48 protein-coding genes and 1 tRNA gene (1 of these 49 running past the window's edge) are annotated in these 57,671 nt (G+C 48.9%); 30 read left to right on the forward strand and 19 right to left on the reverse strand.

Annotated elements, in window-relative coordinates; all coding sequences use genetic code 11:
- The first annotated feature begins 105 nt into the window (after positions 1-105).
- From JHJ32_RS08470 to JHJ32_RS08480, 3 genes are read left to right on the forward strand one after another with little or no spacing between them, the layout of a single operon-like run.
- Positions 106-420 (forward strand): hypothetical protein, encoded by a 315-nt coding sequence (locus JHJ32_RS08470; protein WP_233632560.1) that lies wholly within the window; start codon positions 106-108, stop codon positions 418-420.
- Positions 407-961, forward strand: coding sequence for a BfmA/BtgA family mobilization protein (locus JHJ32_RS08475; RefSeq protein WP_200120713.1), 555 nt, complete (start codon positions 407-409; stop codon positions 959-961). Before JHJ32_RS08470 ends, JHJ32_RS08475 begins: the two co-directional genes overlap by 14 nt.
- Before the next feature lie 9 nt (positions 962-970).
- On the forward strand, positions 971-1,957 hold the full coding sequence (locus tag JHJ32_RS08480; protein WP_200120714.1) for a DUF5712 family protein: 987 nt from the start codon (positions 971-973) through the stop codon (positions 1,955-1,957).
- Between the two features lie 333 nt (positions 1,958-2,290).
- On the opposite strand, the gene JHJ32_RS08485 is transcribed toward JHJ32_RS08480, so the two are convergent.
- The 9 genes from JHJ32_RS08485 to JHJ32_RS08525 all read right to left on the reverse strand — a co-directional run bounded on the left by JHJ32_RS08485 (position 2,291) and on the right by JHJ32_RS08525 (position 12,899).
- Positions 2,291-3,175, reverse strand: a complete 885-nt coding sequence (locus tag JHJ32_RS08485) for an Rpn family recombination-promoting nuclease/putative transposase (protein ID WP_200120715.1) — start codon at positions 3,173-3,175, stop codon at positions 2,291-2,293.
- An 87-nt stretch (positions 3,176-3,262) separates the two neighbouring features.
- Positions 3,263-4,480 (reverse strand): site-specific integrase, encoded by a 1,218-nt coding sequence (locus JHJ32_RS08490; RefSeq protein WP_200120716.1) that lies wholly within the window; start codon positions 4,478-4,480, stop codon positions 3,263-3,265.
- Between the two features lie 394 nt (positions 4,481-4,874).
- Positions 4,875-4,946: transfer RNA gene (locus JHJ32_RS08495), tRNA-Glu, on the reverse strand.
- Between the two features lie 120 nt (positions 4,947-5,066).
- Positions 5,067-6,506: a TolC family protein gene (locus JHJ32_RS08500; protein WP_079715134.1), complete on the reverse strand. Its 1,440-nt coding sequence runs from the start codon at positions 6,504-6,506 to the stop codon at positions 5,067-5,069.
- A 66-nt stretch (positions 6,507-6,572) separates the two neighbouring features.
- Positions 6,573-9,788: an efflux RND transporter permease subunit gene (locus JHJ32_RS08505; protein ID WP_200120717.1), complete on the reverse strand. Its 3,216-nt coding sequence runs from the start codon at positions 9,786-9,788 to the stop codon at positions 6,573-6,575.
- A 6-nt stretch (positions 9,789-9,794) separates the two neighbouring features.
- Entirely contained in the window at positions 9,795-10,934 is a 1,140-nt protein-coding gene (locus JHJ32_RS08510) for an efflux RND transporter periplasmic adaptor subunit (RefSeq protein ID WP_079715138.1), read from the reverse strand.
- Positions 10,935-11,120: 186 nt separating this feature from the next.
- Positions 11,121-11,735, reverse strand: coding sequence for a TetR/AcrR family transcriptional regulator (locus JHJ32_RS08515; RefSeq protein WP_200120718.1), 615 nt, complete (start codon positions 11,733-11,735; stop codon positions 11,121-11,123).
- A gap of 80 nt (positions 11,736-11,815) precedes the next feature.
- Positions 11,816-12,484 carry a class I SAM-dependent methyltransferase gene (locus tag JHJ32_RS08520; protein WP_079715142.1) on the reverse strand — a complete coding sequence of 223 codons (669 nt, stop codon included), beginning with the start codon at positions 12,482-12,484 and terminating at the stop codon, positions 11,816-11,818.
- Between the two features lie 7 nt (positions 12,485-12,491).
- On the reverse strand, positions 12,492-12,899 hold the full coding sequence (locus JHJ32_RS08525) for a DoxX family protein (protein ID WP_200120719.1): 408 nt from the start codon (positions 12,897-12,899) through the stop codon (positions 12,492-12,494).
- A 123-nt stretch (positions 12,900-13,022) separates the two neighbouring features.
- Here JHJ32_RS08525 and metG point away from each other — a divergent pair, with 123 nt between their 5' ends.
- Entirely contained in the window at positions 13,023-15,098 is a 2,076-nt protein-coding gene (metG, locus tag JHJ32_RS08530) for a methionine--tRNA ligase (RefSeq protein WP_233632561.1), read from the forward strand.
- A gap of 3 nt (positions 15,099-15,101) precedes the next feature.
- On the opposite strand, the gene folP is transcribed toward metG, so the two are convergent.
- The 4 genes from folP to JHJ32_RS08550 form a co-directional block, all read right to left on the reverse strand.
- Entirely contained in the window at positions 15,102-15,908 is an 807-nt protein-coding gene (gene folP, locus JHJ32_RS08535) for a dihydropteroate synthase (protein ID WP_079715145.1), read from the reverse strand.
- A 1-nt stretch (position 15,909) separates the two neighbouring features.
- Positions 15,910-16,392 carry a DUF4920 domain-containing protein gene (locus JHJ32_RS08540; protein ID WP_233632562.1) on the reverse strand — a complete coding sequence of 161 codons (483 nt, stop codon included), beginning with the start codon at positions 16,390-16,392 and terminating at the stop codon, positions 15,910-15,912.
- A 72-nt stretch (positions 16,393-16,464) separates the two neighbouring features.
- The gene (locus JHJ32_RS08545) at positions 16,465-17,046 is read right to left on the reverse strand and encodes an L-threonylcarbamoyladenylate synthase (RefSeq protein ID WP_079715148.1); all 582 of its coding nucleotides are present in this window, start codon (positions 17,044-17,046) and stop codon (positions 16,465-16,467) included.
- A 22-nt stretch (positions 17,047-17,068) separates the two neighbouring features.
- Entirely contained in the window at positions 17,069-17,887 is an 819-nt protein-coding gene (locus JHJ32_RS08550; RefSeq protein WP_079715150.1) for a 2,3,4,5-tetrahydropyridine-2,6-dicarboxylate N-succinyltransferase, read from the reverse strand.
- Between the two features lie 150 nt (positions 17,888-18,037).
- Here JHJ32_RS08550 and JHJ32_RS08555 point away from each other — a divergent pair, with 150 nt between their 5' ends.
- Positions 18,038-18,445: an RNA-binding S4 domain-containing protein gene (locus JHJ32_RS08555; protein ID WP_079715151.1), complete on the forward strand. Its 408-nt coding sequence runs from the start codon at positions 18,038-18,040 to the stop codon at positions 18,443-18,445.
- On the opposite strand, the gene JHJ32_RS08560 is transcribed toward JHJ32_RS08555, so the two are convergent.
- The 4 genes from JHJ32_RS08560 to JHJ32_RS08575 form a co-directional block, all read right to left on the reverse strand.
- Positions 18,442-19,218: a hypothetical protein gene (locus JHJ32_RS08560; protein WP_200120720.1), complete on the reverse strand. Its 777-nt coding sequence runs from the start codon at positions 19,216-19,218 to the stop codon at positions 18,442-18,444. The two genes, JHJ32_RS08555 and JHJ32_RS08560, sit on opposite strands and share 4 nt — an antisense overlap.
- Positions 19,219-19,460: 242 nt before the next feature.
- Positions 19,461-19,952, reverse strand: a complete 492-nt coding sequence (gene ribH, locus JHJ32_RS08565) for a 6,7-dimethyl-8-ribityllumazine synthase (RefSeq protein ID WP_079715154.1) — start codon at positions 19,950-19,952, stop codon at positions 19,461-19,463.
- 76 nt (positions 19,953-20,028) lie between these two features.
- Positions 20,029-20,706, reverse strand: a complete 678-nt coding sequence (locus JHJ32_RS08570; RefSeq protein ID WP_079715156.1) for a tol-pal system YbgF family protein — start codon at positions 20,704-20,706, stop codon at positions 20,029-20,031.
- Between the two features lie 72 nt (positions 20,707-20,778).
- Positions 20,779-22,704 carry a nucleoside-diphosphate sugar epimerase/dehydratase gene (locus JHJ32_RS08575; RefSeq protein WP_079715157.1) on the reverse strand — a complete coding sequence of 642 codons (1,926 nt, stop codon included), beginning with the start codon at positions 22,702-22,704 and terminating at the stop codon, positions 20,779-20,781.
- 224 nt (positions 22,705-22,928) lie between these two features.
- On the opposite strand from JHJ32_RS08575, the gene JHJ32_RS08580 reads away from it, so the two are divergent.
- Complete coding sequence (locus JHJ32_RS08580) at positions 22,929-24,140, forward strand: alanine dehydrogenase (RefSeq protein WP_079715159.1); 1,212 nt, start codon at positions 22,929-22,931, stop codon at positions 24,138-24,140.
- A 33-nt stretch (positions 24,141-24,173) separates the two neighbouring features.
- Complete coding sequence (locus JHJ32_RS08585) at positions 24,174-25,070, forward strand: alpha/beta hydrolase (RefSeq protein ID WP_233632563.1); 897 nt, start codon at positions 24,174-24,176, stop codon at positions 25,068-25,070.
- A 20-nt stretch (positions 25,071-25,090) separates the two neighbouring features.
- Here JHJ32_RS08585 and JHJ32_RS08590 read toward each other — a convergent pair whose 3' ends face one another.
- The gene (locus JHJ32_RS08590; RefSeq protein ID WP_139378484.1) at positions 25,091-26,068 is read right to left on the reverse strand and encodes a DUF4097 family beta strand repeat-containing protein; all 978 of its coding nucleotides are present in this window, start codon (positions 26,066-26,068) and stop codon (positions 25,091-25,093) included.
- A 344-nt stretch (positions 26,069-26,412) separates the two neighbouring features.
- Between JHJ32_RS08590 and JHJ32_RS08595 the strand changes: the two genes are divergently transcribed.
- On the forward strand, positions 26,413-27,264 hold the full coding sequence (locus JHJ32_RS08595) for a glutamate--tRNA ligase family protein (protein WP_079715170.1): 852 nt from the start codon (positions 26,413-26,415) through the stop codon (positions 27,262-27,264).
- 56 nt (positions 27,265-27,320) lie between these two features.
- Here the strand turns inward: JHJ32_RS08595 and JHJ32_RS08600 are convergent, their stop codons facing one another.
- Entirely contained in the window at positions 27,321-28,601 is a 1,281-nt protein-coding gene (locus tag JHJ32_RS08600; RefSeq protein WP_200120722.1) for a replication-associated recombination protein A, read from the reverse strand.
- A gap of 441 nt (positions 28,602-29,042) precedes the next feature.
- Between JHJ32_RS08600 and JHJ32_RS08605 the strand changes: the two genes are divergently transcribed.
- From JHJ32_RS08605 to JHJ32_RS08710, 22 genes are all read left to right on the forward strand, one after another.
- Positions 29,043-30,179 carry a lipopolysaccharide assembly protein LapB gene (locus JHJ32_RS08605; RefSeq protein WP_079715172.1) on the forward strand — a complete coding sequence of 379 codons (1,137 nt, stop codon included), beginning with the start codon at positions 29,043-29,045 and terminating at the stop codon, positions 30,177-30,179.
- A gap of 154 nt (positions 30,180-30,333) precedes the next feature.
- Positions 30,334-32,463 carry a carboxy terminal-processing peptidase gene (locus JHJ32_RS08610; RefSeq protein WP_233632564.1) on the forward strand — a complete coding sequence of 710 codons (2,130 nt, stop codon included), beginning with the start codon at positions 30,334-30,336 and terminating at the stop codon, positions 32,461-32,463.
- A gap of 173 nt (positions 32,464-32,636) precedes the next feature.
- On the forward strand, positions 32,637-33,134 hold the full coding sequence (gene tpx, locus JHJ32_RS08615; protein ID WP_079715173.1) for a thiol peroxidase: 498 nt from the start codon (positions 32,637-32,639) through the stop codon (positions 33,132-33,134).
- 488 nt (positions 33,135-33,622) lie between these two features.
- A complete protein-coding gene (locus tag JHJ32_RS08620; RefSeq protein ID WP_079715174.1) occupies positions 33,623-34,828 on the forward strand; it encodes a pyridoxal phosphate-dependent aminotransferase family protein in 1,206 nt (401 codons plus the stop codon).
- The gene (locus JHJ32_RS08625; RefSeq protein WP_200120723.1) at positions 34,828-35,946 is read left to right on the forward strand and encodes a hypothetical protein; all 1,119 of its coding nucleotides are present in this window, start codon (positions 34,828-34,830) and stop codon (positions 35,944-35,946) included. The genes JHJ32_RS08620 and JHJ32_RS08625 overlap by 1 nt, the downstream gene beginning before the upstream one ends.
- Positions 35,943-36,944, forward strand: coding sequence for an NAD(P)-dependent oxidoreductase (locus JHJ32_RS08630; RefSeq protein WP_079715176.1), 1,002 nt, complete (start codon positions 35,943-35,945; stop codon positions 36,942-36,944). The genes JHJ32_RS08625 and JHJ32_RS08630 overlap by 4 nt, the downstream gene beginning before the upstream one ends.
- 26 nt (positions 36,945-36,970) lie before the next feature.
- Positions 36,971-38,305, forward strand: a complete 1,335-nt coding sequence (locus JHJ32_RS08635; protein ID WP_079715397.1) for an inositol-3-phosphate synthase — start codon at positions 36,971-36,973, stop codon at positions 38,303-38,305.
- Between the two features lie 156 nt (positions 38,306-38,461).
- Positions 38,462-41,044 carry a DUF5686 family protein gene (locus JHJ32_RS08640; RefSeq protein WP_200120724.1) on the forward strand — a complete coding sequence of 861 codons (2,583 nt, stop codon included), beginning with the start codon at positions 38,462-38,464 and terminating at the stop codon, positions 41,042-41,044.
- A gap of 14 nt (positions 41,045-41,058) precedes the next feature.
- Positions 41,059-41,763: an NDP-sugar synthase gene (locus JHJ32_RS08645; RefSeq protein WP_200120725.1), complete on the forward strand. Its 705-nt coding sequence runs from the start codon at positions 41,059-41,061 to the stop codon at positions 41,761-41,763.
- Between the two features lie 26 nt (positions 41,764-41,789).
- Complete coding sequence (locus JHJ32_RS08650) at positions 41,790-42,674, forward strand: hypothetical protein (RefSeq protein ID WP_079715179.1); 885 nt, start codon at positions 41,790-41,792, stop codon at positions 42,672-42,674.
- A complete protein-coding gene (locus JHJ32_RS08655) occupies positions 42,674-43,615 on the forward strand; it encodes a CDP-alcohol phosphatidyltransferase family protein (protein ID WP_200120726.1) in 942 nt (313 codons plus the stop codon). Before JHJ32_RS08650 ends, JHJ32_RS08655 begins: the two co-directional genes overlap by 1 nt.
- Before the next feature lie 14 nt (positions 43,616-43,629).
- Positions 43,630-44,667, forward strand: coding sequence for a lysylphosphatidylglycerol synthase transmembrane domain-containing protein (locus tag JHJ32_RS08660; RefSeq protein WP_200120727.1), 1,038 nt, complete (start codon positions 43,630-43,632; stop codon positions 44,665-44,667).
- Between the two features lies 1 nt (position 44,668).
- On the forward strand, positions 44,669-45,394 hold the full coding sequence (locus tag JHJ32_RS08665) for an HAD family hydrolase (protein ID WP_079715182.1): 726 nt from the start codon (positions 44,669-44,671) through the stop codon (positions 45,392-45,394).
- Positions 45,378-46,274, forward strand: coding sequence for a PfkB family carbohydrate kinase (locus JHJ32_RS08670; RefSeq protein ID WP_200120728.1), 897 nt, complete (start codon positions 45,378-45,380; stop codon positions 46,272-46,274). The genes JHJ32_RS08665 and JHJ32_RS08670 overlap by 17 nt, the downstream gene beginning before the upstream one ends.
- 78 nt (positions 46,275-46,352) lie before the next feature.
- Positions 46,353-46,838 carry a DUF4833 domain-containing protein gene (locus JHJ32_RS08675; protein ID WP_176146063.1) on the forward strand — a complete coding sequence of 162 codons (486 nt, stop codon included), beginning with the start codon at positions 46,353-46,355 and terminating at the stop codon, positions 46,836-46,838.
- Between the two features lie 4 nt (positions 46,839-46,842).
- Positions 46,843-47,481, forward strand: coding sequence for a sterol desaturase family protein (locus tag JHJ32_RS08680; protein ID WP_233632565.1), 639 nt, complete (start codon positions 46,843-46,845; stop codon positions 47,479-47,481).
- On the forward strand, positions 47,471-48,433 hold the full coding sequence (locus JHJ32_RS08685; RefSeq protein ID WP_200120729.1) for a helix-turn-helix domain-containing protein: 963 nt from the start codon (positions 47,471-47,473) through the stop codon (positions 48,431-48,433). Before JHJ32_RS08680 ends, JHJ32_RS08685 begins: the two co-directional genes overlap by 11 nt.
- Positions 48,434-48,610: 177 nt before the next feature.
- Positions 48,611-49,825 carry a Pycsar system effector family protein gene (locus JHJ32_RS08690; protein WP_079715187.1) on the forward strand — a complete coding sequence of 405 codons (1,215 nt, stop codon included), beginning with the start codon at positions 48,611-48,613 and terminating at the stop codon, positions 49,823-49,825.
- The gene (gene ppk1, locus JHJ32_RS08695) at positions 49,822-51,867 is read left to right on the forward strand and encodes a polyphosphate kinase 1 (protein WP_200120730.1); all 2,046 of its coding nucleotides are present in this window, start codon (positions 49,822-49,824) and stop codon (positions 51,865-51,867) included. Before JHJ32_RS08690 ends, ppk1 begins: the two co-directional genes overlap by 4 nt.
- Positions 51,860-52,714, forward strand: a complete 855-nt coding sequence (locus tag JHJ32_RS08700) for an SdiA-regulated family protein (protein WP_200120731.1) — start codon at positions 51,860-51,862, stop codon at positions 52,712-52,714. The genes ppk1 and JHJ32_RS08700 overlap by 8 nt, the downstream gene beginning before the upstream one ends.
- A complete protein-coding gene (locus JHJ32_RS08705; protein ID WP_233632566.1) occupies positions 52,711-56,334 on the forward strand; it encodes a BamA/TamA family outer membrane protein in 3,624 nt (1,207 codons plus the stop codon). Before JHJ32_RS08700 ends, JHJ32_RS08705 begins: the two co-directional genes overlap by 4 nt.
- Before the next feature lie 18 nt (positions 56,335-56,352).
- Positions 56,353-57,671 carry the 5' portion of a hypothetical protein gene (locus JHJ32_RS08710; RefSeq protein ID WP_200120732.1) on the forward strand. The gene runs 1,021 nt beyond the window's last position, so the window shows 1,319 of its 2,340 coding nt (coding positions 1-1,319); its start codon is at positions 56,353-56,355; its stop codon lies off the right edge, out of view.

The following is a 57,671-nucleotide window of genomic DNA, read 5'->3' on the forward strand; positions in this document are numbered from 1 at the left end:
GGGTCAACGGCACGCTGCCTTACCGCAAATTGGGTGGCAGCATGTACTACCGTACGGAGGACATCAGGAAAATGATGGAGGGAGGCAACGGCAATGGGTGAACGGATGGAATTGCCCAAGCACGCGTTCAGCGCGTTTTTTGAGCGGATTGGCGATGATGGGCGTTTGCTGCCCACGCACATCGGGTTGGTGGCGGCGTTGTTCTACCACTACGATTGCGGCAACCCCAATAATCATTTCCACGCCAGCCGCCGGAAACTCATGCGCTTCTCGCGGATACGCTCGATAGCCACGTACCACAAGTGCCTGTCGGAACTGGTGGCCTACGGTTATGTGGAGTACCGCCCCTCGTGGCATCCGGCCAAGGGCAGCAGGTTCAGGTTCATCCGCACGGAGGGAGGGGTAAATGGTCAGGATTGACGAGAACAGGAAATCCGTCCGTTTCCCCGAGGCGGTGGACGAGCGGCTCACGTTGCTTGCGCGGAAACTTGGCCGCACCAAGCGGGAGGTGGTCATGCAGATGGTAGATTATTTCTACAAGAGCAAAAAAGACCCCGCCGACCTGAACGATGAGGTGCTGAAAAAGGAACTGTCAAGCGGCATCAGCCGCATTCTCTCGTTCATCCGCAAACAGGAGGGTGACATGCTGGTGCCGATGTATTCGGCAATGGGGGAACTGATGGCCATCGCCAAAGCACAAAGCCCGCTTTTAAAAAACATCGGTAAAGGGCAGTCGGAGGCAACCATCATGGGCAGGGAAACCATCGGTTACCTGAAACTGGTGGACGGTACGCTCAAAAAGATACTTGGCAACATGCGGGAAAGGGAAACATTGAAGTCCAGGTTCCGGCAGGTACTGGATTACTACATTACCCAAAGAGAGGCCCTCGGGTGGCCTGTATCGGCGGCCAAAAAGGAGGAACTGGCTGGGCGCGCAAGGCAATCACTGGACAACCTGTAACGTAAGGCCATGTACATCAACATCACCAAATCGGAAACGGGCGACAACAAGGGCAGCAGCGGTGCGCTGGTACATTACCTCGAAAAGGAAAACCGGATGACGCCCGAAAAAGGGATAGAAAACAAACCGGAGCGTTGGTTTAATGGAACGGCCAACGACATCAAACCCCACGAGGTACGGACGGGCATCGATCGCAACGTGGCCAAGCTGGGCAGGGACGACAGCAAATTCTTCCTCATCAACGTCAGCCCCAGCCAAAAGGAACTGGCGCACCTCGTGTCGAAATACGGCGAGGACGGGGCACGGGAAAAGCTAAAGGAATTTGCCATGAGGGTGATGGACGAATACGCCCGGAACTTCAAACGCCCCGGCATAGACAGCCACCGGGATTTGCTTTGGTTCGGCAAGCTGGAAAACCACCGCTATTACAGCCACAATGACAGGGAGGTAAAGAGCGGACAAAAGAAAAAAGGCGAACTCAAAGAGGGTCGGCAGATGCACGTCCAGATAATCGTGAGCCGCAAGGATATCACCAATAAAATCAAGCTAAGCCCGCAGAATACGTCACGTGGCAAAAACAAAGCCCATTCGCAGAAGCTGGGGCAGTTCGACCGCACCGCGTTCAAGCAGTCGGGCGAGACGCTGTTCGATGAACTGTTCGACTTCGAGCGTAACCTGAAAGACAGCCTGCAATATGCCAATACGATGAAGAACGGCACCGCACAGCAGAAAGCGCAGATGCACACGCTCACGGAATTGACGGAGCGGCATCCGCAGGGTCATCCGTTGGCAATGGAGCTGGCGCATGATGTTGCCCAAGGCATGTTCGAAAGCGTGGGCGAAATGCTGGCCACCACTGGCAGTATGGCTGCCGACCTATTGGGATTGCTGATGGCTCCGGTGGAGGGAGCGGGTGAGCAGCAAAGCCCCATCGAGGAGGAGGAGAAGCGGCGCAAACGGAAAAAGAAAGCACAGTCACGGGGTATCAGGCGGTGAGTTTACAGGTGGTTCAGGGCATCCGGCCTTTGCACGGCCCGGCCAAAATTACCCCGGCGTGGGAAAGGTCAAGGGTATATAAACGCCCCCGCCCGCAGGCCTTTGCCCTCCGGCGCCCTTGACCCGATTCCCCCGCCTTGCGTTCGGTGGCCTAAGCGGTGAAAATGCCTTGGTGTGTGCAGATTTAAAAACAAGGCTACTGAAATGAACCGATACGAGCCAGTAAGAACCAATAGTGAGCCGATAGCGAAATGTTAGTCGTGTGTATGCGGGGGGTACAAAAAAAGCCATCCGTTTTGGGGATGGCTTACTCTATGAATGGTGAGCGTTCTGTTAAAGCTTTTCGATTTTCTCGATGGACAGCTTGGTAAATTTGGCAATCTGCTCAACGGAAATGCCGTCCTTTTTCATTTCACGGGCAATTTCCATTTTTTCTTCTTGTTTGGCCTCCTTTGCTGCTTCCTTTGCGGCCTCATTTACTGCATAGTCCAACACAGCTTTGTTGTCCCATTTGCGTTTCAGACTTGTATCGTACATGGTCTTTTCCTCCTTTGTCAGATTGCTGTATTCAGCAATATTAAACAGTTTTTCAAAAATCGGTTTGCGCAGATATACCGGAATCTTATCCATGCTACTCATGTTCTTCAAAACATAGAGCCATTTGTCAAGGTCGGTATCCAGTTCCGCTTCCGTTTTTACAAATTTAATCAATTCAATGAATATATACCCCAGCCCCTCGTAAAAAACTTTACCTGTCTCCCTGTTACTTAGGCAAATATCATGCAGAAACTCTTGCTCATTACCCGCATCCAAGGAAAAATCTTCCAAGAGCGCGATGAGATACACTTCTTTCACATTATACGCCCATTCGGAACGCTTTCCCTTTGGAGCCTGTTCGGTAATCAAGCGGCTGGTGTAGAAAATTGCCCGTTGTTTGAAGTTGCCTTGTTTTCCCCTTTGTACTTCGATGATGAATTGCTCCCCATCGTTTCCGGTACAGGTAAGGTCGAATATGGCACCCCCTTCGTTTACCGTTTCGCCGGGATGCTCGTTTTTGTTGTATACCAAATCCACGATGTGTTTCCTCCCACGGAACACGCCATTGAGGAAGTCAATCAGCAAGTCCTTGTTTGGTTCGCTTCCGAAGAGCTTTTTAAATGCGAAATCGGTTAAAGGGTCAATATAAGTGCCTATTGTTGGCTTTGTTGTTTTGGCCATGATTCAAATATAATGTATTTTGGGTTTATGTACTGTTCTTATATCCGTTTGGGAACTTAAAATGTCCCCAAACGGATATGAAACATATCAGATTCCTGCCAATCTTTGCTGCAAGGCCTCCATGTCGCTGCCGATCCGCGTGTCCAGCAGCTTGGCGTAATGTTGGGTGGTCTTGATATTGGTATGCCCCAGCATCTTGGAAACCGTTTCGATAGGCACATTGTTGGCCAATGTCACCGTGGTGGCGAATGTGTGCCGTGCCATGTGGAACGTCAGCGTCTTGGCGATGCCGCACAGGTCGGCAATCTCTTTCAGGTAGCTGTTCATCTTTTGGTTGCTCAGCACCGGAAGTACCAGCCCCTTTGCCACACATGGGGGATAGTCCGCATAGCGGCCAATGATATCCAATGCTTGCGGCAGCAGGGGGATGTTGGAGGAAGTCTCCGTTTTCTCCCGGCTGGTCAATACCCACAGCCTGCCGTCAATGCCCTTTGCAATGCCCGTCTTTTGCAGTTTCCGCACATCGGCGTATGACAGCCCCGTATAGCAGCAGAACACGAAGATGTCGCGCACATGAGAGAGCCTTGTTATGGAAAATTCCTTTTGGGCTATCCTGTCCATTTCATCGGGCGTGAGAAATTCCTTTTCCCTTGGCTTGGCCTTCGTTTTGTAGAACGCAAAGGGGTTTTCCGCAATCCATCGGTGGGCAAGACACTGATTTATGATTTTACGCAGGTGCTTCATGTACTTGGCTGCCGACACCGCACTGCACCCCATGTCAGAGCGCAGGAAAAACTCATAACCCGTGATGAACGCATGGTCGATGCGCTGGATGTCGATGTCCGTTTCACCATGGCATTTTTCCAAATAGGAGGTCAGGTGTGCAACAGAAGTGTTGTAGCCTTTCAGCGTGTTAGGTTTAAAGCCTTTCCCAAGCAACGCTTCCATCTTCCGGTTGTGTTCGATGAACGTTTCCATCAGATACCGCCGTTGCACGTCCTTGCCAAGGTATTTCAGTTTCAGCGTTTCGGCGGTGATTTCCGCGCCGTCCTTTACGAGTTGCAGGTGGGCATCAGCCACCTTCCGCTCCAGCATGTCGAGGTAGGCGTTCAGGCCACGGATGTCCTCTTTGGTGCCCTTGGCACGGTTGGCCTTGGCGTTCCACCGCAAGGGGTCGCATTCGCGGCCGGTAGACACTTCCTTGGGTTCACCGGCCACGGTGATACGCATGTAGATGGGTTTGGCACCACCCGCATAGTTTTTCGGCTTCTTCAAGTAGAAGAGCAAGGAATAATTTGTACTCATGATAATACATCATTTAAGTGAAACAAAACCGAGTCCCGACCTTCGGGACGAGCTCTGCACCGCCAATGAAAAGCAAATTTCAGTGGTGAAAATTAGCCTTGCAGCCTATGGTAGTCAAGATGTTCAATAGTTGAACACGTTGTTTTGCAGTTCGTTACAACGTTTTCAGTGAGTAAAGGTATGCGAGGAATTGACTCACTGAATTACTCACTGTTTTTATGCGAATAATTGAATGAATCAGGATGCTGTAAAACCATTCATGCTGCCTTTAAAGCAAATAAATCAGCATGAATGCTCCATTCGGCCGCTGAAAAGCAAACAATGACCGAATGAAAACAAAAAGCCCGCAAACGTTTAATTTGCAGGCTTTTGTATGTTTTGACTTCAAGATGTGTAGCCCGTAGGGGAATCGAACCCCTGTTTCAAGAATGAAAATCTTGCGTCCTAACCCCTAGACGAACGGGCCTTTTCTATCTTTCCGAACAACCCTGTTGTTTTTCGGTCTGCAAAGATAGGAGTATTTCTATTTCTTCCAAAGAAAATCAAAATTTTTTTAATGTCGCTATGGGTAGCGGCGTGAGTGGTACTATTGCCACCCACCGCCAACGGCCCGATAAAGGTCGGCTAATGCCTCGAGATGTAGTCGTTTGACATCGGTAAGTTCAAGCTCGCTCTGCAGCATATTGTTCTGTGCTGTTATCACCTCCAGGTAGTTTGCCACGCCATTTGTATATAGACTATTGGCGTTGTTTACGGCATTGCGGAGCCGGGTCACTTTTTCTGCAGCAAGGACGCTGCGTGCTTTCAATTTCTCGATTTTGATGAGCGCGTCAGCTACTTCGCCAACAGCTACCAACATGGACTGACGAAATTGGATGACGGATTTCTCCCGTTCGATGCGCGACACCTCATACGCTGTTTTTAGCCTCCGGTTGTGGAAAATGGGCTGTGTTATCCCTCCGGCGACTGCTCCGAAAAGCGATGCCGGTATCGTAAACCAATTGCTGGCAGTAAATGTATTGACACCACCTTGGGCGGTGATGGTCAGTGAAGGATACATGTTCGCCCGAGCCTGCCGCATTTGGGCGTCTGCTATCCGTACACCTAATTCCGCAGCGTGGACATCCGGTCGCCTACTAAGCAGGACGGAGGGAATGCCAGCAGACACGCGATCAGGAACGGCGATATCGGCAAGGTGCGCAGCTGTAAATACTGCTGCAGGCATCTTACCTAGTAAAATACTCAATGCATTTTCCTGTATATTGATCTCCTGCTCATATAAAGGAATGAGCGTTGCTGCGCTCAACCGTTGTGCTTCAGCTTGCTCCAAGGCTAATAGGGTGGCTTCACCAACTTCATACTGGAGTTTGATGAGATTCAGTGTGGTATCATTAAGGGCAAGGCTGCGCTTGGCAATGGTTAGTTGCTCGCGCAATGCCAATAAATTATAATAAGCATAAGCTACATTGGTGACCAACTGCGTCTCGACGGCCTTGCGCGCTTCTTCGGTTTGTAAGTAAGAGGCGAGTGCCGCCGCTTTTTGATTACGGATTTTTCCCCAGATATCCAGCTCCCAGGAAAAAGACACCGAGGCGTTGTAGTCTTCGATGTGTTTGTTTCCGAGAAACTGATTCAGGCTAATGCCATTCAAGCTGTTGTTGGATGGACGGGTAGTACTTCCGGTTAAGGCCAGCCCCACGGATGGTAGATACGCCAGTCTGGCTTGTGACAAAATACGGGAAGCGATCTCGATATTTTTTACGGCCAACTGTAGGTCGTTGTTCTGTGCGACGGCGGTATCCAGTAAAGTCAGCAGAATACTGTCGCTGAAATAGTCTGTCTTCGGGAGGTGGGCGATACCCAGTGTGTCAGTCGTGTCGGCCGATGGTGCCGGCGCGTTGCGGTACGACTCGGGGAGCCCGGCGCTTGCTTGCACGCCTTCTTGAGGTGCTTTGCACGATGTGATAAACAGCAATGCGGTAAGGCAAAGCCAGTGCGGGATTTTGATCAAAAGAAAATTCATCATATAGCGTCTATGTGAAGGCAGCGATAGCACCAATCTGGCCGGTACTATAAACTGCCGCGTATGATATCAGTGTTGTTGTAATGCGGTGTTGACTTCTTCTACGTTGTTTGAGGCCGTTTGAAACGGTGATGATGGAATACGTGCGACGGTAGGCGAGGGGCCTGTGATCCGCTCCTGCAAGTATTGGAACAAAATATATAAAATGGGGATTACCAGCAACCCTAATATGACACCCGAAATCATCCCCCCGGCTGCACCGATACTGATGGAGTGATTGCCTTTTGCTGAAGGGCCTGTAGCAACCATCATGGGGGTAAGTCCCACAATAAATGCAAGGGAAGTCATCAGGATTGGGCGAAGCCGGAGCCTTGCCGCTTCCAGCGCTGCGGATACCAGGGATTTGCCCATTCGCCGTCGCTGCACCGCGAACTCGACAATCAGGATGGCATTTTTGGCAAGTAAACCGATAAGCATCACCAGGGCGACTTGAACGTAAATGTTGTTTTCGATGCCGGCAAGACCTATTGCGACGAAAACACCGAATACGCCGGTCGGGATAGACAGGATTACCGCCAACGGTAGCAGGTAGCTTTCGTACTGCGCAGCCAGCAAAAAATAGACAAATACAAGGCACATCAGGAAAATGACGGTCGATTGGCCGCCGGACGTGATCTCCTCTTTCGTGATACCTGAAAATTCGTGGGAGAATCCCTGAGGTAATGCCGTGGCAGCAACCTCGTCTACCGCCCGTATGGCATCGCCCGAACTGAATCCAGGTGCGGGTATGGCGTTGATGCTCATTGAATTAAATAGGTTGTAGCGCGATGCGGTTTCGGGGCCATAGACACGCTGCAACGCAACCAAGGTATTGATGGGTACCATGTCGCCGAGCTTGTTTTTTACATAGACACCGTCGAGCGAGGCCGGGTCTGCCCGTTGATTTTTCTCGGCCTGTACCATTACCCGGTAGTACTTGCCAAACCGGTTGAAGTCTGACGCCTGCGCACTGCCGAAATAGGCTTGCATCGTCTGCAGGATATCTCGCGTACGGACGCCCAATTGCTCGGCTTTCACATCGTCTACCAGCAACTCATACTGCGGATAGTCGGCTTTGAACGGTGTAAACGCCATGGCGATTTCTGGACGTTGCATGAGATTTTGAATGAAGCCATCGCCGATTTGGTCAAACCTATCCAGCTTGCCGCCGGTACGATCCTGCAAAACCATGTCAAGCCCGTCGATATTGCTAAATCCCGGCACGGTGGGGAAAGTAAATACAAAAAAGGAGGCGCCTTTGATGGCAGCGAGGCGCTGGTTGACGACGGTCATAATCTCCTCGATGCTTTTCACATCGCCCCGCTCTTCATTCGGCTTCAGCAAAATGAAAGCGACGCCCGCTGAAGGACTGGTGGCCTGCGTAAGGATGCTAAAGCCGGAGATGACGTTCAGCGTTTTCGTGAAATCCATGGGCTGGAGGATTTGCTCAGCTTCCTGCAAGATGGCATTGGTGCGGTCAAGCGAAGCACCCGCCGGCAGGTCGACCGAAATGGCGATAAATCCTTGATCTTCCGGTGGAATGAACCCAGTAGGTGTGCGTTGGATTAAAACGATGGTCGCTAAGACTACCGCCGCCAGTGCCCCCAGCGTAAGCCACCGAAAACGGATAAGAAAGCGCAGGCTGCCAATATACCGATTGGTAAGCCGGTTGAATGCGGTATTGAACCCTGTGAAGAATTTTTCTTTAAACGTCAGCCGTTTATTGTCCTGTCCATGGGCGGACTCGTGTTGCTTTAGAAACAGTGCGCATAGCGCTGGGCTGAGTGTCAACGCATTGATGGCAGACAGGACAATGGCAATGGCCAGGGTAAAGGCAAATTGTTGGTAAAATAGTCCGGTGGAGCCTTCCATAAAGCCCACGGGCAGGAATACCGCAGACATGACCAGCGTAATGGATACAATCGCTCCGGTGATTTCGCTCATGGCGGAAAGGGTAGCGGCCTTGGGGGTAAGATGGCGCCGTTCCATTTTGGCGTGGACGGCTTCGACGACCACGATAGCGTCATCCACGACGATCCCGATAGCCAATACCAAAGCGAACAAGGTGAGCAGATTGATCGAAAAGCCAAATAACTGCATAAAGAAGAACGTGCCTAAGATGGCTACCGGTACGGCGATGGCGGGGATGAGTGTGGAGCGGAAATCTTGAAGAAACAGGAAAACGACGAGAAATACGAGGATGAACGCCTCAATAAGCGTATGCTTCACTTGGTCAATCGATTGGTCGAGGGCATCTTTGGTATTATATAAGATGAGGTATTCCACGCCTTCCGGAAACTGCTTCGAGGCCTTTTCCAGTAAATCCTGCAGTGCGATTTGGATTTCGTTGGCATTGGAGCCGGCCAGTTGCATGATACCGATGTTCAATCCTGTTTTGCCGTTGATTCGGGTGGCGCTTGCATAGGTGTACGCACCCAACTCGATGTTGGCTACGTCTTTCAGCCGCAGCATCGACCCGTCGGCGTTGGCGCGGATGATGATGTTTTCATATTCTTCCGGTTGATTGCGTTTCCCTTTGTACTTGATGACAAATTCGAAAGATTCATGGCTGCTTTCGCCGAAACGTCCGGGAGCGGCTTCGATATTCTTATCTTGTATGGCGGCCATGATTTCGTTGGGCGTAATGTTGTAGGCCGACATCTTGCTTGGTTCGAGCCAGACGCGCATCGCATAGTCTTTGTTTCCCCCGAAGACAATGGCCTGTCCAACTCCGGGTATGCGTTTCATCTCGGGTATGATGTTGATTTGTGCATAGTTTGTCAAAAAAGTCTGATCATATCGTGCTTCGTCCTCGGTGTACAGGTCAACCACCATAATGAGGCTATTCTGCTGTTTTTGCGTGGTGATGCCAGCCTGTACTACTTCCGCAGGCAGTTGGCTTGTGGCCTGCGCCACACGGTTCTGTACATTCACCGCTGCCTGGTCGGGGTTGGTGCCGAGTTTGAAATAGACGGTGATGACCAGGGAGCCGTCATTACTTGCTGTGGAACTCATATAGCTCATACCTTCCACACCGTTGATGGACTCTTCAAGGGAAGGGGCGACGGCACGGAGGACGGTTTCGGCGTTTGCTCCCGGGTACAGCGCGGTGACTTGGACTGCGGGAGGAGCGATATCGGGAAATTGCTGCAACGGCAGCCGTGTCAATCCCAGGATACCGAGGACGACCAGTAGAATAGACACTACCGTGGAGAGCACGGGTCTTTCGATGAATTTCTTAAACATATGTAGCTAGTTTAATGCGGTTCGTTTAACACTGTCTGCAGATGCGTTCTGGGGGAGGATTGTTTGGCCTTCTTGAAGGTAATCCATTCCTTTGGATACGATTCGGTCGCCAGCAGCCAATCCAGCGCTTACCAGGTAATTTGGGCCAGTTTTACCGGCGACTGCGATCGGGCGCTTGACCACCTTATTGCTGTCGTCTACGGCATAGACGAAGATTTTGTCTTGCAATTCGACCGTAGCCGACTGCGGGACAATCAGCGCGTTGTCATGGAGCATGCTTAACCTAATTTTGCCTGTATTGCCTGATCGTAGGAGTCCATGTTCATTGGGAAACGTAGCACGCAGTGTGATTGCACCTGTATTCCTGTCAAACTGTCCATCGACCATGTCAATCTTGCCCACATGGGGGTATATACTATTGTCAGAAAGTACCAATGATACCGGCGGGACGTTGCTGAGCTTGTCTTCAAGTGAAAGACCTTCAAAACGGTTTCTAAACGACGCAAAGTCGCGCTCGGCCAGTGAGAAATAGACATGCAATTCATGCACATCGGAAAGCTGTGTGAGAGCTTCAGCGTCAGTAGGTGCCACCAACGATCCGTGCTTTTTGAACAGACGGCCGATGTATCCGCTTATTGGCGCTTTGATGGTCGTGTAGTCGAGATTGATTTGGGCCGTTGCCAGATCCGCTTTTGCCTGCTCCAGATTGGCAAGAGCTACCTTGTGGGCGGCTATGGCCGTCTTCAACTGGAAATCTGCCAGCAGCTTATTTTCTGTTAGCCGGCTCATCTTCTCTACTTCGAGTTGGGTATGCTCTACATTGGCTTCTGCGGCCTGCAAGCTGGCCTTGGCTTGGTTAACCTGTTCGATATAGGGCTTGGCGTCAATCTTAAACAGGAGCTGGCCCTTCTCTACCTTGGCTCCTTCATCGACGTAGACGCGCTCCAGGATGCCAGAAACTTGAGGCCTGATTTCAACGGTAGACAGCCCTGTTATCGATGCCGGATATTCCTGAAAGGTGACCTGCTGCCCTGTCTTGATCTCAACTACCGGCACGGCTTGCAGGGTAGATTCCGGCCCAGACTGGCGGTCGCCGTCGCAACCTAGGGCTACGAGAAGTGAAATGAGTGTTATTGAATGTTTCATAACGTGATTAAACTATTTAACAGTGTTAAGTAAAAGTCAAAAAATGATGATCGATTTGTTGTTTTCTTGATAACGCGTGCTGCCGATGAACGAGGGCTGCCTTCAGGAGAACGTGCAGCCGGAGGTGTTTATGGGTAATTTAACGGCGTTAAAAAATTTATTAATGTAAGGTAATGTGCAAAAAAATTAATCGACTAACGACCGTGTGATGCCGTAAATCGCATCTTTTAATATTTGCTGATTTAATTGCTGCTGCTCATCTTCGTCTTCAAGCCCGATGTTGACCAAATTGATTGATATCAACCCGTGGATTACCGACCAAAAGGTGTAATATTTGCGGCATAATACTTCTTGACTGGGCGCCTTTTCTTTCATGATTTCGTAAATGACGTCGTTGACCAAATCGGCATGGGTCTTCGAATATTCGCAGTCAGCCCCTGCTTCGCAAGCCCGCATCCCCACCCCAAACATAAGTTGATAGCGTTCTTTATGTTCGAACGCGAAATCCCAGTAGGCCAGCCACATGGCCTCCAATTGTTTCTCAGGTTGCTCATGATTCATTTTGGCTTCGCGCATTTTTTTCGCCAGTTGGCGGAATCCCTGTGCTGATAGTTCAGTGAGTATCGCTTCTTTGCCGGGGAAATATTCATAGATCATGGGCGCAGTGTATTCGATGATGTCAGCAATCTTGCGCATGCTAAGGGCCTGCCATCCGTCTTCCTTGACAATTTGAAGAGCGGCATCCAGGATGTTCATCCTGTTTTCATCTTTCATTCGCTGTATCCGTTCTCTGCTTCCCACTATCTTCCCTTGTTTAATTATTTAACAGTGTTAGGCAAAGGTAAAAGATATTTTTTGATTCAAATGCCATAATAATGTAATTAAGTATGGGCAGGTCTTTGGCAGCGGATGAAGATCTCTTCGCGCATGACCTCTTGTTTGCTGGCACTTACAGTTTTATGCGCTCTCACAGTTGTGTCGACGAGGGCAAATCCGTTCGCCAAAAGGAGCTGCTGCGCCGTTTCAGGAGTATACAGCGTAAAGCCGTAAGCCGTGAAGGGAAGTTGTTTCATGAACGCTTTACTCGCAATGGCGAGGCAAAACGTTCCTCCGGGCGTCAGTATCCGTTTGGTTTCCGCCAATTGCACCGCGGGGTTTTCCCAAAAGTAAAGGGTATTGACGGTAAACACATGAGTGAATGTGCTTTCAGGAAATGGCAGGTGCTGGCCGTCCACTTGTATAAAATCCGCTTGGCCTGCGTCAATGAGGTGTCCGTTTATTTGACGTGCTGTTTGTACCATGGTGGCCGAAATGTCTACGCCGGTGTACTGGATGCCGGGTCCTTTCGATAGGACATATTCGGCAAACCGGCCATTACCGGGGCCAATTTCCAATACGATTTCACGGCCTTTTAAGGCCAGTAAGTCAATGGTGTGCTTCGTCATCTCGGCATTGCTGGTGTTCATCTGCTCGGCGGCTTTGATGCCTGCTTCGCCTTCCGGCCTGGCCAGTTGCGCGGCTACTGCGCTGAAGTCGATTGGTTCGTCCATGTGAAAATTATTTTTTATCTACACTGTACCGGCCCGGCCCGATAAAGGCAAGAGCCAAAAATACCATGCCAATCTCAATGGCATGGGATGCGCCCATCAAACCGTCTCCCGCACCCAAATGGCGTAGGGAAGCGATGAACATGGTAAAGGCCAAGGTGAGCGCCGTGGGACGGAAAAAGAAACCGATTATGAAAAATAAACCGCCAACCGTCTCGGCGATCGCTGCGGATAAGCCCCATACTACCGGTAGAAATGTAATCCCTACCTCGCTCATAGACCGGCCTAGGCCTTCCCAGCGCGCGGGCCCACCGAGTAACTTGGGATATCCGTGCATGATAAACATCACGCCGAGCCCGATGCGCATCAGTAATAACCCAGTGTTTTTGTACTTGTTTAACCAAGATAATGCTGCCATTTTGATTAATGAATGAATGATGTATTTCCGCGCAAATTGACTTATCTTTGCGACAGTTGCAAACTATGGCACTCATTTTTGTGTAAAAATGAAGCTAAAACCCACTAACATAACTGGAATACATTGAGTAATATAGCTTTACCTTTCAAACGTTATACCATCACTTCGGCATTGCCTTATGCCAACGGACCCTTGCATATCGGACACCTGGCCGGCGCATATATCCCAGCGGATATTTACGTGCGCTTTCTGCGCCTCAACAATAAGGATGTAGTCTATGTCTGCGGCTCGGATGAACACGGTGCTGCCATTACCATCAAGGCGAAGAAGGAGGGAACAACCCCCCAAGCGATTATTGATAAGTACCATGCCCAAATTAAGCAAAGTTTTGAGCAGTTCGGTATATCGTTTGACATATACCACCGTACATCGGAGAAAATACACCACGAACTTTCGCAGGAATTTTTCTTGAATCTGTATGAAAAGGGCGAATTCATCGAACAGGTGACCGAGCAGTATTATGACGAAGTGTACCATCAGTTTCTGGCCGACCGTTATATAACGGGTACTTGCCCCAACTGTAAAAGCGACGGAGCTTATGGCGACCAATGCGAAAAATGCGGCACATCGCTTAATCCCATCGATTTGATAAATCCGGTTTCGACGCTTAGCGGCAAACCGCCGGTGCTTCGTGAGACTAAGCATTGGTATCTTCCATTGGACAAATATCAACCATGGTTGGAAGAATGGCTGCTGGAAGGCAAGAAGGACGTGTTGAAGCCTAATGTGTATGGTCAGTGCCGATCATGGCTGAAATCCGGTTTGCAACCCCGCTCCATGACGCGCGATCTGGACTGGGGGGTGGATGTACCGTTGGAAGAGGCTAAGGGAAAAAAGTTGTACGTTTGGTTGGATGCTCCGATTGGGTATATCTCTGCGACGAAACAATGGGCATTGGATACAGACAATGATTGGGAGAAATACTGGAAAAAACAAAATGACCCTGCAGATGACGCTTGCTTGATTCATTTTATCGGCAAAGACAATATCGTATTCCACTGTATTACGTTCCCTAGTATTCTCCATGCTCATGGCGAATATATTTTGCCCGAAAATGTGCCGGCCAACGAATTTCTCAACCTCGAAGGGGACAAACTTTCCACATCGCGTAACCACGCGGTGTGGTTACACGAATACCTGGATGAGTTTCCGGGTAAGCAGGACGAGCTACGATATGTGTTGACGTCCATATTGCCCGAGACCTCCGACAGCGAATTTACCTGGAAGGACTTTCAGGCGCGTGTGAATAATGAGCTGGTGGCTATATTTGGAAACTTTGTCAACCGCGTGCTCGTACTTTCTCATAAGTATTTTGGGGGTAAGGTCATGGAGGCCAACCGGCTGACGGACACGGATCGGTTTATTTTTTCGGAGCTTGAGCGTTACCCTAAACATATTGCCGGATCGCTTACCCAATACCGATTCCGCGAGGCCTTGGCTCAGTTTATGAATGTCGCCCGCCTCGGCAATAAGTACCTGGCGGATTCGGAGCCGTGGAAACTCATTAAGACGGACGAGGAGCGAGTAAAATCTGTACTGAATGTAAGCTTACAGATAGCCGCAAACTTGGCCATCATGGCGCAACCCTTTTTGCCGCATACAGCGCAGCGGATGTTTGGCATGCTTAATCTTGACACCGTTGATTGGCAACAGGCGGGACGCTATGATTTGTTGCCTACCGGCCATCAGTTGGGGGAAGCCCAGTTGCTGTTTGAAAAAATCACCGACGAACAGGTAGACGTGCAGCTGGCCAAGTTGTCGAAAGCCAAGGAAACCAATATGCAGGTTGCCAAGGCGGTTCCGGAAGCAAAAGGTAACGTCAGCTTCGAAGAGTTCGTCAGGATGGATATCCGCGCGGGCAAAATTCTTGATGCGGAAAAGGTGCCCAAAACCAAAAAATTGCTGAAGCTGACCATTGACACGGGGCTAGACCGGCGTACCGTAGTATCTGGTATCGCCGAATACTTCGTTCCGGAAGAAATTGTGGGTAGGCAGGTGGCCATTTTGGTGAACCTGGAGCCCCGGGAGATTAAAGGTATTGTCTCGCAGGGCATGATTCTGATGGCAGAAGACAAGGACGGGCGTCTGGATTTCGTGACACCGCAAACGGAAGTGCAGCCTGGCAGCGTAATCCGCTAGTCGCTATCGGAGCAACGCTATGGCTTCCTTGGCGGCTTTGACATCATGTACGCGAAGCAATTGTACGCCCTTTGTCAGGAGCAGGGTGTTGAGTACGGTGGTGCCGTTCAAGGCTTCTGCGGCCGTGACATTAAGCTTTCTGTAAATCATTGATTTACGTGATATCGCGCCAAGGATGGGTAACCCATGTACATGCAGTTCGTCGAGCCGCCGGAGCAGCTCGTAGTTTTGTTCCAACGTCTTGGCGAAGCCAAAGCCGGGATCCAACACGATGTCCTTTACACCCATATGGCGCAGCATCCTCACTTGACGGCCAAAAAATAAACTTACCTCCTGCACGACATCTGTATAATCAGTCAGTCGTTGCATGGTAGTTGGCGTGCCGCGCATGTGCATGAGGATATATGGCACCTGCAACTCGGCAACAGCGGCAAACATGCCTCCATCCAATGTTCCCCCGGAAATATCGTTGATGATATGTGCTCCGGCAGCGATACTGGCCCGGGCCACGCTCGCGCGGAACGTGTCTATTGATAGTATGGCGTTGGGGAACCTATTGCCAATGGCCGCAATCACAGGTACCAAGCGCGCCGTCTCCTCGTCAGCGCTCACATCAGCCGCGCCGGGGCGGGACGAATAGGCGCCGATGTCCAATATGTCAGCGCCCTCCTTTAATAACTGCTCCGCATGCCGAAGGGCAGCATCTGCTGTATCGTGCTGCCCGCCATCGTAAAACGAATCAGGCGTCACATTCAGGATACCCATTACTTTGGGCGATGAAAGGTCAATTAGCCTGCCCTTAGCATTCATCTTATCGTACCACCACTACCCCGTCAGCAATGATATTGATATCCACCTTGGGTTGGGTGATTTGGGCAATTTCCGTCGCGTTTTTACCGGCATCTTCGGCGAAGTGTTGTTGCTGTGCCACGGATACTTCCTTCACTTTGGCCTGCCCGTCAAGTACAACGGTCTTGCCGACGATGTCCTGCGGCATGAAAAATCCGTAGTCCTTAAATCGTACCAGAATGGGGTCGCCTGCTCCTTCACGCTCGATGCGAATGAAGCAGCCTTTCTTTTTGCAAACCTCCACAACCTTGCCTTCCACTTTTCCTGTGTAGACGGAGTCAGCGGCCAGCTTTGCGGCCAATGCCTGCATGTCTATGGCTCCATCCTTGTTGATGGCTTTTCCATACTGAACTCCGGGTTGAGCAGATGGGATTTCCTCTTGGGCTCTTGATAGCGCAACCAAGCATATCATGGCTGCAAACGCTGCTGTCAGTCTTTTCATCATGCTACTGCTTTTTAGCTGATTCAAAAGTAAGCATTAAAGTTGGTGTTAGAAACATATGCGGCATGGGAAAGACTATTTTCGAATAAATGAAAATTTACCCCCCGGCTCAAGTTTCATGACAATGGAGGCCATTCCCTCGCGCGGGTCATCCTGGCCATAGGCAACAATATAATCCACCCCGTCACGGATTTCCTGAGGAATGCGTTCGAAATTCGAGGGTGCGGCTTGTCCGCTCAGGTTGGCAGACGTCGACACAATGGGTTTACGGAAGCGTTGGAGCAATGGTGTACAGAACGGATGCTGCTGTACGATCCGTATGCCGATACTACCGTCTTCAGCAAGCAGATTGCCGGCTAAGTTTTTGGCGCCGGAGTAGACAATTGTCAGCGGCCGTTCTGCATATTCGATGAGTTGGTATGCAACTTCCGGTACTTCCTGTACATAGCTTGGCAAACGGTTTTCATGGTCGAGCAAGACAATCAGGCTCTTACCTTTATCCCGGCCTTTTAACTGGTAAACCCGATCCACCGCTTCGGGAATAGTGGCGTCACAGCCTATGCCCCATATCGTGTCCGTAGGATAAAGAATAAGCCCGCCGGCACGTAGCGTGTCGAGGGCTTTATTGATGTCTGATGGATGCACCTGATTCGGCATGGTATTGTGATTAGCGTTGGAGTTATACGGCGACGTCGTGCTCGCGCAACGCGTCATTGAGCGATGTTTTCTTGTCGGTCGAATCCTTGCGCTTGCCAATAATCAATGCACAGGGCACCTGGTATTCACCTGCTTGGAATTTTTTGGTATACGCGCCCGGTATGACCACCGAACGGGCGGGGACCCTGCCTTTATATTCGATGGGCTCCTCTCCGCTGACGTCAATGATTTTTGTCGATGCAGTCAATACGACGTTAGCGCCAAGTACTGCTTCGGTTTCTACATGTACGCCCTCTACAACTATCGCGCGAGATCCGACGAAAACGTTGTCTTCGATAATAACCGGTGCGGCCTGTACAGGCTCCAGCACGCCGCCGATGCCCACACCGCCGCTAAGGTGCACATGTTTGCCGATCTGGGCACACGAGCCTACCGTAGCCCATGTATCGACCATTGTGCCTTCACCTACATAAGCGCCGATATTGACATATGATGGCATCATGATTACACCTTTGGCAAGGTAAGCGCCATAACGGGCAATCCCATGGGGTACTACCCGGACACCCAATTCCTTATAGTTGGTTTTAAGCTTCATCTTGTCGTGAAAAACGAAAGGCCCGGTTTCAACGACTTCCATCTGGCGGATAGGGAAATACAGAATAACGGCTTTTTTTATCCAGTCATTGACATGCCAGCGCGAACCAATGGGTTCAGCGACGCGCAATTCCCCACGGTCTAACCCTTGAATGACCGTTTCGATGGCTTCTTGGTATTCCTTATATTCCAAAAACTGCCTGTTCTCCCAGGCGTCCTCAATAAGTTTCTGCAATTCTTTAATCATGTTGTAATAAAGCTTTATAGCCGCAAAGAAAACAAATTCTTTCGACTTCTGCCTGCTCGATCTGTGCTTTTGCTGTTTGCGCAATATACAGGCTTGGCCAGCATCATTGGCTTATTGGCGAATGCCGTGCTTTTTCGCTAAGTTTGCCTTATGGCTGATGAGCGCGAAAAACTACGTATAGACAAATATTTATGGGCTATCCGGATATTCAAGACGCGGAGTCTTGCAACCGAAGCGTGCAAGGCTGGCCGGGTGAAGCTCAATGGACAGAATGTAAAACCCTCCAATATCGTGAAGATTGGCGATAGCTATCATATCCAAAAAGGTATCGAGCGGAAAGTGATAAAAGTGACAGGGCTATTGGATAAACGGGTGGATGCTAAGACGGCCGTTAACTTTTATGAAGATCATACGCCCGTGGAGGATACCTATGGGTATAAATCCGTGCATCATGCACCTTTGCTCAAAAGGGACAGGGGGACCGGCCGGCCCACCAAAAAAGAACGACGTGAGATTGATGGGTTGAAAAGCGATTGGTGGGATGAAGGAGACGATTAGGGCTCGCTGAATTTCTGGCCTTCTATATTGACCAATGCCGCGGCAAGCGGGTAGGTAACGCTGGCTGTTGTGTCACTACCGATGAAGCGGGTCGGCAAAACCAATCCGCCCCCGATATCTTTAAATCCGCTAATGACGAAGTGATAGGGCACTTGGTTTGGGCGCCACCGCTGGGCCTGACCGGTCTGGGAGTCAATGTACAGCTGACCATCGACGGCCGCTTCAAAGCTCGTTTTACGGTTTTTGATGTTCACAACAGTAAACCGTTGTGTGCCGACCAGTTTTTCCTCAGCTACGGTGTAGGAGGCCTGGTCGCCTTCCAAGGCGGTAGGCAGGAATAGGAGGCGGGCATCGTTTTCAAATTCGGCGGCGATCTCTTTGACGATGTCTGCTTCGGTACGTGGGTTATCCAACTTTGCTCCGCTGAGGTATACGGTGCCTTCCGTTGTCTTAACATTGAAAAGCACGATGAGACTTTCGTCATCTGTTGTAATCCCTTCAAAGCGGCAGTTTCCGGTTTGTTTATCCCACAAATATTTGCGCTCGCCTTGGATAAATGCACGATTTTCGCCGCCGATACAACTGAACATAAAATACCGCGCATTTTGCCAGTTTTCTTTTCCGCCAATTGCTTCCCATAGCTTATCGGCGACCTCAGTATTGGTCGTGGCAACCTGCCCTTTTACGACCGCCGCGTAGCTCAATAAAGCAACGAATAGGCCTAGTTTGAATTGAATAATATGGTGCATCATCGCTATAATTCTATTCTTCAATCCAGCTAAAATGCTTTAGCTGCCTTGAAAACGTGAAAACATGAATGATCGCAATACGATATGAATGATTGTTAAAATAATAATAACAATTATCGAACCCGCTTTGTTTTTGGATAAGTGTTGTAAGCTGGGCAGGTCTGTCTTGAGCAGGACTGCATCACAAACGAAACACAGATAATGAACATGATACCGATGATGAGTGTCCTTTTCATGTCGACTTCTTTTGTCTGCGAATATACAACTTATTTGATGCGAGCGCTCAATGCTGCCATCTGAATGGCCGTCACCGCCGCCTCTTCCCCCTTGTTACCATGTCTCCCCCCGGCCCTGTCCAACGCCTGTTGAAGGTTATCAGTAGTTAAAACGCCGAAAATCACGGGTTTATTGTGTTTCAACGCGACGTGGGTAATGCCGTGAGCAACAGCGCTGCAGATGTAGTCAAAATGCTTGGTCTCGCCTTGTATGACACAGCCTAAACATATCACGGCGTCTATTCCGCTGTCCCGAAGCATGATGTCGGCGCCACTGGTCAGCTCATAACTGCCCGGTACCTGTACGATGGTTATGTTCTCTTCCTTTGCTCCATGCTTTTTTAAGGCGTCGTATGCGCCATCCAACAAAGGCCCGGTAATTGCTGAATTCCATTGCGACACTACAATGCCAAATCGGTAAGTCGTGGCTGAGGTGATCTCCATATGGGAGAAATCTGATAAACTCTTATGATGACTTGCCATATATAGTCAAAATAAAAGCTGCTTTTTTGGCAGCTTTGTACGTTAGCGCGTTTGCGTTAAATTTTTTGTGACCAACTTATAACTGTGCTTCAGCACGTGCGATATAACCTTCCACGGCCGTAGCCTCTTGGCTTTCGGGATAATCTGACTGGATTCGCTTATATGCATCAACCGCTTGTTTGAAGTCATTTTGTGCCTCGTACACCAGTCCGAGTTTTTTAAGCAGCAGCGGTGAAGTAAATAGGTTTGAATTTTTTTCAGCTGCTTTTTTGTAGTAAGACGCTGCTTTCTTGTAATCCTTGAGCTCACTATACGCATCTCCAAGCATGCCGATAACCAACGGATCCAATATCGTGCTCCCCGTATTGCTGTATTTTTCCAAGGCACTGATGGCTTCTTGATAGTTGCCTTGGCGTAGGTACAGCCCACCGAGGTACGCGTTTGCGATATTAGCCGACTTCGTATTCTCGTATTCGTCGGCAATCTCCTTAAAGCCGGGGTAGGAACCATCGCCGTCGATAGCTCGTTGCTGCAGTGAATCGATAGTGGCGTAGCCTTCTGCTTTGAAAAGTTGATCAGCTGCGGTTTCGGCACGTGGGGCCAAGTAAAAACGCTGATAGCCGATATAAAGCAATACTAACACGACAATCCCGCCGATAATGAATACCAAGCTCTTTTGGTTTTCAAGAATGAAGCTTCCGGTTTTCTTTGTGGGAGCTGTCTCCACCGTTTTATGTTTTTGATTACTTGACATTTCTGTTTTTAAATTCGGATTGCAAAAATACACTTTTACAATTTATATCCAAGGTTTTTTTGCAACACCTTCTTAAATGTCAATGCCTCGTCTCCGCTTTTCGTCCAACTCCTCATAAATGGAGTTGTTGCTTTTGAATTCGGGTACCAATTCTTTCATTTTCAAGACTATTTCCCGTTCGTTTTGGGTTTTAGTGATTCGGATGAGGTCGTCTATATTCTTTTCCACCCATTCAAAGTCATAGGTTCTTACCTTGGCGATCATGATTTTATGGTGGTGTGTAGGCAGGGTATTTTCCAAATCATTGAGTAGTTCTTCGTACAATTTCTCTCCTGGCCTCAGGCCGGAATATTCGATGTTGATGTCCTTGTTGGGGATAAGCCCCGATAATTTAATCATCTTGTTCGCAAGTTCGACAATCTTCACCGAATTGCCCATGTCGAAGACATAGATTTCGCCACCGTCTCCCATCGATCCGGCCTCCAACACCAATTGGCAGGCTTCGGGTATAGTCATAAAATACCGGGTAATTTCAGGGTGGGTGACCGTTACGGGGCCTCCTTTCTCAATTTGAGCTTTAAAACGTGGTATTACCGATCCGTTGGAACCCAAAACGTTGCCAAACCGCGTGGTAATGAAACGCGTATATGACGTGCCATCACTACTAAACAGCGCTTGCCCAGCTAAATGGTTGTAGTAGGTTTGTACATAAATTTCGGCAATTCGTTTCGACGCTCCCATAACGTTCGTCGGGTTGACGGCTTTATCCGTCGAAATCATAACGAACTTTTCAACCCCATAGGCCACAGCCAGTCGCGCGAGAAGCCGTGTGCCCATGATGTTGGTGCGTACGGCCTCCACAGGATGGTTTTCCATCATGGGCACATGTTTATAGGCCGCCGCGTGATATACATAGTGGGGTTTGAACGTCCGAAACAGGGATTCCATGCGGTCGGTATCCCGAATATCGCCGATAAATGCATGGTATACTTGATTTTTTTGTAAGTCTTCCAGCTCCAGTTGCAGCTCATGCAACGGTGTCTCGGCTTGGTCATTCAGAATAATCATCTGCGGCGAATATTTTCCCAATTGCCGGGCGATTTCGCTGCCGATCGATCCGGCCGCGCCGGTCACCAGTATCCGTTTGCCACGGATTTGCTTGCTGATGGACTGATTGTCTATTTTAATGGGCTCGCGTTCCAGTAAATCCTCGATTCGCATTTTTTGGATTTGATTGGGCGCTACTTCACCATTTATCAGACGGTGCACCGGCGGCATCGTCAACACCTTGATGTTGTGCGCTAAGCACCGGTCGACAATGGCCGTTTTTTTGGCCACCGGAATGTTGTGGGACGAGATGATCAGCTCATCTACTTTGCCCTGTATAATAAGCTGTTCAAAATAATCGGTATGATAAATCCGTACCCCGTCGATAATTTTTCCTACCTTTTGTATATTATCGTCAATGAATCCAATAACCACACTGTTGGCACTGTGATCATGGTCCAGCGTGCGTTTAGCGGCGATGCCGACGTCGCCTGCGCCATAGATAACCGTATGCTTACGGTTGACTTTCATGTTTTTGATAGACAAGAAAAACAGCTTGACCGTGGAACGATACATGATCAATAACAGGAAATTCATCAAACCATAAGCAATCAGCAGACTGTTGGACAATAGCGGCGCATGGTTTAAAGCAACAAGGGTGGTATTGAGCAGGAACAGTGTGGCTATGCACAGGGCAACGGAGGACAAAATTCGGACGGAGTCTAACGCACTGGTATAACGTACGATGCCAGCATACATCCTTAGCTTATAAAATACAAGCGTGCTGACGCCCAATACGACCAGGAGTTTGCGGCTAAAATCGGTGGAATTGATGGTTTCGTAGCTGAAACTGTTGAGCAGCAGGTAAGCAAAAAACAATGCAAATGCACTACAACACAAATCGAGCGTGAAAATGATCCAACGGGGAACGATGTTAAATCTATCAAACATCCAAAGCGATTAAAGGCGGCAAATTGATGCTATAGTACCCTAAGTGCGCATCAAATATACTCATTTTATTATACCAAACAAGTTTTAAGGCATTTTAATTCTGTTTTATAAAAGGGGGGTGCAGGCCGGATGTATTCCCTTACTTTATATTTTGACCGATTTTATTAAAACTTTGATTATTTTCGCATGTTGAACCCAAAAATTTGTGGATAAAGTGAGCGATCATGAGTGAGCTATCGAAACTGGCCCGTCAGGCACTATTGCAGCCGCAGGAGGCGATGCTCGAAACAGGTAAAAAGAAGAATAACCTGTATATAGGAATTCCCAAGGAAATCAGTTTCCAGGAAAACCGTGTGCCGCTGACTCCACTTTCTGTGGCACTACTGATTGAAAATGGCCATGAGGTGGTCTTGGAAAGCGGCGCAGGTGACGCGGCCAATTTTCTGGACCACCATTATAGCGAACAGGGCGCACATATCGTGCATAATAAGGAAGAAGTCTATAAAGCCGACATCATCATCAAAATTGCCCCGCCTACCTTGGAGGAGATCGGCTTGATGCGGAGTGGCCAGGTCTTGCTCTCATCCCAGCAGCCTTCATTGATGACCCTTGAGCATCTTCAGGCGCTGATGAAAAAGAAGGTGACTGCGCTATCTTATGAATATTTGCGCGACGAAGGCAATACCCTCACCGTAGTGCGTGCCATGAGCGAAATTGTTGGCGCCACATCGGTACTCATTGCTGCCGAATACCTGAGTAATGTGTTTGACGGCAAAGGGTTAATGCTGGGAGGTGTTACAGGCGTTCCCCCTACGGAAATGGTTATTCTCGGTGCGGGTACTGTAGGCGAATTTGCGGCGCGAACGGCAATAGCGCTGGGTGCACAAGTGAAGGTGTTTGATAGTTCGGTGTATCGTTTGCGGCGTTTGCAGAATAATGTCGGCAGCCGGGTGTTTACGTCGGTTATCCAACCCATTGTGCTGCGGAAAGCCGTCATCGGATGTGATGTTGTCATTGGCGCCATCCGCGCTACAAACGGACGTAGCCCCTGTATTATCAGTGAAGAGACCGTTTCAAAGATGAAACCGAATTCGGTGTTGATAGATGTCAGCATTGACCAAGGGGGATGCTTCGAAACGTCGGAAATCACCAATCACGAACAGCCGACATTCCGCAAATACGATGTTATTCATTATTGTGTGCCTAATATTGCTTCGCGGGTGGCGCGCACGGCTACGTATGCGCTGACCAATATTTTTACTCCGATTCTGCTGGATATCGGCGAAATGGGGGGCATCATGAACTTGATTTGGGCAAAACCGGGTATTCGCAATGCTATCTACCTTTACCAAGGTTACCTGACCAATAAAGATATTGCCAATAAATTCAATCTTACCCCAAAGGATTTGGATTTACTGGTGCTTTCTAACCATTGATAATAAAACCATTAATTTATGAAATGTTTCACGATGATGTTATGTTGCGGGATGTTAGCGGCCGGAACGCTGGCCAATGGCCAGGCGGTATTGAATCTTTATGACGGCGACGTGCCGAATAGTAAGCCTTTTCAATTGGAAGAAACCTCGAATACTGATGATAATGGGATAACCCGTGTTTCCGGCGTGACGGTCCCCACGCTTACTGCTTATTTCCCAGACAAAGGGGAGGCCAATACGGGCAAAGCGGTCATCATCTGTCCCGGCGGTGGATACAGCATATTAGCCATTAGCCACGAAGGTCATGATGTGGCAAAATTGCTTGCTGCAAATGGTGTTGCAGCTTTTGTGTTGAAGTACCGTCTGCCAAAGGATGAAATCATGGTGGATAAGCGTATCGGTCCCCTGCAGGATGCCCAGCGGGCGATGCAAGTGGTGCGTGAGCGGGCTGACGAGTGGGGTATCCTGGCCGATAAGATTGGCATAGCTGGTTTTTCAGCTGGCGGGCATTTGGCTTCCACCTTATCAACCCACTATGCAGAGGCGTTGATCGACAATCCCAAAGGCACTTCGCTCCGGCCGGACTTTTCATTGTTGCTTTACCCCGTTATCAGCATGCAACCCGGGATGACCCATGCCGGTTCACGCAATAACTTATTGGGTAGCCAACCTGAACCGGAAGATATCAGTTTATTTTCCAACGAAATGCGGGTTACTGCTGACACACCACCGGCTTTCTTGGTGCACGCCGAGGATGACAACGTGGTGTACATAGCCAATAGCCAAGCATACGTCGAAGCGTTGGAACAGCATGGAGTCAATGCAAAACTAATTACCTATCCGGCAGGCGGACACGGATTTGGCTTGAACAATAAGACCACGGCCGACAAGTGGCTTGACCACTTTTTGGTGTGGCTTGGTAATTTTTGATCCTCATTTAACGTAAAAACTTAAAACGAGACGTTCACCGTTCCGCTGCCTGTGCTGGCTGTAAGCGCCACACCACCGCCATTTACTTGGCCCTTTAATTCATCTTTTTTCTGGCTGCCTGAAAAATTACGGAGGTTTGTCGCATTCACGCGGCTACCGCGCAGGTCTACGTCATAACCACCGCCTGCGGGGAGTTTGACGTTGATGCTTCCGGCACCTGTTTTGAGGCTGATGGGACCGGACGTTTTCGCCAATGATGCCGAAATGCTCCCGCCTCCGGTGTTGACCGCCAGTTCACATGCCAAGTCCTTGAGCTCAACGCTGCCGCCCCCGGTATTAGTGGCCAGTGTTCCGGTGAGCTGCGAGCCTTTAATGGAGCCGCCGCCAGTACGGATGTCGATGGTGCCAGAAAGCTTTTCAAGCGCAATAGATCCGCCCCCGGTGACAAGATTGAGGGTGCCTTTACAATTCGTGGCGGTAATACTTCCGCCGCCCGTCTCGCCATTGATGATACCGTTGATGCTGCCGAACTGGAGGCTCCCACCTCCCGTTTTGAAGGATTGTGTTCCAGCCAAACGTTCAAGCTTGATTGAACCGCCACCTGTGAGAAGCTTGGTATTTACCTTTTCAGGCACGACAATATGGAAAGAAACCGATAGCGACTGGTTGCCTCGGAGGCCATTTTTACGTTTGGCACTGACCTTCAGTGTGCCATTTTGTACGGCAAGGGAAAAGTCATATTCCTTTTTAAATAGCGCCGTCACTTCGTCCGTCGTGCGGGCGTCGGCCTTGTTATTGGCATGGAGAAACACTTCCACGGATGCTTCACTCGTCGCATCTCCGCTGATGGTGATTTGGCCGCCTCCGGTCTGTACATCTACCTGCGTGATGCTGCTTGCCGGAAATTTTTCCGTGGTATACAACACTTGGTTCTGCTGTGCCCAGCCCTTGCCGACCAACAAGAGAAAAAGGCCTAAAGTAAGTGAATGTTTATCCATTTTTTTGCTTTTTAACGAATCAGCTGGGAGCTGGTTAGTCGCGGGGAGCGATACCAGCTATCCAGTGATTCACAAACACACATAATTATTAATATTTTTAAATCTCAATTTCATTGCCGTTGCGTAGCTGATTTGTCTAAAGCCCCAGTCATGCTAAAGACGCGATGGACTCAAAAACGTTGCACGCATGTGCCAAAAAAATATTAAAGAACGTGCCTAAATTTCAATAGTCAGTAAATCAGGATGATATGTTTTTGGTGGTTTTCAGCGCTGTTCGAAAACGGACAATCGGTGTGTCAAAAGCGTGCAGTTTTGCTTTAAAAATATTAACTTTGATATTCGGCATGCAACAATTTGTAAGGACCCGTATCGCACCCACGCCTAGTGGCTATTTGCATTTGGGTAATGCGCTTTCATTTGCCATCACGGTGATGCTGGCAAACCGGTATGGTGCAAAAGTCTTCCTGCGCATTGACGATTTGGATAGCGAACGGGTAAAACCGGAATATGTGGTGGATATCTTCGATACATTGGATTTTCTCGAGCTCCCTTGGGATGAAGGCCCCCGGAATTACGATGATTACCGCACCGCTTATTCGCAACACCATCGGATGGGGGTATATCAAGGCGCCTTGAGTGCGCTACGCAACCGCGGAATAGTGTTTGCTTGTGAATGTTCGCGCACGACATTGATGTATCATCATCCGCAGGGTTTATATACCGGCACTTGTAAAGATAAAAGGTTGCCGTTAGATGCATTGGGATACAATTGGCGTATTGATACGGCAATTGCTCACCTTCCCCCGATGATGCAGTACTTCGTTGTACGTAAAAAGGATGGGTGCCCCGCCTACCAACTGGCTTCCCTGGTCGATGATGTGCATTATGGTGTAGATTTGGTAGTGAGGGGTGCGGATTTATGGGCGTCGACCTTAGCCCAGCGATATTTAGCAGCCGTGCTTGGCTATCGCTCCTTTCTTGCGGCCACATGCTATCATCATGCCTTGTTAAAGACCGGTAATAACGAAAAATTATCAAAGTCTGCCGGCGCCACTTCCATTCAATATCTCCGCAAACAAGGAAAACGAAAAGCGGAGATTTATGCCATGATAGGAAAAATGCTTGGATTGGCGTACCCGGTGTCGGACTGGAAGGATCTACCTTTGGCTGCAGCGGGAGATGTGGATGTTTTTTAGGTCGCCTGCAGCACTGCGGACGAAGAACCGTGTCAGGCGTCTATACTTGGCACGGACTAATATTTGTATTTCTCCTTCCAGTTTTCTCGCAATTTTTCCCGTATTTTTTCTTCCGCGGGATTTTTCCCCGGGTCATACAACTTGATGCCGCTCAAGCCCTCCGGCATGAATTCCTGCTCCGCAAAATTGCCTTCATAAGCGTGGGCATAGCGGTAGTCCTTTCCGTAATTCAACTGTTTCATCAACTTGGTCGGCGCGTTGCGGATATGCAGGGGGACGGACAAATCGCCGGTTTGTTTGACCAATGCCTGAGCCTTATTGATAGCTTCGTACGAAGCGTTGCTTTTAGCAGACGACGCAAGATACGTAACCGTCTGCGAAAGGATGATGCGTGCTTCCGGCCAACCAATGACATTGACGGCTTGGAAACAGTTATTAGCCAATAGCAGTGCGTTGGGATTTGCGTTGCCGATGTCCTCAGAAGCCAATATAAGTAGCCGGCGCGCGATAAAAAGCGGATCTTCCCCGCCTTCAATCATCCGTGCAAGCCAATAAACAGCAGCATTCGGGTCACTGCCCCGGATGGATTTGATGAATGCCGAAATGATGTCATAGTGTTGTTCACCTGCCTTGTCATAAATGGCCATGTGCTGCTGCACCTGCTTGAGCACAAAGTCATTGGTGATTTCCAGGGGTTTTCCGCCTGCGGCATTGACAACCAATTCAAGCACGTTCAGCAATTTACGGGCATCGCCACCCGAGAGCCGGATCAACGCTTCGTGCTCCTTTACCACCACCCGCTGTTGGCTGAGGTATTCATCTTCTTTAAGTGCCTTTTTAATGATGCTGACAAGTTCCTTTTCTGTCAAATGCTCCAATACATACACCTGGCAGCGGGAGAGCAATGCAGAGATAACCTCAAAAGAGGGATTTTCGGTAGTCGCCCCGATTAACGTGACCAGCCCGCGTTCCACGGCGCCTAACAGCGAGTCCTGCTGAGACTTGGAAAAGCGGTGAATTTCATCGATAAACAAGATGGGCTGTTCCTGCTCGAAATTGCGGAGCTGTTCGGCTTTATCAATGACTTCGCGCACATCCTTCACACCCGAGTTTATTGCGCTTAAGCTGAAAAAAGGCCGGTTCAACTGCTTGGAGATAATATAGGCAAGTGTCGTCTTGCCCACGCCGGGAGGCCCCCAAAGAATCATGGACGGTATGTTGTTTTGACGGATGGCGTTGCGCAGTACTGCCCCTTCACCAACGATATGGTGTTGCCCGACATACTCGTCAACTGTCATGGGACGCATCCGTTCAGCTAAGGGAATCTGTGTTGCCATATTTTTTAGCAAACTTAGCGAAATTGAACGTGATATGCAAATGGCCTTTTCTTGCAATTCAAGCCAAACTGCCGTATATTTGAGCGCAGCGCCCGACTAGCCGTTTTGAGCCTCTCTTTTTAGTTAATCTGCGTACCTTGCCCGCATCTACAAGGTATCCGCTTTATACTTCCTTCGGTATGAGTCCATAATGAGTCCATGATGACTGCATAATGAGTCCATATTTTGCAGGGAAAATATGGACTCATTATGGAGCCACTACGGATAACGTATGCGTTCATGGCGAATAGGGTATGAAGCAGGTACGGATTATCTTTTTAGCAAGTACAATGTCAGATAGAAAAACAGAGAGCAGTGGATTGGCTGGCGTTGCTAAATTAAGAAAGACACACCGCATTTCCAAGACAATTTTCGTACCTTAGTGGCGGATTGGACAATGATATGAACGTAAAACAGGAGCTGCTACGGTATGCAGCATGCTTTTGCTTCTTCTTGTGGAGCATCCCTTCCGGCGTTATTGCCCAACAAAAGGTTGACTTCTCCGGCCATATTGTCAAATACGACAGCACATTTGCAGGTATCGGACCACGGGTGTATTTTCTTCCGCCTCCAAAGAGTGCGGAAGAACTATTGGACGACCGGTATGCCGAAAAGGAAGTTGATTCTGCAGTGGTCGTTGAGTATGTAAATCGAATGAAATATTATCATCGGCTGGAGGTAACAGGCAAGATCGCAACGAAGAAATATATGCCCATCGTGGAAGCGCAAGCAGCCAGTGTGGAAGGCAAACTGCTGATGGAAGCTGACCAGGCATCAATATATGATAATGAAGCCTTAAAGGCAGATATCGAAAACCGTTTGGCCATGGAATATGTAGCCGTGGGCGCCATGGATCTGGCTATCGAATTTTTTAAGAAGGCAATGCAAGCTAAGCAAGCGCAGGGCCTTATGGAAGATTGGGAAGTTATCGTACACAATCTGGCGGTGACCCACGAATCATTAGGGGAGCTGGATAAGGCTCACGCGCTTCATCGGCAATTGTACGACCGCGCCGTAAAGGCACAGAGTAACAATCGGCAAGCCCGTGCAATGATGGAGTTGGCGTTGATAAAAGCTAAACAAGGTCACTCATTAGAAGCTGAGCAAGACATCATCCGGAAGGTGGTACCGCTGTTCCGTCGAGCGAGGAACGAAGCGGGGCGAGCGGCCGCGTATTGTACACTGGCAGATATCTATACCTTGCAACATAGGTACCCCGAGGCTCAATGGTTTTTAGTGCAGGCGAAGTCCATTGTTGATCGGGATGGGATCGCGGAGCAATTACCGGAGATTATTTTTAACCTGGCGGAAACAAAAAAGCACTCGGGTAACCCCCGAGTAGCCATTGAAGAGTATAAGGTGGCCGACGATTTAGCGAGAAAAGATCACTTGATAGGGATGCAGCTGGCTATTCAGGATGCGTTGGGTAATTTATATCATCAAGCAGGCGATTACAATGGGGCGGCTCTGGCCCTCAATCGATACGATATGCTCAAAAACATGCTGTTTAGGGGGCAGGAAAAGCCGGTAGATAACTGAATGTTTGAGCGTTTTGTAACAAATAAGAACCAAACAAATCCTATTACGATTACGTAATAAAGATTAGTAGTTTTTTTGAGTAAATTTAACGGCTCAAGATAGGCCAAGGTTGTGCGCCAATCGCCGCCTTGATAAAGAAGAATATATTAGTAGTATGGAGAATATGTTGAAGAAAGTTTTTTTTGCATTATTTGTTGTAGCCATTGCGGCGTGTGGTTCCAAGCCGCGCGTCAATCTGGAAGCGGAGGCTGGGGCTTTAAAACCTACACCTCAGCACGCGGTGATCGCCAAAGATGTGGTGGGGCTTTTTGAGTCGATAAGCTACAAGAAGGTGCCTTTTAATGATTCGATCTCATCGGTTATCTTCGATAATTTAGTCAAGGCTATGGATCAGGGTAAGAACTACCTTATGCAAGCTGATATTGATGAATTTGAGCAATACCGGAGTACATTGGGGCAAGATTTTCGATCGGGCGATTTGAGTGCGGCATATCATATTTTTAATGTATATATGAAGCGTTACCTCGATCGGCTCGACTATGCGTTGACACAAGTGGATGCGCCGCATGATTTTTCGGTGGATGAGCGATACACATATAATCGCGAAAATGAAGGCTGGTTTGCCTCAGAGGCAGAGGCCAATGATCAGTGGCGGAAGCGGGTGAAGTATGATTTACTTAACCTTCGGCTCAGTGGCAACGGTAGTGATTCTGCCGCCGTGAAACAAAAGGAAACGCTGATCAACCGCTATAAGAATTTGATATCGATGGCAAAAAAGACCGATAACAATGAGGCTTTTCAGGTCATAATGAGCGCGCTGACGAACGCCGTCGATCCTCATACCAGCTATTTTAATCCGTATTTCGCCCAACGATTTAACGAGGAGATGGCCAATACATTTGAAGGTATCGGGGCGAGGCTTACGACGGAAAATGAAGTAGTAAAAGTTGCAGACATCATCGTTGGCGGACCGGTATATAAAGAAAAGGCGCTTCAGATTGACGACCGGATTGTGGGGGTGGCTCAAGGAGAGGACGGTGAGTTTGAGGATATCATCGGCTGGAAACTGGACCATGCGGTTGCCAAAATTAAGGGGCCAAAGGGTACAGTGGTCCGGTTGAAAGTGATTCCGGCAGGGCAGGAACTTACTGCCGAACCTAAGATCGTATCGCTCACGCGCGATCGAGTCGTGATTGAAGACGAGTCTGCCAAACGTGAGATAAAGGAAGTGGTAGGAGACGATGGAAAGACTTATCGGGTGGGAATTATCAGTTTGCCGAAATTCTATATCGATTTCGAGGCCTATCGCCGGAATGATCCCGATTATAAAAGTACGACACGCGATGTGCGGCTGTTGCTCGACACCTTGAAACAGGAAAAGGTAGATGCCGTGGTGATGGATTTGCGGTTCAATGGTGGCGGATCGTTGCAAGAATCCATTGAGCTGACAGGCCTGTTCATCGATAAGGGGCCTGTCGTTCAGGTGCGTGACACGCGCAATCGGGTCGAAGTGAGCAGCGATAGGGAAGAGGGCGTGGCGTGGGATGGCCCTCTGGGGGTCATCATCAATCGGTTCAGCGCGTCGGCTTCCGAGATTTTTGCGGCGGCTATACAGGACTACGGCAGGGGAATTGTTTTAGGTTCGCAATCGTACGGTAAGGGGACCGTTCAGTCCGCTATTGACATGAGCCGAGTAATCAGCCCTACCGACCGCATATTGTTGAAGGCGAAGGCGGATGACAGGGAGGGCCTTCCCGTGGGGGCGCCCCAGTTTGGTCAGATTAACATTACCTTGGCAAAATTTTATCGGATTACAGGCAGTAGCACGCAACACAAAGGCGTCGAGCCGGATATCACTTTTCCTTCATTATATTCTGCGGAGAAATATGGAGAGAGTTCAGAGCCAGCTGCCTTACCCTGGGATCAAATTTCTGCGGCTGATTTCGTCCCGATTGCTGACCTGCGGCCGGCAATCACTCAATTAGTCAACAGACACCAGTCGCGCATGGAAGCATCGCCTGCTTATAAATTCCTGTTAGAAGATATCGAATTGATGCAAAAGCAAGAGACAGAAACCAGCGTCACGCTTCAGGAAGATCGGCTGAAAAAGGAACGGGAAGAGGGGCGTTTGAAAAATAAGAGTCGTGCGGATGCACTTCAACAGATGAAAATCAATCTTCCTTTAGGCGGTGGTGCCGCTACGAACGTGGACGAAGGACTTGATTTTATACAAGAAGAAAGCTTAGCCGTAATGGCCGATTACGTGGCATTGGTAAGGCCGTAACAGATAGCACCCTGTGATAATGGAAAAGCCACCTTACGCCACACGAGGTGGCTTTTCCTTTGCCTGAAACGCGCGACAGGCTATGGCAAGTATGTCATTCGCCAATCATCTATTTATAAATCTTTCCCGGTCTGGCAATAATTTGCTATTATTAGCCCCAAAAAAAACATATTATGGCAACAATCACATTTAAAGGGGCTGCAATTCACACTGCAGGAACACTCCCCGCTGTAGGAAGTCAGGCTCCGGACTTTAAACTGACAGCTGGCAATCTTTCCGATAAAACATTGGCAGATTATAACGGCAAAAAGGTAATACTTAACATTTTCCCGAGCATTGATACGGGTACATGTGCAACTTCCGTGAGAAAGTTTAACGAGAAGGCTGCTGGTCTCGATAATACAGTCGTGCTTTGCATTTCTAAAGATTTGCCCTTTGCGCAGGGGCGGTTTTGCGCCGCTGAGGGCATCAATAACGTGGAGACGCTTTCTGAATACAAAGATGGTAATTTCTCGGATGCCTATCAATTGCGGATTGTGGATGGCCCATTGGCAGGATTATTGAGTCGCGTCGTAATCGTGATTGACGAGCAAGGCACTGTAAAATATGCTGAACAAGTGCCAGAGATCGCCAATGAACCGGATTACGCCAGCGCGTTGGCTGCCGTTTAAGGCTGCATGGTATAAAGCCGCTGAAGCAGGGCGATTGCCGCCTATAGTCCGCTCAACCACATTGCAGGACATCAGCGATAGGCTTGGTCAAAAAGTCGGATGACCGTGTGCGCAAACAAGGAAAAACGCTTGCAAGAATGCGTTAAATTTCGGTAGTTTGTTTTGTAATTTCTTATCAGTCATTATTTTAGTTTTGTTTGGGTAAAACCGATTGATTGTAGCTGTTTCTCATTTTCACGTAAAAATTTCGATTTCGGAATGAAGTTGGCCGAATTTAAATCCAACGATTCTTGTAGATAGTTATATTTACGGTTTGTTAATGAATTGTCAAATAATTTTTAACCGACTTTTGTACCAATTCAGACGAATAATAAGCCTTGTTACAGGCCGTTTTAGCTAGTTCTTTTGCACGGACAAAATGCGTGTGGGACTTAGTCAATAATATTTGTCAGTGTTGGGCGCAAGATGTTATATCAACGAATGAATGTATGAATAGAAGACTACACGAGCGGGTAGCAGCTTTCAAAGATGCACAACTCATTAAGGACAGTGGCCTATACGCTTATTTCCGAGCCATTCAATCCGGCCAAGATACCGAGGTTGTGATTGATGGCCAGAAGGTTCTAATGTTTGGGTCGAACTCTTACCTCGGTCTCACTAACCATCCGAAAATTATTGAAGCCGCAAAAAAAGCAACTGCCAAATACGGAACAGGCTGTGCCGGCTCGCGATTCTTGAATGGTACCCTTGATATTCACGAAGAGCTTGAAAACCACTTGGCCGATTATACCGGTAAGGAGGCCGCATTGTTATTCAGTACCGGATTTCAGGCCAACCTGGGTGCCTTATCTTGCCTGACCGGGCGCAACGATTATATCTTGTTGGACGAGCGCAATCATGCTTCAATCATTGACGGCAGTCGGCTCTCATTTTCCAAAGTCATTAAGTACGCCCACAATGATATGTATGATCTGGAGCGCAAATTGGCTCAGCTGCCGGGTGAAGCGGTCAAGCTGATCGCTACGGACGGCATTTTTAGTATGGAGGGAGATATCGTCAAACTCCCGGAGCTGCAAAAGATTGCGGAGGCCTATGATGCCGCGATAATGGTAGACGATGCACATAGCCTCGGCGTTATCGGCCATCAGGGTGCAGGCACAGCCGATCATTTCGGGTTAACCGCGCATGTCGATGTGATCATGGGCACGTTTAGCAAATCATTGGCTTCCTTGGGTGGGTTTATCGCCAGCGATGCGGATACCATTGAATACTTGAAACACCGGGCACGTTCGCTCATGTTTAGTGCGAGCATGACTCCCGGTGCTGCGGCGAGTACGTTGGCTGCGTTGCAAATTATCCGGTCAGAACCGGAGCATATCGAACGGCTATGGCAAAATACCGATTATGCAAAGAAGTTGCTGGTAGAGCATGGATTTGACCTTGGAAAGACGGAAAGCCCGATTCTGCCGATTTATATCCGAGACAATGAGAAAACGTTTCGGGTAACCAAGCTTCTGCAAGAAAATGGGGTTTTTGTCAACCCGGTGGTTTCGCCAGCTGTACCGCCGCATGAATCGTTAATCCGGTTTTCACTCATGGCGACCCACACGTTCCAGCAAATTGACGAAGCTATTGATAAATTAGTAAAAGCATATTGTTCTTTGAATATTGAGTTAGTAAAGGCGGTGTCATAATGCAGTTGGTGGCAATAAAGCATAAATCACAACTGAAGCAATTTATAGACTATCCGCATAAATTGTACTGTGGTGACCCCAATTATGTACCCGAACTGTACGTAGCGCAGGAAGAGTTGCTATGGCCGGGGAAAAATCCCTTTTATAATCATTCGAGCAGCCAACTATTTTTAGTGGTAGATGGTAAGCAAATCAAAGGGAGGATCGCAGCGATATACAACACCAACCACAATGCGTTCACGGGCAACAAAGACGGGTTCTTCGGTTTTTTTGATTGCGAAGACAACCAAAAGGTGGCAAACATCCTGCTAACGGCTGCAAAAGGTTGGTTGAAGGAAAAGGGCGCAGATCGGCTGATAGGCCCGGTCAATCTTTCAACAAATGACACTTGCGGATTGCTCGTGGAAGGCTTTGACAGTCCGCCCATGGTCATGATGCCATACAACAAGCCGTACTATGAGGCCTTGCTGGTAAACGGTGGTCTGGTCAAGATGACGGATCTGCTGGCCTATATGGTTGAGCGAGATACGGCAAATACGCGGATAGCACGGTTTCTCGATCGCATGGAGGACAGGCTGCGTAGTAAGGGCATTGTTATTCGGCAGATCAACCTGAAGGATTTCAAACGTGAGGCAGCAAAAATCCGTGAGGTATATAATAAAGCCTGGGACAAAAACCTGGGGTTTGTGCCCATGACGACGGAGGAATTTGATCACGCAGCTAAAAGCATGAAGTTGATTTTAGATCCCCGGTTTTGTGTCGTAGCTGAAAAAGATGACCAGGTCATCGGGTTTGCGCTGGGTTTACCCAATATCAATGAAATCCAGATTGGGATAAAAAACGGGCGGCTGTTGCCTACGGGGATTTTTAAATTGTTGTTCCAGAAAAAGAAAATGACATCGATCCGGGTATTGATGCTGGGTGTACTGGAGGGCTATCGTAAACTGGGCATCGAAGCCTGCTTGTATGGAAAGCTTATCCGCAACGGTGGTGAGACCCCGTATAATCGGGCGGAGTGTTCATGGATGCTTGAACATAACTACCTGATGAATCACGCGATTGAACAAATAAACGGGCGGTTGTATAAACGTTACCGGATTTTCGAAAAGGCACTATGAGCGAACGAATTCTCATAACGGGTGGCAGTGGTTTCTTGGGATACCACCTTATCCATGCTGCAAAGGCCGAAGGGCTTGATGTAGACGCGGGGGTGCGTGCACATAGCCGTACAGACCACCTGCGCGATATGGGAATAGGCCTGATAGATTTGCCTTATGACACGAAGAGCAGCTTATCTGCCCGGTTAGCGGCCGGCCGCTATCGTTATATTGTGCATGCTGCGGCGGTGACCCGTGCCCAATCTCCGGCGGTTTATCAGCAAGTAAATGTGCAGTATGCGCAAAACTTAGCACAGGCGGCCATGGATTCGGGTATCCCATTGGCTTCGTTTGTGTATGTGAGCAGTTTGGCGGCTATTGGTCCGTTGCCTTACCAGCCGGGCTTGCTTATCGACGAAAACACAATACCGCAGCCTGTCACCGCATATGGGCGAAGCAAGCGGGACGCCGAACAACGGTTGAAAGCGATTGATGGTTTACCGCTACGTATTATCCGACCAACGGCGGTTTATGGCCCCCGGGAGCGGGACTTACTTATGCTCTTCAGGGCCGTAGCGAAGGGAGTAGACGCCTACATCGGCAAAGCGCCACAACTGTTAAGCTTCGTCTATGCCACTGACTTGGCAAAGGTCATCATCAAGGCAGCCCTTTTCGGGACCGGAGACAAAGCGGTCCGGGAGTATAACATTTCCGACGGGCGGATTTACGGACGCTATGACTTGGCCGATATGCTTGCATGTATTTTCTGCAAGAAGCCGCTGCGGATACACTTGCCGACCGGTATGGTGCGCATGATAGCCGAGGGGATGGCGCTTGCCTATCGCAGGTCGGCAACCACGCCGGTGATTTATCCGGAGCGCATACTGGAACTGACAGCACCCAACTGGGGGTGCGATATCAGTCGGGCCAGTCGGGAGCTGGATTATAGGCCGGCATATGACCTTGAAAAAGGATTACACGAAACGATTGCTTGGTATAAAGCGCAGCAATGGTTATAGCTATACAGATTTCAAACGTAACAAAAATGGAAAATCAAGTAAAAAAAGCAGAAGGTAAGCTCGGTATATTAATCCCAGGGCTTGGTGCCGTGGCATCTACCCTGATCGCAGGCGTGGCTGCTATTAATAAGGGGCTTTCAAAGCCAATAGGGTCGGTTTCACAGATGTCGACCATCCGGCTTGGTAAGCGTACGGAAAACCGTAATCCATTAATCAAGGACTTTGTGCCTTTAGCCAAGCTTTCCGACTTGGTCTTCGGCGGTTGGGACATCTACGAGGACAACGTCTATGAGGCGGCCTCCAAGGCCAAGGTCTTGGAGCAGTCGCAACTGGATCAGGTGCGGGAGACGCTGGAAGCCATCCAACCCATGAAGGCCGTATTTGACCGCGACTACGTCAAAAACTTAGATGGCGCCCACGTAAAACAGGGGACACGCCGCGAATTGGCCGATGCCGTAATCGAAGATATCAAATCCTTCAAGGAAGCCAATGGCTGCGACCGGGTTGTGGTCTTGTGGTGCGGTTCCACCGAAAAATACATCGAAGACTTCGAAGGTGTTGATGTATATGCCAGTCTGGTCAATTTCGAGAAAGGCCTTGACGAAGACGACAAACGAATATCCCCCAGCATGATCTATGCTTACGCAGCCATCAAGTCTGGTGTTCCCTTCGTTAATGGAGCGCCGCACTTGGCGTGCGATATCCCAGCATTGGTTGAACTGGCCATCATGGCGCAGGTAGCCATTGCGGGTAAGGACTTCAAGACAGGTCAGACATTGATGAAGACCATTGTCGCTCCTGGGCTGCAAGCACGTGCCCTCGGAGTGTCCGGATGGTTCTCGACGAATATTTTAGGCAACCGTGACGGTCTGGTGCTAGACAATCCGGAAAATTTCCGGAGCAAGGAGGTGACCAAAACTGGGGTGCTTGAAGATATCTTGGACGCCAAAAAGAGTCCCGATTTGTACAAAGATCTTTATCATAAAATCCGCATCAACTATTATCCGCCACATGGAGACAACAAGGAAAGCTGGGATAACATCGATATTTTTGGCTGGCTGGGTTATAAAATGCAGATAAAAATCAATTTCCTTTGCCGCGATTCGATATTGGCAGCTCCAGTGGCACTTGATCTGGCACTGTTCATTGATTTGGCGCAGCGCGCCGGCCTGTTCGGAATCCAGGAATGGCTCTCGTTTTACCTTAAATCACCGCAGACGGCTCCCGGGTTGCCGCCTGAAAACGACATTTTCAAACAACAGATTAAGTTCCAAAATACGTTGCGGCACATTATGGGTGAAGATTTGATTACCCATTTGGGGCTCGACTATTATCAGGAATTGGTAGAAAGTATGATTTAGTTCTTTTGGTATGGCGCGTCGCACGATGCGCCATACCTTGAAAGACTGTTTGGCAGGTACCATCTGTTCTATTGGATGGTTAATCCTTGCCGATGGATGCCTTGTTCCGCCGATTTTTGGGGCGGGGCTGCTCTTGGCGTCACTGTATGAAATAGCATGACAACATTTATTAGAAGAAGATTTTGTAGTAAGCTGGCGGTTACGTTGCTGATGGGCGCGATATTGCTCATTACCGCCGCTTACGGCCAGGTTACTACAATATCAGGCGTGATTACCGATAAAGTGACCAAGGAAACGCTTCCTTATGTGTCCGTTTCGGTAGTGGGAGGGCTGGTAGGCACGGGGACGTCCGCAAATGAAGACGGACGGTACGAAATCAAGCTCCCCCAAGGATATACGAAACTGCGTTTCAGTTATATCGGATATTTGCCGGTCGATGTCGACGTTACGTCGCGCGAAGACCAAACAATCAACGTGGCGCTGGATGTCGACCCAACGATGATGGAGGAGGTTGTGGTCGTCGGAAAGCGTGGACGGTATCGAAACCGCGATAACCCGGCCGTGCAGCTGATCCGCAAGGTGATCGAAAATAAAGCCGAGAACCGCATGGAAGCACAGGATTATGTGCAGTATGAACAATATGAAAAAATATCGCTCGCATTGAGTAATCTTTCGGATAAATTCCGCAATAGACGGATTTTCCGGAATTACCAGTTCCTTTTTGAAGAGCAGGACACAACGGCAATTGGCGGGAAAAACATGCTTCCGGCTTATATGCATGAGAAAATTTCACAGGTATATTTTCGTAGAAGCCCATATAAAAAGAAGCAATACGTGACCGCCGAAAAGCGTGCGGAGTTTGATGAAAAATTTATCGATAACGAGGGCCTCAACGATTACTTCAACAGGCTGTACGAAGACATCGATATTTATGACAATAATATTTCGCTGGCAACCAATCTTTTTTTGAGCCCGACAGCCGGTACATCCCCTACGTTCTATAAATTTTTCATCACGGATACCATCAAGACGGAAGAGCCGTGGCTAGTGGAGCTGAGCTTCGTACCCCGCAACCGCACAGATATGTTGTTTTCGGGGAGGCTGTACATTACCCACGACGGCAAATATGCCGTGAAACGTGCAGAGCTGACAGTGAGTGACGAAATAAACCTCAACTTCGTGCGTGGTATGGAGGCGACGCTGATATACGAGCCGGACGGACAGGGGCGGTATTATCTGGACCGGAGCGAGCTCGGCATGGAATTTTCCCTGACCAACCGGGGCGGCGGCGTATATGGGAAACGTACCGTTGATTACGCCGATTACCGAGTGGGCTTGGTTCAGCCGGATAGCATGTATACCGGACCGACCGAAGAAATTGCTTATGAAGAAGGAAAGCGATTTGAAGAGGACTTCTGGATTGCCGCCCGGCATATGCCTTTGGAAAACAGGGAACTGAACATCTATAAGAATGTTGATACCCTGCAGACCATCCCTTCTTTCAGAAGGTTTATGGATATTACTACACTCTTGTTGGCGGGTTATAAGTCGTTTGGCCCGGTAGAGGTGGGGCCTGTGAATACGTTCTATAGTTTCAACCCGGTAGAAGGATTCCGGCTGAGGGTAGGCGGCCGTACAACGACCGATTTAAGCAAGCGGTTTTACGCCGAGACTTACGCCGCTTACGGTTTCAGGGACGAAAAATGGAAGTATTTCCTCAGTGGTACGTATTCCTTTAACAACAAGTCGATTTACCACTTTCCGCAGCATTACCTGCGGGCGAGTTATCAGAAGGACACGAAAATCCCCGGTCAGGAGCTCCAGTTTGTCCAAGAGGACAACTTTCTCTTGTCCTTCAAACGAGGAGATAATCACCGGTGGCTGTACAACGACATTTATCGCCTGGAATACCAGCATGAGCTGAATAATCACTTTTCCTATGGTGTTGAGTTTACCAAGTGGCGGCAGTTGCCGGCCGGTATTCTGTCTTATCAGCATGTGGATGGAACAGGCAACCTGGTGAATCATCCCGAGTTGAACACCACAGAGGTGACGGTAAGGCTGCGGTATGCGCCGTACGAGCAGTTTTATCAAAGCAAACTGTATCGGATACCTATTGAAAACAAGTACCCTATCTTTTCGCTGAATTATACCGCGGGCATCAAAGGATTCCTTGACGGCGAATATGATTATCACAAGGTGACCGGAGGGATCTTTAAACGTGTTTATCTATCGCAGTTGGGTTACGCAGATGTCAATGTGGAAGGCACCTATATCGTCGGTGATGGCTTGCCATTCCCTGTGCTTACGATACATCGTGCAAACCAAACGTATGCTTACCAGCTCAATTCATACAACTTAATGAATTTTCTTGAATTTGTGAGCGACCATCATGCCGCATTGAATGTGCAGTATTACATGAATGGCTTTCTTTTCAATAAGATTCCGTTGCTAAAGCGGTTAAAATTACGTGAAGTGTTCAGCTTCAAAGGGATTTGGGGAGGTCTGCGAGACGAAAACAATCCGGCGTACAATGCCAATATATTCCGTTTCCAGCAAAACCAAGACGGTATTCCGATTTCATACACCTTGCATCGCGAGCCGTATATCGAAGCCAGCGCCGGCGTAGCCAATATTTTTAAGCTGTTTAGGGTTGATTTAGTGAAACGCTTTACCTACCTCAACAACCCGGATGTACCGGAATGGGGCGTGCGTGCACGGTTTAAACTTGATTTTTAACAAGTATGCAAAGGATGGACTATGCGATTATAGCAGCGGGAGAGGGGTCCCGATTGAAGTCGGAAGGATGGCAGCTACCGAAACCAATGGTTCCCATCGGTGGGGTGCCCTTGATTGATCGGCTTATCGGTCAATTTACATCGGCGGGAGCGGCATCTGTTCACGTCATTATCAATGAAGAGTCCCCGGCGTTATCCGATCATCTTCAGCGGGCGGACTTCACCGTTCCTGTACGTGTGATGGAAAAAAGCACGCCCAGTTCGTTGCATAGCTTTTATGAATTGCTGCATCACTATCCCTACATCCGGGAGTGTTGCTTGGCGACGACAGATACGGTGTTTCAGGGCAATGAGTTTGAACGCTATATCAATGCATTCCAGCAGGACAGTTCGTTGGATGCCTTAATGGCCGTAACGGCGTATATTGATGACGAAAGCCCGCTGTATGTCATGACGGATGAGTCGCAACGCATTATTTCGTTTTCCGATACACCATCGCCGGGGCAGCTTTATGCTTCCGGAGGGATATACTGCTTCAGGGAGCGGGCACTTGACGTCGTCCAATCGGTTGTCGCCACAGGTGTGTCGCGGATGCGCAATTTCCAAAGGGCACTTATTGACGAGGGCCTGGCGGTGTCTGCGTTCCCGTTTAAGAAAATCATCGATGTGGATCACGTGGCCGATATCGGCAAAGCGGAAGCATTTATTTTAACGGATTGATTTTTATTTATTCATTATTGTTATTCATGTCAAAACCCCATATTATCGGTATTAAACGCGATAACCTTTTTTCGCCCAATCATATTGGCAACGATCGTTTTATTTTTGAGTTGGTGGTTAACCAATTGCTGGACCACGATTTTGATGTATCGGTATGTAGCGAGCGGGCGTATTGCGAAGAAAAGAAGCGGGAGACGGTTGGTATCTTCTCCATGGGACGGAATAAAGATCTGGTTGCCTGTCTGAAAGCGGATGAGTTGCGTGGTCTAAAGGTTTATAATTCGGCTTTCGGGGTCGAGCGTTGTTACCGGACCAATATGGTCAATGGTCTGATACAAGGCGGAATCCCTTACCCACGGAGCTTTTTCTTGTCTACCAAGGAACCTATTGGCCACATCTATGATGAGATGGGAAGCCAGGGTGTATGGATCAAACGGGGGGATTTCCATGCGATTCACAAAGAAGATGTGTCGTTTGTGGCTTCGCGGGAAGAAGCCGAACACATTGTCGGCGAATATGCCTTGCGGGGTATTGCCAGTGTAGTGGTTTCCGAGCACTTGCCGGGAGATTTGGTTAAATTCTATGGGGTGCGGGGCACGGACTTTTTTTATTGGTTTTACCCTTATGATCACAACCATCATAAATATGAGTTGTATGCAGAAATCAATGGCAAGTCTTCATACTATCCATTTGATGAGGCATTGTTGAAGCAAACTGCAACAAAGTCTGCTGAAAACCTGGGTGTGCATATTTACGGTGGCGATGCCATTATCGGCAGGGACGGAACGTTTCATGTGATCGACCTTAATGACTGGCCAAGTTTTGCCCCCTGTCGCGAAGAAGCGGCGCAAGCCATCACAAGCCTGCTGGTGGCGGCGTATACCGCAGACGAAATCAAAGTAAGACAATAATGGAAGATACATTGGTAGACAATAAAAACGGAGAAGTGGCAAAGCCGGATAGGTTCGAAGCCTCACTGAAATCTAATGATACCGAAGAGCGGATCGATATCTGGTTTTACCGGCCCATTGGGTTGCGTATTGCAACGGTTTGTGCGAAACTTGGGATTACTCCCAATGCGGTGACCATTACAAGCATTTTTTTTGGCGTGGCTGCGGGCATATTATTTTATTATCCCGTATTGTGGGTCAATGTCATCGGGATGCTTTTGCTCGTGTTCGCTAACTCCCTTGACAGTGCCGATGGGCAATTGGCCCGGCTAACGAATAACAAAAGCCGGTTTGGGCGTATCTTGGACGGTTTTGCCGGTGATTTCTGGTTTGCAGCCATCCACATCGCATTGTGCTTGCGCCTGATGGATGCGGGTTGGTCGACTTGGATTTGGGTGCCGGGCGTGCTGGCTGGTATATCGCATGTATTCCAATCGGCCATGGCCGACTATTACCGGAATGTGCACCTCTATTTCATCAAGGGCAAAGCGGGTAGTGAACTGGACAATAGTGCGGACTTGCAGCGGGAATATGATAGGCTGAGCTGGTCCCGGCATTTCTTTGACAAGTTTGTGTTGAACGGTTACTTAGGCTATACCCGAATGCAGGAGCGATTGTCGCCGAATTTGCAACGGCTGCTGAACGAAGTGAAGGCTCGTTTCAAGGATGATTTGCCGACCGGTCTAGTAACGGCTTTCCGAGCAATGAATAAACCTTTGATGAAATACACCAATATTGTACAGTTCAATACGCGTGTGATTTTTCTCTTCCTATGGCTGTTTATCGATCAGGTTTGGTTGTATTTTGTGTTTGACATCTTTGTGCTCAATCCCATCCTTGTCTATATGTGCCGCCGCCAGGAAAAAGTAAGTAAGCATTTTTATCATCAGCTGATTCAATAGGATAATAAAAAAGTATGAACTCCAAACGGTATAAAATGGTATTCCTGCTCATCGGCTTAGCTACGATGGGTTACATGGTCTATCAGCTGGGGCTTGGGGTGATTTGGGAAAACATTCGGAAGACCGGTGTATGGTTTATCCCGATTATAGGCAGTTGGCTTGTCATCTACGTGATGAACGCGCTGGGATTCCGGGCCATCATCTCCGAACGTGGCAAGCGGGATACGCATTTGCCATTCCTGCGCATCCTGCGGCTTACCATAAGTGGTTATGCAATCAATTACGTTACGCCGTTTGTGGCGCTGGGAGGCGAGCCTTACCGTATTATGGAATTGAAGCCCGCCCTTGGAACGGCTAAAGCGTCCTCGTCCGTATTGTTATACAGCCTCATGCATATGTTTTCGCATATTGTCTTTTGGCTGCTTTCCATCCTGCTCATCATTTTTCTTTTACCTTGGAATGCGCTGCTGATAAGTTGCAGTGTGGTTATCCTTATGATCGGCGGCGGCTTGTGTATCGGGTTTTCGAAGGTATACAAAAAAGGTTTTACCATGAGTATCCTCCGCCAATTGGGGCGGTGGCCGTTGATTGGCCAGCGAGTTAACCGGTTTGCGATAGGACAGGCGAGCGTATTGCAGGAAATCGACCGGCATATTATCACGTTATATAGCCAACGCCGGGCGAGCTTCTACCGATCACTGGCTTGGGAGTTTGCGGCGCGGATAGTCGGCTGCGCAGAGATTTATTTTACGGCCAAGGCTATCGGATTGGGCATGAGCATGGGAGAAGCGTTAGTCGTCAGTTCTGCTTCGTCGCTGTTTGCCAATGTGCTGTTCTTTTTCCCGATGCAACTGGGCACCCGGGAGGGTGGGCTGGCCTTGGCACTGCAGGCTGTCGGGATGGCGGGGAGTGCCGGTATTTTTATCGGCATTGTCACTCGCATTCGCGAAATCATCTGGATATTCATCGGGTTGGCACTTATGGGGCCTACCAAAAAAATGAGTAAAGTGCCCGCACTGGCGTTGGCCGACAACAGTATAAACGAAAAATAGTATGATAAAAGGGTTGCTTTTCGACTACGGAGGGACGTTGGATACCAACGGGCGGCATTGGGCTGCCGTCATTTGGGAGGCGTATCAGACGCATCATGTCGGTATCGATAGGCGTTTGTTTTCAAAGGCCTACGTGTACGGCGAACGCATGCTTGCGATAAATCCGATTATCAAACCGGAACATACGTTCTTGGACGTCATATCACTTAAACTGGAACAGCAATTTGATTACCTGGAAGCTAATGGAGCGGTTGTAGAGCGGGGCCGCATTCCGGATATCGCATTAATGTGTGAAGATATAGCGCGCAATACGGTGCATCTGGCCGAATTAATACTCAATAAGCTGCGGGGATCTTATCGCATGGTCATCGTATCCAATTTTTACGGAAACCTTAAGACGGTGTTGGCTGATTTCGGTATCCTGCATTTCTTTGATAATGTCGTCGAATCCGCAGTGGTGGGCGTACGGAAACCCGACGCCCAGATTTATCGGTTGGGCGTTGATGCCCTCGGCTATGCACCAACGGAATGCCTCGCGATAGGCGACTCTTACGAGAAGGACATGATTCCTGCAAAGCGGGCGGGATGCAGGACCGTTTGGCTGAATGTAGAAGGATGGGAAGAGTCGGGTCTTGACGAATATCAGATTGTGGATGCTGAAATCAATGATCTCGCCAAATTGCTTAGTGCTTTAGACCAAATGAACGGCAATGGAAAAACTGCATAACGATATCTGCTGTATCGGCCATGCTACAGTCGATCGGGTGATTACACCGGAGAGTGTACATGTGATGCCAGGCGGAACGGCGTATTACTTTTCTTCGGCTTTGAAGACGTTTGACGTGTCGTTGTCTGTAGCAACATCATTTGCCCAAGACGATAGTGATGTGTTTGATGAATATGATTTTAAAGGCGAAGGGTGGGTCATTGCGCGTGGGCGGTACTCCCATTTTTTCGAAAACGAATACAGCGCTAATCGCGACTACCGGAAGCAGCGGGTGCTGAGCCAGGGCGATCCGTTGCGACTTGACGATGTATCGGCAATAACGGCCTCTTGGTATCATTTTGGTCCCCTGCTCGCTGGTGATATATCCGATGATTTGGTGCGTTGGGCGGCCAAGCAGGGTAAGGTATCGTTGGACGTCCAGGGCTGTATCCGCCGGGTAGAGGGGGTGCAGGTCGTGCATGAACGATGGGAACACGCAGACACGATTTTACCCTTGGTAACCACGCTGAAGGCAAATTATGAAGAAGCGCGATTGCTCACCGGCGCAAAACGTATCAAGGATTGCATCAGATACCTGGAAAAGTTTGGTATCGAGGAGATTATCATTACCTTAGGTAGCAATGGTGCCATTGTCCATACCAAAGGGCAAAGCCATTTTATTCCTGCCTTTTTTGTGCGTTCGCCGCTGGATACTACCGGTTGCGGCGACACGTTCATGGCGGGTTACCTCTATAGCAAACTAAAAGGAGCAAATTGTTGTGAGGCCGGGCGGTTTGCCGCGGCCATGGCCGCGTTGAAAACGCATCGGCACGGCCCCTTCGTGGGATCTCCGGCCGACGTGCAGGCTTGGTGCAACGAAGTAGGTTCCATCATTGACTAGCGAAGTATGCTGTTGATTAAGAAATATATAGTTTGGTTGGCTTTCATCGTGCTGCCATATTGCGCGTGGGCTGGCCCTATGCCTGCAGCAAGCACCGCAGATACCACCATATTCCCTGTACCCGAAGGGATCGATAACCTGATGTTTTATATCCAACGCGATCCCAATGCTAATACCGTTTGCTATACACTGAATACAGACAGCCAGGGAAAGCTGGATAAAAGTAAGCCGTTGGACATTTTTTGGATGCGGTACGCGGATGACGGCAGGCGGCAGGACTTAAATTATATCCAGCGGGTGTTTGCCTATGGGATAAAGGTAAAAAAAGTGACAGCAAATGAAATTGAATTCAGGTCAGTTGCCTACGATAAGTTGCCCTTATATCTGCGCAAAGGGCCGTCGGGATATCATGTGCAGACACGCATAGCCGGCGAAATGTGCGTGCTGAAACGTATTTATGTACGTATCGACGGCGGCAGCTTATTCAGCCCCAACGTGCTGTACGTGCAGATAGAAGGCGTCAATCGTCAGGGTAAGGCCAAGGTCGAACAAATAAAACCATGAAGCTATGGCAAAGCGGAATTTTGTTTCAAACAGTACGGAGTCAACCCGGATGTTCAAAAATGATTTCCTGGAGTCGTTGACCAAAGTGCATTTTAGTGTGCCCTTGTTTATTTACATTCCTGTGATGGTGTACTTTTCATGGCGAGCACTGGCATTGGAAAATATGCCGATAGGGCATTTCATCGGTTATTTCCTGCTGGGGCTTGCTGTGTGGACCATTTCGGAGTATTTGCTCCATCGTTTTGTCTTCCATTTCGAACCGAGAGGCAAATTTATGGAGCGCGTCCATTTTATTTTCCATGGTGTACATCACGACTACCCCAAAGACAGGCTGCGGCTGGTCATGCCGCCGTCAGCGAGTATTCCGATGGCGATCATCATTTATTTCCTGTTCAGGCTGTTTTTTAGTGGCTATGTGATGAACGCCTTCTTCCCTGGCTTCATCCTGGGCTATCTTTTCTATGATATGACCCATTATGCTATCCATCATGCGAACTTCAAGGGCGGCATCTGGAAAAAGATAAAACAGCACCACATGTTGCATCACTATTCGGACCCGGAAAAGGGCTTCGGTGTAAGTTCATCGTTTTGGGATAGTATTTTTGGTACAGGTTTCAAACAGAAAGGGGCGGATGATGAGTGATGCTGCATTGGCGAAGAAGGCCGGGACGGACCACTGGCTGAATGACTGCTTCCAGGATATCCGTCATTATATCGTTGATAGTATCCGCAAATATGACATTGCGGTAGCTACCTTTGACCATAATAAGCAATCGCCTTACCTCAAGGAGGCTATTTATTCGCTTGAAACACGCTCGGACATTTTTTGCGTGGCGCTTCTTTTGGAAGGCGAGACAACTTTGCAAATCGATTTGGAACAATTTACATTCCGCGAAAACGACGTGATCATTGCCTTGCCGGATGCTTCTAAGTCCGTTACGCACATCAAAAGCACGGCAGTCATCCAATTGGTAGCGTTTAGTGCTGATCTGCCCATCAAGCTAAATATTCCGGAGTACTTTTTTGACTATGTCCAGTATTACTTTACGTCCGAATTTAAGCCCATGTGGAGCCTCTCCAAGGAGGAGGCTACTCACCTCAAGCACGTCATTGATAGCTTAGCATATTACCTGAACCGTGTCGAAGAACGGACCTTTGGCAGGGATCTCCTGATGGGAATGTTCAGCGTATTCATGTACGAACTCGGCGCGTTGGCCACGACCTATGCCGAGCCATTGCCCCATACTTCCTCACGTAAAAAGCAACTATTTCTAAGTTTCTACCGATTGGCGAAAAAGTACTTTAGGCAACACCGGGATCTCACCTACTATGCGGATAGGCTCTTTGTGACACCGAAGTACTTGTCTGAAGTGGTAAAGGAATTGGGAGGCGCGACGGCCACCAAGGTGATTGAAACGTTTGTTATCAATGAAGCCAAGATCCTGTTGGCCACGCCGTCGTTAACCATTGCGCAGGTGTCGGATATGCTGAATTTCAGTGATCAGTCTTTTTTTGGAAAGTACTTTAAAAGGATGGTAGGGATATCGCCCAAGGCCTATCGTGAAAGTAGGGGGACGTTGGAAGGCGCGCCATAGGGTACGCTGTATGTGATCACACGGTTGAGAAGCTGCGCATCCGAAAACCTGCGCAGCTGCCGTCCCGCAAACAAAAGCACCTACGAAGAAACACTGTCGCGTAGCAACTCCTTTAATATGCAGGCGGCTATACGTACATTAAAAGAATTTACCTAAGTTTGGTAGAAAAAATGCGGCATGGACTACAACGCAGTTTTAACGGATGCTGACCATTGGGTGAAGGCATATATGGCCAAGCAGGAGGGCCATGGCTATTGTTTTCATAACCTTGCGCATACCGAGGACGTCGTGAAGGCGGCGACGGTGATGGCTGATCACTATCGCCTTTCAGCGCGCGATCGGTTTGTCGTATTAATCGCCGCTTATTTTCATGACTTGGGGTATTTTAGCGGCGGCGCGACTGAACATGAGAAGCGTGGTGCGGAGCTAGCCGCCGATTTTTTAACTAACTATGGCGTAGAGCAGCCAATTATTGAGGCCGTGAAAGATTGCATCTATGCGACCCGTTTGCCCCAAAGGCCCAAAAATCTATTGGAGGAGATTGTCAGTGATGCGGATCTATTCCATTTAGGTGGTGATAATTTCCGCGAGCGGAACGATTTGATGCTAAAAGAACGGACTGGCGATGGGTGTTTAGAACAAGACTGGTGTGGCCAAACATTGTCGTTGATGGAAAGCCACAAGTACCACACCACTTACGCCCAACAACGCCTAAACGAAAAAAAGCAAAAGAATATCGAATTTCTAAAAGAACAACAGGCAGCGGAGGCGTCGGTGTTGCCAGCCATGGCTGTTGCAAAAGACGGTGGAAAAAAGAAAAAGAAGCAGCAAAACAATCGGCCCGACCGTGGGATCGAAACAATGTTTCGGGTGACATCGACAAATAACCAGCGGCTCAGCGATATGGCCGATAACAAGGCTAATATTCTGCTGACCGTCAATTCGATTATCCTTTCGGTGGTGATAGCGCTGCTGGTGAGGAAACTCGAAGACGCCGAACACCTCGCTGCCCCGACATTCGTGTTGCTCTTGGTTAGCTTGTCGACCATTGTGGTAGCCATATTGGCCACACGGCCCAAAATTCCGGGAGGCATGTTCAGTCAAGATGATGTCGATAAAAAAGCGGTCAATCTACTTTTCTTCGGTAATTTTTATAAAATGGGCCTTGATGAATACGCGTCAGGAATGAAGAAAGTTATGGAAGATCGCGATTTTTTATATGGGACGCTTACGAGGGATGTATATTCACAAGGGGTTGTGCTGGGAAGGAAATACCGTTTGTTGCGGCTGGCGTATAATATTTTTATGTACGGAATGATTATTTCGGTGCTGACGTTTCTGTTGGCCAGTGTCGCACATGACGTCCTTGATATGTATTGGATGACCCGATGATACCTAAATACATCCACCGAGATTTGAGTTGGCTGCGATTCAATGGTCGCGTACTGGATGAAGCAGCCCGCGCGTACGTACCCCTGTTGGAACGACTGAAATTTGTCGGCATCTTTTCTTCCAATTTGGATGAATTTTATCGGGTACGGATGCCTGTGCTGGCTGCACTGAAAAAATTAGGTAAGCAACAGCTGCATCCGGCCACGATATCAGCAGACACAACGGCAGTGAAGGAGGCAAAACGGGTGATCCGCCTGCAGCAGCAATGGTTTGGTCAATTGCTGCAGCATCAAATCTTGCCGAAACTCGCTACCGAAGGCGTTAAGCTATGGTATAACGAGCCAATACCAACGGTGATGGTATCACAGGCGAGGCACTATTTTTTTTCAACGATCGCGACGTTTTTGGAAGTAAATCGCCTAAACGAAGATCCGGACTTCTTTCCGTTGAATAACCGCCTGTATTTGGCCGTGTTCATTAAAGAGGAAGTAAACATGGTCATCGTTAGTATTCCTTCGCATCGGATTCCAAGGTTTTACACCGTACAACGGGAAGGTGTTCACCACGTGCTGTTTATCGATGACATCATCAAGCAGGAGATCCCCCGGCTATTTGGGCGCGAACGTGTCGAAGGCATATACAGTTTCAAAATCACCCGTGATGCCGATATTCCGCTCGATGATGGCTTAGGTGATGATGTGGTCGAACGGATTGAACGTCAAATTCGAAAGCGGGATTTTGGGTTGGCTACCCGCCTGTTGTACCAACCCGATATCCCAAAAGCATGTCTTTCCAGATTGATGAAGGTGTTTTCGTTAAAGAAAGTAAATAAGACGAAGGGAGGTCCATACCATAACCTGAAGGACTTGATGGACTTTCCGATTAAACTGCCGCGCCTGATGTATCCGGCGCGGTCGCCTGCCCAGGTGGTGCCAACGGACAACCGGACATTACACGAAGAGATCAGCGGCCGTGATATTTTAATCAGCACACCCTATGAGTCTTTTGACCCTATTGTACGGTTTTTCAATGAAGCAGCAATCGATGCAGATGTGCTCGAAATCAAAACGACGATTTATCGAGTCGCCGCTGATTCACGGATATTGCACGCCTTGATCACGGCAGCAAGAAATGGGAAAGCCGTAACAGTCTTTGTTGAACTAAAGGCCCGGTTTGACGAAGAAAACAATATCAAATGGGCCAGGCGGTTGCAGGACGCGGGGATTAATATGATTTATAGTATACCGGGCCTGAAGGTACATGCCAAGGTCGCGCTGATTAAAAAAAGTACCGGAAAGCCGTATTTCTTGGGATTGCTGGCTACCGGTAACCTGAACGAAAATACCGCCAAGGTTTATGCCGATCATTTTTTGCTAACCGGGAATCAAGCTCTACTGGCCGAACTTAACCAACTGTTCAACTTCCTGGAAATGCGTCAAATGCCACGTAAAGAAGATGTCGACGCGTCGAAATTCGGACACCTGCTTGTCGCCAGGTTCAATCTTAAGAGCGGATTCATGCGCCTTATCGATGCGGAGATTGATCAGGCAATCCGTGGATTTCCCGCTTCGATAATCATCAAATTGAACAATCTGGAAGAAGAGGAATTAATTGACAAATTGTATGAAGCCAGCCAGGCGGGAGTAACCGTTACGCTGATCATCCGGGGGATCTGCCGATTGAGGCCCGGGGTACATGGACTCAGCGAACGGATTACTGTACGGCGTATTGTAGGGCGATACCTGGAACATGCCCGCATTTTTATATTTAACAATGGTGGACGGGCGCTCGTATACTTAGGATCTGCCGATTGGATGAACCGAAGCATGCAGAGCCGGATAGAGGTTTGTTTTCCGGTATACGATGAGGAGGTCAAACACGTCATCAAGCAAGTTGTCGATTTTCAATGCGCGGATAATGCCTCGGCTGTCGTGCTGGATGAAAATGGGATAAATAGACTACCTGCTACGCCTAATCTACTGCAAGCGCAGCTGGCAACGGAAGATTTTTTTTGTGGCAAAACCGTAGAAACCCATGAGTAAACGACATTTATTAATGGCATTGCTGGTCATAGGCGTCAGTTGTGGCCAAGCCCGACGTGCCGATTACGCAAATAATCCAACCGGGTACGATTTGGGTAATCCCGAGGTCTTTGAACTCACGAAGGCGCTCGATGAGATATCGGGTATTTCATTTAAGGAAGGCGATCCAGATACCATTTATGCACAGCAAGACGAAGATGGCGAGCTGTTTTATTTCACATGGGGCGACCAAAAGCCCAAGCGGACGAAATTTGGTAAACCAGGTGATTACGAGGATATCGCCGTGCTTCATGAAAAAGTGGTTATTTTGCGCAGCGATGGCAGCCTCTATCGCTTCTCGTTAGCCGAAAAACATAGAACGGAGCTGACTTCCGAGGAGTGGAAGACACCGTTTCCGGCTGGTGAGTATGAAAGCTTAGCCGCCACTCCTCATGATAGCCTGTTATATGTACTTTGCAAAAACTGCAAGGAAGATAAAAAGCGATTGGCTGCAACAGGCTATGCCTTTCGGTTTGGGCAGGATGGTGCATTGAGCCAGCGATTTACATTCGCTATCCACTTCGATCAGATTGAGCAGCTGGTGCCGCTAAAGGGAAAATCCTTTCAGCCGTCTGCCATGGCTTGGAACCCGTTTACGCGCCAATGGTTTGTCATCGCGTCCATTAATAAACTGCTCGTCATACTGGATGAGCAATGGCATGTAACAAGCGCTCACCGCTTGGATCCAAAAATATATACGCAGCCGGAAGGAATAGCCTTCGATGCAAACCGCAATCTGTATATCAGCAACGAAAAGGGAAAGAAAGGGAATCGGGCAACTATTTTTAAGTTTCAGTTCAGCTCATGATGGTACAAAAATGGTTGATAGTTGTTTTTTCTGTCGTGTTGTTCTCCGCTTCGGGATTCACGCAGGATATTTCACGTCGTATCATCTTCATCGGCGATGCCGGTGAGATCAATCATGAGCAAGAGGCGGTTGTGTTGCGGGCTGCGGATTTGATAGTGCCGGGAAAAACAACAGCTGTATTTTTGGGGGATAATATTTATCCCCGTGGCATGGGGTTGCCAGGCAGCGAAGACGCTGCCAAGGCCCAGGATATACTGCGGTCGCAGTTTGCACCCATGCGGGCAAAGGGGGCGCCGACGTATTTCATTCCCGGTAACCACGATTGGGATAGGATGGGGAAGCACGGACTCGCGAAAATTAGGGCGCAGGGCCAATTCTTGGCTAGCCAACACGATTCATTGTTGAAGCTACTGCCACCAAATGGTTGTCCCGACCCACAGGTGATCGATCTTTCGGATAGCTTGGCGATTATTACCTTTGATAGCGAATGGTGGTTATTCCCTTATGAACGTTACAGTGGTGATGCGGATTGTGAGTGCGAAACCGAGGCACAGGTAACGGAAAAGTTGCAGGAACTGTTTTACGACAACCAGGATAAGACGATTTTCTTGGCCATCCACCATCCGTTGCGTTCTTATGGCGTGCACGGGGGATATTATTCGTGGAAAGATCATCTTTTTCCCCTGACCTTACTGAATAAAGGGCTATACATTCCTTTGCCGGGTGTCGGTTCGTTGTACCCGTTATTGCGCAGGACGGTGCTGTTGAATCCGGAGGACATCCCTCATCCCCGTTACCAGGCGTTGATTGACGCGGTCACCGCAGTGACGGCACAATACGCCAATGTCATCCATGTCGCTGGCCATGATCACGGGTTGCAGTTTATCAAAGACGGAGATTTTTACCAGGTCGTGAGCGGAGCCGGCGCAAAAGATTCCTTCACCAAGCGGGGTGCACACGCGCTATTCGCACACCCTGCACAGGGGTTTGTGGTGATCGACTACCTGACAGACCGAAGCAGCCAAGTGACCTACTATACGTATGCCGATGATGCGGTGAACGAGGTATACAGCTACCGCATACCGCGCAGGACCATCTTGCCGTTTGTCGATCAAGCGGGCGATCCTGCCCAGGGCAAAGATAGCGTGACCGTGCAAGCAAACGTCAAGTATGACCAGGTTAGCACATTCCACCGTATGTTGTTCGGCGAAAATTATCGGAAAGAGTGGGCGGCAGAGGCCGAGGTACCTGTGCTTCGGCTGTCAGCATTGCATGGAGGCCTGAGGCCTGTCAAACGCGGTGGGGGTATGCAGACGGTGTCCCTCCGCCTGGTAGACTCCACGGGTAAAGAATGGGTGTTGCGCTCAGTCAACAAGCAGGCCGATGCATTGCTTCCTGAAGCACTGCACCATACGGTCGCCCATGACTTTTTGGACGACGCAAATAGTGCGCAACATCCTTACTCAGCCCTGATTTTTCCTCCATTGGCAGATGCGGCCCGTGTACCGCATACGCACCCAATAATCGGCCTGGTCGCGCCTGATACGCTGCTTGGCCATTATAACGAAATATTTGCAAATACATTGTGCTTACTCGAAGAACGCGAGCCGTTGGGCGATTCGGATAACACCGTGAAAATGGTACGGCGCGTGAATAACGACAATGATGACGTCTATAAAGCAAAGACCTTCCTGCGTGCCCGCATGTTGGATTTGTTGGTCAATGACTGGGACCGTCATGGCGACCAATGGCGTTGGGTCGACGAGAATAAAGGAAAAAAGGGAGCCGATCGTGATTATTTGGGTGTCCCCCGCGACCGAGACCAAGCGCTACGCAAAATGGAGGGACTATTGCCCACCATCGTGTCCATGCCTTTTGCCCTGCCGCTTATCCAAGGCTTCACCCCGGAAATCCGGCGGGTAAATTACAGCTTGCGCAAGTCCGATTTTTTGAACGCTCATCCCAAAAATCAGTTCACATACGAGGAGTGGATGGCCGAGGTGGATGATTTTGTGAGGGCGATGACGGACAGCGTGCTGGAAGCGGGCGTTAGGCAGTTGCCTAAATCGGTTTATGACTTGCGCCATGACGAACTCCTGCAAATACTAAAAGCGCGGCGTGATGCACTGCCAACCGCAATGGACCGGTACTACCAATTTATCAATCGCATCGTGGACGTCAAATTGAGTAATAAGCACGAACAAGTAGACATTGAAGATGCTCCGGGGCAATCCTTGCAGGTGACGGTACGGAAGATCAACAAAGAAGGGGAAGTAAAGCGCAAATTGATGGAGAAAGTATATCCGCCAGAATTTACCAAAGAAATCCGGGTGTACTTGGCCGCGGGAGACGACAGCGTGCAGGTAGCAATCAAAGAATCGCCTATTGCCGTCCGCTTGATTGGTGGCGTGGGCAATAAATTCTATGATATTCGGTCTGCAAAGCGGAAGGTGCCGATCTACGACCAGGGGACACATTCGTCGTTCTCACCGTCATCGATGCACTACACGGCGCATTACAGCACAGACAGTATGCATACTGCATTCATACCGGTAAATTTGTACAACGTGTGGGCGCCGCTGCTCAGCGCGGGATACAACGCAGATGATGGGTTGCTGGTGGGGGCGGGATTTAAGTATACCCATCAACGGGGCTTCAGGAAAGAACCGTTCAACCACACACAGCAATTTCTATTGTCCGGCGCTTTTGCCACCGGGGCACTCCGCGTGCACTACCGAGGGCATTGGAAAACGGTAGTCGGCAAAGCCGATGCTGTGATAGAAGCACACGCACTCATTCCGCAGACCCAGAATTATTTCGGCTTAGGCAATGCATCGGAATACGATAGGGACGAGCGCGACATGCGGTATTACCGGACTCGTTTTGAGTTGTACACATTGGAACCGCATTTACAGTGGAATCCGAACGCGACCACGACATTTGCCATCGGACCAAGCCTGCAATGGTACCGGTTTGCGGCTGGCGGAAACGAAGGCCGCCTGATTGTGCAGCCAGGAGCCGTGCATACTTACGACAGCCTCGTTGTTCAGGAAGACAAAGGGCATGTAGGGCTTTCGGCTAATTTCATGAAAGATAACCGCAACAGTAAACTACGACCGAGCAGGGGCGGCTTTTTTCAGGTCAAGGTGGGCGCTTATGGCGGCGTCAATGACCACGCAAAATCCTATATGCAGGCGAATGCCGAGATGGCCGTTTATGCCGGTATGGCACAGGACGCGGTGGTCATTTCAAACCGGATAGGTGGGGGGATGACGTTCGGTAACCCCGCATTTTACCAATCACAGTTTTTAGGTGGCCAAGGAAATTTGCGGGGGTTTCGTCAATACCGCTTCGCTGGAGACCATAGCTTGTTCAATAATTTGGAGTTGCGGGCGCGGGTAGCTTATGTCGGCAATTATATTCTTCCGGGCGAATTGGGCATGATGGCGTTTTATGACATCGGTAAAGTATGGTCTGATGCAAGACAAAGTGACCGTATTCACCAGGGAACCGGAGGCGGGCTGTATTACATTGCTGCAAATATAGCAGTTTTACAAGTTGTGGTAGGCCATTCGAGGGAAGGTTGGTACCCTTATTTCGGTATAGGCTTTAGGTTTTAAAAACCGTTATTGTTTGCGATGCAAGTACAACTACTCGATATCTTTGACGGCTGGCAACATGCTTCGGAGCCCGAACGTATTTTGTCGTTCGATCATTTCTTTACCCACTTAACACAGCGTTGCGAAACTCATACAAGTAGGCAGGAAGTATTTGCCTTTGTACTTAACCGTTTCCGGAAAGCGCAGCAGCTACATGGCTCGATCAACGAACAAAACATCTCAAAATTCGGCAAAGAGCTGGACTTTGTATATAACCTGCTCGTACCGCTGCTTACTGATGAAACGCAGGCATTATGGGGGTTGGTGTCTCCCTCCGGCAAGGTTTTTTACGGCACCGACGCATTTTATCAGCTTCTGAAACAAGAAAAACGGGCCTGTCAGGTGATGGATAAGATAAACGCAATCAATGGTAAGGATGTAAGCCGGTTAATGGTTTATCAGCTTATCATGGAGCGATTGTACCGCTTTGGGGATGTAGGTTTGGATAATCTGATATACACGTTTCAGGACGATGCTACGGAATTGCCTCGGTATTACGCGGTTCGGCTTGATAATACGTTTGTGCAGGTGACAGCGAAGGGGCAGCTGCCCCCCATTAATTATCAAGCACTCCGGCGCAAGAAGATTACTGAAGTGCGGGAAAGCGATTTGGACAGCCTGCTGGATCTGAATAATTTCCGCATCGAGGGATTTTCCATCGTTTCCTTGGAGGATATCACGCATGAGTATGTGGTCGATAAATTGAAAAATATTGTCATTGTGGGTGGTGATTATGACTATCATCGGTACCACGAGGCAATAGAAAACAATTTGAAGCTATTGACGGGCAATGCGAACTTAAAGATCGGCATCAGCCCAGTTTTGAAACTCAATGGCAGACCATTGCTCCATCACCAATTGGCGGAAAACAGCGTGTTATATCGATTTATTAAGGGGGTGGCGGTAGACGAACACTTGCGTAGGGAATGGCTGGGTTACCTGGAAGACCCTTATCCGGTCACTTACCGGGTGGATGCCGGCTTGCCTCTGGTTTCGGAGCCTCTGGCAGATTTGGCTGCACAATCGGGGTTGGATAGCTTGGCGGTCATCCCGCTTTTCTACAACCAGGATGTGGTAGGATTGCTGGAAGTGTATACAGAACAAGGTTTCCAAATCAGCAAGCACGAATTGCCGCGCCTGCGGGTCGCTATCCCGTTGCTGTCGCAGTTTGCAAATGATGTTTGTGTGGATTTCAAGAATAAGCTAGACCGCATTATCAAGAAGCGGTTCACCGCTATTCAGCCTGCGGTGCAGTGGAAATTTAATGAAGCGGCTTGGCGCTATTTACAGGCGGATGC

The sequence above is a fragment of the Parapedobacter sp. ISTM3 genome, from assembly GCF_016533505.1.
Taxonomy (GTDB): Bacteria; Bacteroidota; Bacteroidia; order Sphingobacteriales; family Sphingobacteriaceae; genus Parapedobacter; species Parapedobacter luteus.

Coding starts and splice junctions, on each gene's coding strand:
- JHJ32_RS08660 (WP_200120727.1), top strand. CDS start 43,630: ATGAACTCCAAACGGTATAAAATGGTATTCCTGCTCATCGGCTTAGCT.
- JHJ32_RS08505 (WP_200120717.1), bottom strand. CDS start 9,788: ATGTTTAAGAAATTCATCGAAAGACCCGTGCTCTCCACGGTAGTGTCT.
- JHJ32_RS08545 (WP_079715148.1), bottom strand. CDS start 17,046: ATGCCGAATCAGGTGCATCCATCAGACATCAATAAAGCCCTCGACACG.
- JHJ32_RS08600 (WP_200120722.1), bottom strand. CDS start 28,601: ATGGCAACACAGATTCCCTTAGCTGAACGGATGCGTCCCATGACAGTT.
- JHJ32_RS08470 (WP_233632560.1), top strand. CDS start 106: ATGGAATTGCCCAAGCACGCGTTCAGCGCGTTTTTTGAGCGGATTGGC.
- JHJ32_RS08645 (WP_200120725.1), top strand. CDS start 41,059: ATGGACTATGCGATTATAGCAGCGGGAGAGGGGTCCCGATTGAAGTCG.
- JHJ32_RS08665 (WP_079715182.1), top strand. CDS start 44,669: ATGATAAAAGGGTTGCTTTTCGACTACGGAGGGACGTTGGATACCAAC.
- folP (WP_079715145.1), bottom strand. CDS start 15,908: ATGAATGCTAAGGGCAGGCTAATTGACCTTTCATCGCCCAAAGTAATG.
- JHJ32_RS08580 (WP_079715159.1), top strand. CDS start 22,929: ATGAGTGAGCTATCGAAACTGGCCCGTCAGGCACTATTGCAGCCGCAG.
- JHJ32_RS08595 (WP_079715170.1), top strand. CDS start 26,413: ATGCAACAATTTGTAAGGACCCGTATCGCACCCACGCCTAGTGGCTAT.
- JHJ32_RS08555 (WP_079715151.1), top strand. CDS start 18,038: ATGGCTGATGAGCGCGAAAAACTACGTATAGACAAATATTTATGGGCT.
- JHJ32_RS08570 (WP_079715156.1), bottom strand. CDS start 20,706: ATGTCAAGTAATCAAAAACATAAAACGGTGGAGACAGCTCCCACAAAG.
- JHJ32_RS08690 (WP_079715187.1), top strand. CDS start 48,611: ATGGACTACAACGCAGTTTTAACGGATGCTGACCATTGGGTGAAGGCA.
- JHJ32_RS08630 (WP_079715176.1), top strand. CDS start 35,943: ATGAGCGAACGAATTCTCATAACGGGTGGCAGTGGTTTCTTGGGATAC.
- JHJ32_RS08585 (WP_233632563.1), top strand. CDS start 24,174: ATGATGTTATGTTGCGGGATGTTAGCGGCCGGAACGCTGGCCAATGGC.
- JHJ32_RS08485 (WP_200120715.1), bottom strand. CDS start 3,175: ATGGCCAAAACAACAAAGCCAACAATAGGCACTTATATTGACCCTTTA.
- JHJ32_RS08500 (WP_079715134.1), bottom strand. CDS start 6,506: ATGATGAATTTTCTTTTGATCAAAATCCCGCACTGGCTTTGCCTTACC.
- JHJ32_RS08490 (WP_200120716.1), bottom strand. CDS start 4,480: ATGAGTACAAATTATTCCTTGCTCTTCTACTTGAAGAAGCCGAAAAAC.
- JHJ32_RS08675 (WP_176146063.1), top strand. CDS start 46,353: ATGCCTGCAGCAAGCACCGCAGATACCACCATATTCCCTGTACCCGAA.
- JHJ32_RS08650 (WP_079715179.1), top strand. CDS start 41,790: ATGTCAAAACCCCATATTATCGGTATTAAACGCGATAACCTTTTTTCG.
- ppk1 (WP_200120730.1), top strand. CDS start 49,822: ATGATACCTAAATACATCCACCGAGATTTGAGTTGGCTGCGATTCAAT.
- JHJ32_RS08625 (WP_200120723.1), top strand. CDS start 34,828: ATGCAGTTGGTGGCAATAAAGCATAAATCACAACTGAAGCAATTTATA.
- JHJ32_RS08520 (WP_079715142.1), bottom strand. CDS start 12,484: ATGGACGAACCAATCGACTTCAGCGCAGTAGCCGCGCAACTGGCCAGG.
- JHJ32_RS08640 (WP_200120724.1), top strand. CDS start 38,462: ATGACAACATTTATTAGAAGAAGATTTTGTAGTAAGCTGGCGGTTACG.
- JHJ32_RS08705 (WP_233632566.1), top strand. CDS start 52,711: ATGATGGTACAAAAATGGTTGATAGTTGTTTTTTCTGTCGTGTTGTTC.
- JHJ32_RS08655 (WP_200120726.1), top strand. CDS start 42,674: ATGGAAGATACATTGGTAGACAATAAAAACGGAGAAGTGGCAAAGCCG.
- tpx (WP_079715173.1), top strand. CDS start 32,637: ATGGCAACAATCACATTTAAAGGGGCTGCAATTCACACTGCAGGAACA.
- JHJ32_RS08590 (WP_139378484.1), bottom strand. CDS start 26,068: ATGGATAAACATTCACTTACTTTAGGCCTTTTTCTCTTGTTGGTCGGC.
- JHJ32_RS08510 (WP_079715138.1), bottom strand. CDS start 10,934: ATGAAACATTCAATAACACTCATTTCACTTCTCGTAGCCCTAGGTTGC.
- JHJ32_RS08575 (WP_079715157.1), bottom strand. CDS start 22,704: ATGTTTGATAGATTTAACATCGTTCCCCGTTGGATCATTTTCACGCTC.
- JHJ32_RS08700 (WP_200120731.1), top strand. CDS start 51,860: ATGAGTAAACGACATTTATTAATGGCATTGCTGGTCATAGGCGTCAGT.
- JHJ32_RS08605 (WP_079715172.1), top strand. CDS start 29,043: ATGAACGTAAAACAGGAGCTGCTACGGTATGCAGCATGCTTTTGCTTC.
- JHJ32_RS08540 (WP_233632562.1), bottom strand. CDS start 16,392: ATGATGAAAAGACTGACAGCAGCGTTTGCAGCCATGATATGCTTGGTT.
- JHJ32_RS08480 (WP_200120714.1), top strand. CDS start 971: ATGTACATCAACATCACCAAATCGGAAACGGGCGACAACAAGGGCAGC.
- JHJ32_RS08685 (WP_200120729.1), top strand. CDS start 47,471: ATGATGAGTGATGCTGCATTGGCGAAGAAGGCCGGGACGGACCACTGG.
- JHJ32_RS08550 (WP_079715150.1), bottom strand. CDS start 17,887: ATGATTAAAGAATTGCAGAAACTTATTGAGGACGCCTGGGAGAACAGG.
- JHJ32_RS08635 (WP_079715397.1), top strand. CDS start 36,971: ATGGAAAATCAAGTAAAAAAAGCAGAAGGTAAGCTCGGTATATTAATC.
- ribH (WP_079715154.1), bottom strand. CDS start 19,952: ATGGCAAGTCATCATAAGAGTTTATCAGATTTCTCCCATATGGAGATC.
- JHJ32_RS08525 (WP_200120719.1), bottom strand. CDS start 12,899: ATGGCAGCATTATCTTGGTTAAACAAGTACAAAAACACTGGGTTATTA.
- JHJ32_RS08680 (WP_233632565.1), top strand. CDS start 46,843: ATGGCAAAGCGGAATTTTGTTTCAAACAGTACGGAGTCAACCCGGATG.
- JHJ32_RS08620 (WP_079715174.1), top strand. CDS start 33,623: ATGAATAGAAGACTACACGAGCGGGTAGCAGCTTTCAAAGATGCACAA.
- JHJ32_RS08610 (WP_233632564.1), top strand. CDS start 30,334: ATGGAGAATATGTTGAAGAAAGTTTTTTTTGCATTATTTGTTGTAGCC.
- JHJ32_RS08475 (WP_200120713.1), top strand. CDS start 407: ATGGTCAGGATTGACGAGAACAGGAAATCCGTCCGTTTCCCCGAGGCG.
- JHJ32_RS08670 (WP_200120728.1), top strand. CDS start 45,378: ATGGAAAAACTGCATAACGATATCTGCTGTATCGGCCATGCTACAGTC.